This window comes from Pseudomonas sp. DSP3-2-3 (genome assembly GCF_049898225.1).
Taxonomy (GTDB): Bacteria; Pseudomonadota; Gammaproteobacteria; order Pseudomonadales; family Pseudomonadaceae; genus Aquipseudomonas.
Genome location: NZ_JAFCXH010000001.1, coordinates 398,404 through 456,074, shown reverse-complemented (window position 1 = coordinate 456,074; position 57,671 = coordinate 398,404). Strand labels below are relative to the sequence as shown.

The following is a 57,671-nucleotide window of genomic DNA, read 5'->3' as shown; positions in this document are numbered from 1 at the left end:
CGGTCAGGACGCGGTGTGCTTCGGTGCCACCGTCGCCGGTCGGCCGACGCAGATCAGCGGGATTGAGCAGCAGATCGGGTTGTTCATCAACACCTTGCCGGTCGTGAGCAAGCTGCGCCCGGAACTGATCGTCAGCCAGTGGCTGCAAGTGCTGCAAGCGCAGAACCTGAATCTGCGCGAACACGAACACAGCGCGCTTTCTGACGTGCAACGCTGGGCCGGGCATGCGGGCGAAGCCTTGTTCGATACGTTGCTGGTGTTCGAAAACTACCCGATTTCCCAGGCGCTGGAACAAGGCGCGCCGCAAGGTCTGCGCTTCGCCAATATCAGCAGCCACGAGCAGACCAACTACCCGCTGACGCTGATCATCAATGCCGCCGAAAGCCTGGCGCTGCGCTTCAACTATTCGCGTCAGCAGTTCAGCCCGCAGATCATCGCCGCCATTGCGCGGCAGACCCTGGAACTGCTCAACACGCTACTGGAAAACGCCGAGCGCCCGGTGGGCGAATTGACACTTAGCGACAGCGCATCCGCCCTTCAGCAATGGAATCCAGACCGCAGCGAGTTCCCCGTCAAGCAGTGTCTTCACCAACTGATCGAAGCTCAGGCCACACGCTCGCCCAATGCCATCGCCGTGACCTGCGACGGCCAGCAGTTGACTTACGCGCAGCTCAACCAGCGCGCCAACCGGTTTGCGCACCAGCTGATTGAACGCGGAGTCGGCCCGGAAGTGCGCGTCGGCCTGGCGGTTGAACGCAGTCTGCAGATGATCATCGGCCTGCTGGCGATTCTCAAAGCCGGTGGCGCTTATGTGCCGCTGGACCCGGCCTATCCCGAAGATCGCTTGCGCTACATGATTCAGGACAGCGGCATTGGCGTGCTGCTGACCCAGGGTTCGCTGCTCAATACATTGCCGATTGAGACGAATATTCAGCTGCTGTTGCTGGACGACGGCGCATCCGGTTACAGCGACGCCAACCCGGTCATCCGCATCGATCCGGCGAATCTCGCCTACGTGATCTACACCTCCGGCTCGACTGGCCAGCCCAAAGGCGCGCTGCTGACCCACGCCAACGCCCTGCGTTTGTTCAAGGCTGGCGAGCAGCATTTCAGCTTCAGCAAGCAGGACGTGTGGACGCTGTTTCACTCCTGTGCGTTCGACTTTTCGGTCTGGGAAATCTTTGGCGCACTGCTCTACGGCGGCAAACTGGTGATCGTGCCGCACGCCGTCAGCCGCAGCCCGCAAGCCTTCCATGAGCTGCTCATCGAACAAGGCGTCACGGTGCTGAACCAGACGCCGTCAGCCTTCAAACCCTTGATGGCGGTGGCCTGCGCGGCACAGCAAAGTCTGGCGCTGCGCTATGTGGTGTTCGGTGGCGAAGCCCTGGACGTACCGAGTCTGCGGCCGTGGTTCGAGCAGTTCGGCGATCGCTCGCCGCAGTTGATCAACATGTATGGCATCACCGAAACCACGGTCCACGTCACCTACCGGGCGATCACTCGGGATGATTTCGTCAACGATACTGCCAGCCCAATCGGCGCACCGCTCGCCGACCTTTCCTGGTACTTGCTGGACCACGCTCTGAATCCGGTGCCCAAAGGCTGCATTGGCGAGCTGTATATCGGCGGCGCAGGCCTGGCGCGGGGGTACCTGAATCGGCAGGATCTGAGCGCAACACGCTTCGTTCCCAACCTTTTTGCCGACGATGGCAGCCGTTTGTATCGCACTGGCGATCTGGCCCGTTACCGCACCGATGGCAGCATCGACTATCTGGGGCGCAGTGATCATCAGGTGAAGATTCGCGGTTTCCGTATCGAGCTGGGGGAGATCGAAGCGCAACTGCTGGCGCAGCCCCAGGTTGAACAAGCCGTTGTTCTGGCCCGTGACAGCAGCGACGGTCAGCAACTGCTGGCTTATGTGGTGGCCGACGAAACCATCGTCAGTCGCGAAGCGCTCAAGGCCGCGCTCAAAGAGCAACTGCCGGACTACATGATCCCGACGCACTTGCTGTTTGTCGCCAGTCTGCCGCTGACCACCAACGGCAAACTTGACCGCAAGGCCCTACCAGAGCCGGACGCCAGCCAATCCCAAGGCGAGTACGTCGCCCCGCAAAGCCAGCTGGAGCAGCAAATCGCCGGGATCTGGCAGGACGTGCTCAAGCTGGAGCGCGTTGGCCTGACCGACAACTTCTTCGAGTTGGGCGGGCATTCGCTGCTGGTCATCAAAGTAGTGTCGCGCCTGCAACTGGAGCTCGGCTTGCAGTTGACCCCACAGCATTTGTTCCAGGCTCCGACATTGGGCGCTTTTGCCAGCGCCCTGGAGCAGGACGGCGATGCCGTGAACACATCGAAATTGAGCAGGCTCGAAGCGCTGCTCGACGACATGGAGGAAGTTTGATGGACCGCACGACCGCTTCGAGAATTGCCCGGCGCTTTATCACCTTGCCGCTGGAAAAACGCACCGTCTATTTGCAGAAAATGCTTGAAGAAGGCGTGTCCCCGGCCAACCTGCCGATCCCCGAAGTGCAGTCGAGTTTCGCGCAGCTGCCGTTGTCCTTCGCCCAGGAACGCCAATGGTTTCTCTGGCAACTGGACCCACACAGCGCGGCGTATCACATCCCCATGGCCCTGCATTTGCTCGGCGAACTGGATGTCGCGGCGCTGGAGCGCAGCTTCAATGCGCTGATCGCCCGCCACCAAAGCTTGCGCACCACTTTCCAATTGATCGATGAACGCGCCGTGCAAGTCGTTGCCGATGCACAGGTCGTCAGGCTGGGAATGCGCGACGCCGAAACCGGTGAGCCATCTGAAGTAAAAGCCTTCATTGCCGAAACCACTGCGCAACTGTTCGATCTGGAAAATGGCCCGTTGCTGCGCGCTGAACTGCTGCGCCTGAGCGAGCATGAACACGTGCTGGTCATGGCTCAGCACCACATCGTTTCCGATGGCGCGTCCATGCAGGTGATGGTTGCCGAGTTGATCGAATGCTATGCCGCGTTCAGCGGCGGTACCGAACCCGCGCTGCCGGAACTGGCGATTCAATACGCCGACTACGCCATCTGGCAGCGGCACTGGATGGAAGCCGGCGAACGCGAGCGCCAGCTGGATTACTGGACCCGCCAATTGGGCGGCGAACAACCGGTGCTGGAGCTGCCCGCCGACCGCCCGCGTCCCGCCGAGCAAAGTTACCGGGGTGCGCAGCTGGACGTGGTGCTGGACGCGCAACTCGGGCCGGCCCTCAAGCAACTGGCGCACCAGCACAACGTCACGTTGTTCATGCTGCTGCTGGCGTCGTTCCAGACCTTGTTGCATCGCTACAGCCGCCAAAACGACATCCGCGTCGGTGTGCCGGTGGCCAACCGCAACCGGATGGAAACCGAGCGACTGATCGGCTTTTTCGTCAACACTCAGGTGCTCAAGGCCGAGTTCAGCGAACACACGCGCTTCAGCCAATTGCTGCAACAAGTCCGGCAAACCGCGTTGGATGCCCAGGCCCATCAGGAATTGCCGTTTGAACAACTGGTCGGCGCGCTGCATCCGGAACGCAGCCTCAGCCACAGCCCGCTATTCCAGGTAATGTTTAACCATCAGGGCGCGGACGCCACGGCGGCCCACAGCCAGGTGGCCGGTTTGACCATCGATAACCTGGGCTGGGACAACCCCACCGCGCAGTTCGACCTGACCTTGAACACCTCGCTCACTGAAGACAGCTTCAGCGCATCGCTGACCTACGCCACCGACCTGTTCGACGCCGCGACCATCGAGCGTCTGGCCCGGCATTGGCAGGCCTTGTTGCGCAGCATCGTCAGCGACCCGCAACAACTCGTCGCCGGTTTGCCGTTGCTGGATGACGCCGAACGCGCCTTGATCGTCGCTGGCTGGAACGCGCCGGTCAGCCAGAATCCACCCACCCACAATGTGATGCGCCTGTTTGAAGACCGGGTGCAAAACGATCCCTGGGCTGTCGCGTTGATCGTCGCCGGGCAACACCTGACTTACGCACAACTCAACCGTCGCGCCAACCAGCTGGCCCATTGTTTGATCCAGCAAGGCGTCGGCCCGGAAGTGCTGGTGGGCATTGCCGTTGAACGCAGCGTGGCAATGGTCGTCGGCTTGCTGGCAATCCTCAAGGCGGGCGGCGCCTACCTGCCGCTGGACCCGACGTATCCTCAAGAACGCCTGGCCTACATGATCGCAGACAGCGGCATACAACTGCTGTTGACCCAAGCCCACGTGCAAGCGCAATTGCCAACTACCGAAGGCCTGAAAACGTTGGTACTGGATAATCCGGCCAGCAGCCTTGGCGCCTTTTCCGAAAACAATCCCGACGTTGCGACCACTCCGGAAAATCTGGCGTACACCATCTACACCTCCGGCTCCACCGGCAAACCCAAAGGCGTGATGGTCTCCCACGGCGCGCTGCGCAACTTCACCTCAAGCATGGCCGCCGCGCCGGGCATCGCTGCCGATGACCGGCTGTTGTCGTTGACCACGTTCTGCTTCGATATTTTCGGCCTGGAACTCTACGTGCCGCTGAGCGTTGGCGCGCGAGTGATCCTGGCCGGCAACGACGTCAATCTCGATCCGCAGGCGCTGCTGGACATCGTCCGGCGTCAGGGCGTCAGCGTCCTGCAAGCGACGCCTTCGACCTGGCGCATGCTCCTCGATCATCCCCAGCGCGCAGCCCTGCAAGGCTGCAAACTGCTGTGCGGCGGCGAAGCCCTGAGCGATGAACTGGCGGCACGCATGCTGGACGTCAGTGACCAGCTGTGGAATCTGTATGGCCCCACCGAAACCACCATCTGGTCGGCGATCCATCGACTGGACCGCAACCACAGCAAACCCTGGCTCGGCCGCCCCATCGACAACACCACGCTGTACATCCTCGACGCCGACCTGCAACCGGCACCGATTGGCGTCGCCGGAGAACTGCTGATTGGCGGCAACGGCTTGGCCCGGGGTTATTTCCAGCGACCCGAACTGACCGCCGAACGCTTCGTTCCGGACCCGTTCGGCGCGCCCGGTGCGCAGCTGTATCGCACTGGCGACCTGTGTCGCTATCGCGCCGACGGCATCATCGAATACCTCGGCCGCCTTGATCATCAGGTGAAGATTCGCGGCTTCCGTATCGAACTGGGGGAAATCGAAACCCGTCTGCAAGCCCAGCCGCTGGTGCGCAGTGCCGCTGTAGTTGCCCAACCGGCAGCGGCCGGTGAACAGCTGGTGGCGTATGTGGTGCTGGCGCAAACGGTCAGCGACAGCGCCGAACAAACCGCGCTGCGCGAACGCATCCGTACCGCCCTGCGCAAGGATTTGCCGGACTACATGATCCCGGCGCAGCTGGTGTTCCTCGAACAACTGCCGCTGACGCCCAATGGCAAGCTCGACCGCAAGGCCCTGCCCGCCGCCGATGTCAGCCAGATGCAACAGCTCTATGTCGCGCCGCAAACCGATATGCAAAAACGCATTGCCGCGATCTGGCAGGACGTGCTCAAGCTGGATCAAGTGGGCATCAGCGACAACTTTTTCGATCTGGGCGGCGATTCGATCATTTCGATTCAGCTGGTCAGTCGCGCCCGGCAGAACGGCATTCACTTCACGCCCAAGGACCTGTTCCAGCACCAGACCGTTGAGCATCTGGCCAGCGTGGCGCGTGTTGACGATCAGCAGACAACCGACCAGACCGACGCTAGCGCCTTTGCCCTCGCGGGCCTTGATGCCGCGCAACTGGCTTCGCTGCCGGTGCCGCTGGCGCAACTGGAGGACATCTATCCGCTGTCGCCAATGCAGCAGGGCATGCTGTTCTACACCCTGGAAGCCAACGATGCGGCGCTGTATCTGAACCAGATGGCAGTGTCGGTGCAAGGCCTTGATGTGTCGCGCTTCATTGCCGCGTGGAATGCGGTCATCGAACGCCACGAGATCTTGCGCAGTGGTTTCTGGTCCGCCAGCTCTCTGGCCGAACCCCTGCAACTGGTTTACAAACACGCCAGCATTGCCGTGCAACAGCTGGACTGGCAAGACCGCGCAGTACAGCCGCAGCAGTTGCAACAGCAAGTTGATCTGGATGCCGCCCAGGATTTCGATCTGCTCGCCGCGCCCTTGATGCGTCTGACGCTGGTGCAGCTCAATGCGCAGACCCATTACCTGATCTGGACCAGCCACCACATTTTGATGGACGGCTGGAGCAGCTCACGCCTGCTCGGTGAAGTGCTGGAGCATTACAGCGGACAGCCACTCGCGCCGAAACACGGGCGCTATCGGGATTACATCGCCTGGCTCAAGGCCCAATCGCAGCCAACACTTGAGCACTTCTGGAAAGCCCAACTGCAAGACCTCAGCGGGCCGACCCTGCTGGCCGGCAGCATTGCGCCTGCGCCAGGCGCCGGTCTCGAAGGCCATGAAGCGCTGTACCTGAAGTGGGACAAGACCCAAACCGGCCAGTTGCGTGAACAGGCCCAGCGCCTGCGCATCACGCCCAACACCTTGATTCAGGCTACGTGGCTGCTGCTGTTGCAGCGCTATACCGGGCAAGCCACGGTGTGCTTCGGCGCCACGGTGGCCGGACGTCCCGCCAGCCTGGCCAATGCCGATGAAATGCTCGGCCTGTTCATCAATACCCTGCCGATCATCCAGACCCCCGACCCGCGCCAGACCGTGGCCGAGTGGCTCGCGCAACTGCAAACCTGCAACCTGGGGATTCGCGACCACGAGCACGCCTCCCTGGCCGATATTCAGCGCTGGTCCGGCAACAGTGGCCAGGCGCTATTCGACAGCATCATCGTCTTCGAAAACCATCCGCTGGACGAACGCCTGGATCAAGCGACTCAACATGACCTGCACTTCGGCGAGGTCAGCGCCCGAGGCGTCACCGATTTCGCCATGGATCTGGCGGTGATGCTCAAGGACACGCTGACCATCGAGTTCATGTACCTGCGCAACCGTTTCAGCGCTGCGGCCAGCGAGCAAATCCGCCGCAGCTACGAGACATTGCTGCTGGCCTTGCTGAATAATCCCCACGCCACCCTCGGCAGTCTGGACATGCTTGACGCCAGCGAGCGTCGGCAACTGCGCGGTAATAACCTGATGGCCGAGCCGCTGACAAGCGCGCCGCTGTTGGCTGAGCTGATCGCCGGACACGCAGCGCAGCGTCCGGATGCAATTGCCGTGACCTGTGCCGAACGTCAACTGACTTACGCCGAACTGGAAGGTCGCGCCAACCGTCTGGCCCACCACTTGCTCGCCCAAGGCGTAGGCCCGGAAACCTTCGTCGGCGTCGCTCTGGAACGCTCGGTGGACGTGATCGTCGCGTTCTACGCGGTGATGAAAACCGGCGCCGCGTATGTGCCGCTGGACATCGATTATCCGCAAGAGCGCATCCAGTGGATTGTCGGCGATTCAGCGATGCACCTGTTGCTCACCCACAGCAGTTTGCGGGATCGCTTTGCCGGGATCGCGCCGGGGCTGATCGCGCTGGACGCCCTTGAGCTGGATTCGTTGCCGCAAACCTGCCCGATAAGCCTCGTGTGCGAGTCCAACCTCGCCTACCTGATCTATACCTCCGGATCGACCGGCCAGCCCAAAGGCGTGGCGGTCAGTCATGGGCAGATTCGCATGCATTGCAAGGCGATTGCCGAACGCTATGACATGGACCGGCAGACCCGGGAATTGCTGTTCATGTCGTTCGCCTTCGATGGCGCCCAGGAACGCTGGTTGTCGACCTTGCTCAGCGGCGGCGAATTGGTGGTGCGCGACAATCGCCTGTGGACCCCGGAAGAAACCTGGCAAGCGCTGCACACGCACCAAATCAGCATCGCCTGCTTCCCGCCCGCTTATTTGCAGCAACTGGCCGAATACGCCGAAACCCAGGAACAGGCACCACCGCCAGTGCGCATCTATTGCTTCGGCGGCGATGCCGTGGCCGACGCCAACTTCGAACGGGTCAAGCGCGCCCTCAAGCCGCAGTTCCTCACCAATGGCTACGGGCCAACGGAAACGGTGGTCACGCCGCTGTTGTGGAAGGTCGACGTGCAGGCCACCTGCGGCGCGGTGTATGCGCCTATTGGCACGCGGGTCGGCGAGCGCAGTTTGTATGTGCTCGACGAAGCCCTGAATCCGTTACCTATCGGCGTAGCCGGTGAGTTGTATATCGGCGGCCAGGGCGTGGCGCGGGGTTATCACCGTCGTCCGGGACTGACCGCCGAACGCTTCGTCGCCGATCCGTTCGCCAGCGATGGCGGACGCTTGTACCGCACCGGCGACCGGGTTCGCCAGCGTGCCGACGGGGTGATCGATTACCTCGGGCGGCTGGACAATCAGGTGAAGATTCGCGGTTTCCGCATCGAACTCGGCGAGATCGAAGCCCGCTTGCGCGCCATGCCGGGTGTGCAGGATGCCGTGGTGGTGGCGCGGGAAAGCACAGCGGGTAAACAGCTGATTGGCTACGTGGTGGCTGTCGCCGAAAACGACCTCGGCCAGCGTCTGCGCAGCGCGCTGCAAACTGACTTGCCGGATTACATGGTGCCCGCGCAGATCCTCACGCTCAGCGAATTCCCCCTCAATGCCAACGGCAAGCTGGATCGCAAAGCCTTGCCGGACCCGCAATTCAAGGGCCGCGAGTTCATCGCTCCGCGCAATGACGTCGAGCGCGGACTGGCCGCGATCTGGCGAGAAGTGCTGGAGGTCGATCAGATTGGCGTCACCGATAACTTCTTCGAGCTGGGCGGTGATTCCCTGCGCATCCTCAAAGTGCTATCCAAGGTGCGCGCCAGCGGCTTGCCGGTGCAGCTGAAACTGCGCGACATGATCAGCAAACCGACCATCGCCGAGCTGTCCGGCTTTGATCCGAATGACACCCCGGACGCCGGGCAAAACCTCGACCCTTTGTTGCTGCTCAATAGCCGCACCAGCAACGCGCCTGCTCTGTTTTGCCTGCACGCGGGCTTTGGCACGGTATTCGATTACGAACCATTGGCCCGGCGGCTGGACGGCAAGCGCAGCGTCTACGGCCTGCAATGCCGCATGCTCTTGCAGCGCGACTGGGAAGATGAATCCCTGGCGGCCATGGCCATCGACTACGCGCAGTACATCCGCCAGAAACAAGCCGACGGCCCTTATCACTTGCTGGGTTGGTCGCTGGGCGCAACCCTCGCGGTGCTGGTCGCCCAGGAACTGGAAAGCCAGGGCCAGCGCGTCGAGTTTCTCGGTCTGGTGGACAGCTTCATGCCCAACGCCGGGCAAAACGCAGTCGAAGATGACTGGAACGCCGACTTGCGCAGTTTCCTCGCGGTGATCCTCGGCGTGTCGGCAGAACAACTGCCCGCGTTCGACCTCGGCGCGAATCGCAACGTCGATGCGCTGCAAGGCCTGATCGGCAGCATCCAGTCCGGTATGTCGGCGACTTCGGCCTACGCCAGCATTGGCAGCGACGAACTGGCGCACACCTTTTGCGTCGCCATGAAACTCAAGGTGCTGTCACGCCAGATCGACGCCCTGCCCCGCACCGCGAGCAGCGCCCATTGCTGGTGGGCGGCCAGCGCCAGCGATGCCGAGCATCCACGTGTCAGCGGCGCGGTGGCGAACATTCGCATTCTGGCCGGACATTACCAGTTGCTCAATCACCCAACGCTGCTCAATGGCCTGCTGCATGCACTGTCCGCTGCGGAACCGGTAACCCAATAGACTTAAAAAAGGAACACGCAATGCCTCTGGACCCCGACCTCGAAGGTTTTCTGGAATTGGCGCAGATGGGCCGCCTGAGCGGCAAGAGTCGCCCGATGCACGAGCTGAGTGTCGAACAGGCACGCGCCGAATTCGAACAGACCTCGCAAGTGCTCGACCCTTGCCCGCCCGCCACCATTGAGGTCAGCAGGCTGTCGATCCCGACCCGTGATGGCCAGCATATCGAGGCGAGGCTGTACCGCGTGGCGCAGCAAGAACCGACGCCACAACCGGGAATTCTGTACTTTCACGGCGGCGGTTACGTGGTGGGCAGTCTGGATTCCCACGATTCGATATGCCGTCGCCTGGCTGCCAGTGGTCGCCAATCGGTACTCGCACCCGCTTATCGTCTGGCGCCGGAAGCACCCTTCCCGACGGCGGTCAATGACGCGCTGGACGCCGCCAACTGGCTGGCCGAACACGCCGCGAACCTCGACATCGACAACCGCCACATCAGCGTCGCAGGGGACAGCGTCGGTGCAACCCTGGCCACGGTACTGGCGATCAGCGCCGTGCTTGAACCCCGGAGCATTCAGCTGCGGCCCAAGGCGCAATTACTCTTTTATCCGGTGACCGACGCCTCGCGAACGCGAACGTCCCATCAGCGTTATGACCAAGGATTTCTGCTGGAGAGTGAAACCCTGCAGTGGTTTTACCAGCATTACAGTTCCGACCCAGCGCTGCGCAGCGACTGGCGAATGTCGCCGTTGCTGACTGAAGACCTCAAGCCGCTGGCGCCTGCCTATATCAATCTGGCCGAATTCGACCCACTGTTCGATGAGGGCGTGGAGTACGCCGAACTGCTCAGCGCCACCGGCACGGCGGTGACCCTGAACATTCAGCACGGCCTGACGCATGACTTTCTGCGCATGAGCGGCATCAGCGAAGCCATCCCCGGCGTTTACGCGGTGCTTGAGGACTGGCTGCTCAAACACTGAAACCGGCTCAGCGCAGGCTTCCGCGCAGCAGCGCCACCTGTTCCCGTGCCTGCGCAGGAGCCGAACCATCGGCCGCCAGCGCTGGCCCGGCAATCACCGTGACCCGCGACCACAAGCGCCGAAACACGCCCTTGTTGGGATCGCGACTGAAAAAGCTGCCCCACAAACCCTGCAACGCCAGCGGAATCACCGGCACCTGCGTCTGTTCCAGCACCTTGATCATGCCGCCCTTGAACTCATCAATCTCCCCATCGCCGGTCAGCTTGCCTTCCGGGAAGATGCATACCAGCTCGCCGTCTTTCAGGTACTGCGCAATCCGGCTGAACGCTTGTTCGTAGATCTGCGGATCTTCGTTACGCCCGGCAATCGGAATCGTCCCGGCGGTGCGAAAGATAAAGTTGAGCACCGGCAAGTTGTAGATCTTGTAATACATCACGAAACGAATCGGCCGCCGCACTGCGCCGCCAATCAGCAACGCATCGACGAACGACACATGATTGCAAACCAGCAGCGCTGCGCCTTCATCAGGAATCAGCTCCAGGTTGCGGTGCTCGACGCGGTACATGGAATGGCTGAGCAGCCAGATCAGGAAGCGCATGGTGAACTCGGGAACGATCTTGAAGATGTAGGTGTTGACCGCGATGTTCATCAGCGAGATGACCAGAAACAGCTGCGGGATCGACAGCTTGGCGACGCTGAGCAGCAGGATCGACACCAGCGCCGAAACCACCATGAACAGCGCGTTGAGAATGTTGTTGGCGGCGATCACCCGGGAGCGTTCGCTCTCCAGGGTGCGCGACTGAATCAGTGCGTACAGCGGCACGATGTAAAAGCCGCCGAAGACGCCGATGCCCAGAATATCGATCAGCACCCACCACGCCTGACTGAAAGACAGCACCTGAAGCCAGTCATTGGCCATGACGTTCTGCGGCATCTGTCCCGAATGCCACCACAGCAATAAACCAAACACCGTCAGGCCCATGGAGCCGAACGGCACCAGACCGATCTCCACCTTGCGCCCGGACAGACGCTCACAAAGCATCGAACCTGCGGCAATGCCGATGGAAAACACAGTCAGAATCAGCGTCACCACGGTTTCGTCGCCGTACAGCCACTCTTTGGCGTAGGCCGGGATTTGCGTGAGGTAGATCGCGCCGACAAACCAGAACCACGAATTACCGACAATAGAGCGCGACACCGCTGGTGTCTGGTTCAGGCCCATGCGCAACGTGGCCCAGGACTGGCTGAAGATATTCCAGTTGATTTTCATTTCCGGCGTCGCGGCGGCCGCACGGGGAATACTGCGGCTGGCGAAATAACCCAGGCACGCCACCAACACCATGACGCTGGCGACCAGCGGCGCGTAGCTCGAAGCCGACATCATCACCCCGGCACTGATGGTGCCGGCCAGGATCGCCAGGAACGTGCCCATTTCCACCAGCCCGTTACCGCCCACCAGTTCCTCTTCACGCAGGTGCTGCGGCAGGATCGAATACTTCACCGGCCCGAACAGCGCCGAGTGCGTACCCATGGCGAACAGCGCCAGCAGCATCAGCCACAAATGCCCGAACACGAACCCCGCCGCGCCCACCAGCATGATCCCTATCTCGCCTAGCTTGATCAGCCGGATCAACGCATCCTTGGCGTACTTCTCGCCAAACTGCCCGGCCAGCGCCGAGAACAGGAAAAACGGCAGGATGAACAGCAAGGCGCACAGATTGACCCAGATCGAACGGTCACCCTCTATGGCCAGCTTGTAGAGAATCGCCAGAATCAACGACTGCTTGAGCACATTGTCATTGAACGCCCCGAGGGACTGCGTAATGAAAAACGGCAGGAAGCGGCGTTTCCCCAACAGGGTGAATTGTGACGGGTGGCTCATCGTCCGTGGTCCTGAATAGCGTTGCGATTGGAAGGGCTTGATCCAGTGCGAGCCACATTGAAGACGTTCGCTTACGTTATGTCGATAGGACGTTTCTGATTGTGCAGGGAAATCCGGTCTTATTGAGCGAGCAAAAACCCGTGGGACCGGGTTTATCCGGGAAGGCGTTGGCGCTGGTGGCCCGAAACCTCAAGAAAACACGATCCCGTTGGAGCGAGCCCGCCATCATCCGGCCAGCGGTTGCACCGAACAAACCATCTCCCTATGATTCGCCCCGTCGCTGCACATCAGCGACCGGATTTGGCGATCCGGCCCATACCTATGCAACAGTTTTTAATGCTCAGTTGTCTTCACCTTGTGTGGGCGACATTCATGACGGCTGTGCGTGGGAGACCTTCGGGTCTGCCGGGTGGGTATGACCGGTTCGCCAACCTGCGTACAGCTGTCACCCAGTTTTGTTTGGCGACGAAACGGGCGACAGGTCTAAAAACTACCCTGTGGACCTTTTTCATGACCCATTACACCCCGCTGAATCAAAACCAAAAAACCGTCCTCTTCATCAACCCAGACGCGCCCTTCCCCGACCTGCACCACTGCGCCGTCGAACGCCTGACCGCCGTGAAAAACCTGATGGCTTGCCTGAGCACCGCCGACCTCAAAGACCCCGACGAAAAACACCTCGCCCATGTCGCGCAGGCGGCTTGTTTGTTGTTGCAGGACAGTTGTGATGTGTTGGAGGTGATGGAAGTGCGGATGGATAAGTTAGGAGATTGATTCCAGGCACAGGCCGCTCCTACAGCTAACCAGCAAAATCCGCTGTAATTGGATGGACTCGCCCAAGCCGAGGCGTCTGTAGCGCCACGGTGGCATTCTTAAGAAGCCAACGACAGCGAGGGCGAGTCCATCCAATTACAGTTGGAGCGCGACGTTAACCGTAGGACCGGATTCATCCGGAAAGGTGTCGGTGCAGTCGCTGCAGAATTTCGTTGTCAGCAGCAGCCTTCGGGAACAAGTTCCCTCCTACCGGGTTGCGTATCGCCAGGTAGGACCGGACTTGTCCGGGAAGGCGTTGGTGCAGGCGGCCCGAAACCTCAAGGAACCACGATTCCGTTGGCGAGGCTTGCCCGCGAATCGTTGGTAAGGCGCAACAGCGCTCAGACCTTGGTCGACACTGACGAACCGGAGCCAGCATGCGAGACTAGCGAGCTTGTCCTTGAGGCTCTGAATTTCTATGTCGCTGTCCAGCGGGCTGATTGCTGCCGTTGCCCTGGTTTATATGGCCATTATGTTCGCCATCGCCTTTTACGGTGATCGGCGCACTACCTCGTTGCCGCCGCGAGTACGGGCGTGGGTGTATAGCTTGTCGCTGGCGGTGTATTGCACCAGCTGGACGTTCTTCGGTGCGGTGGGTCAGGCGGCCGAGCAGTTGTGGTCGTTCTTGCCGATTTATCTGGGGCCTATCGTGCTGATGTTGCTGGCGCCGTGGGTCTTGCAGAAGATGGTGCTGATCAGCAAGCAGGAAAACATCACGTCCATAGCTGACTTCATCGCCGCGCGCTACGGCAAGTCGCAATCGCTGGCGGTGGTGGTGGCGCTGATCTGTCTGATGGGTGTGCTGCCTTATATAGCCTTGCAGCTCAAGGGCATCGTGCTCGGGGTGAATATCCTGATCGGTGCGGTGGCGGACGCGACCGGCACCCGGGCGCAGGACACCGCGTTGATCGTGTCGCTGGTGCTGGCGCTGTTCACCATTCTGTTTGGTACCCGCACGCTGGACGTCACCGAACACCATCGCGGCATGGTGCTCGCGATCGCCTTTGAATCGCTGGTCAAGCTCTTCGCTTTTATGGCGGTCGGGGCGTTTGTTACTTACGGCCTGTATGACGGCTTCGACGATCTGTTCAACCAGGCCATGCTCGCGCCGCGCCTGGAGCAATACTGGAAGGAAACCATCAACTGGCCGTCCATGGTGGTGCAGACCGGCGTCGCGATGATGGCGATTGTCTGTCTGCCGCGCCAGTTTCACGTGACGGTGGTGGAAAATATCGACCCGCAGGATCTGCGCCTGGCCAAATGGGTATTCCCGGCCTACCTGGCCCTGGCGGCCTTGTTTGTGGTGCCAATCGCACTGGCCGGGCAAATGTTGCTGCCGGGTTCAGTGCTGCCGGACTCGTTCGTGATCAGCCTGCCGCTGGCCCATGCGCATCCGTCGCTGGCCTTGCTGGCGTTCATCGGTGGCGCTTCGGCGGCGACCGGCATGGTGATTGTCGCCAGCGTCGCGCTGTCGACCATGGTGTCCAACGACATGCTGTTGCCCTGGCTGTTGAGCCGCAAAACCACCGAACGACCGTTCGAGGCGTTTCGCCACTGGATGTTGTCGGTGCGCCGGGTCAGCATCGTGGTGATTCTGTTGCTGGCTTATGTCTGCTATCGGCTGTTGGGCTCAACGGCGAGCCTGGCAACTATCGGCCAGATCGCCTTTGCCGCCATCACTCAGCTGTCCCCAGCGATGTTCGGCGCGCTGTGGTGGAAGCAGGCCAATCGGCGCGGTGTGTTTGCCGGGCTGGCCGCAGGTATTTTCCTGTGGTTCTACACCTTGGTGCTGCCGATTGCCGCCCACGGCATGGGCTGGTCGTTGAGCACTTTTCCGCTACTGGCCTGGCTGCATGGCAATCCGCTGAACCTGCCGATCACCCCGCTGACCCAAGGCGTGGTGTTGTCCCTGGCCGGCAACTTCATTCTGTTTGGCTGGGTGTCGGTGATCTCCCGCACGCGGGTGTCCGAGCATTGGCAGGCCGGACGCTTCATTGGTCAGGAAATCCATGTACGCCCCAGCAGCCGCCCGTTGCTCGCCGTGCAGATCGAAGACCTGCTCAGCCTTTCGGCGCGTTTTGTGGGTGAGGAACGGGCACGCCAAAGCTTTATTCGCTTTGCCTACCGTCAGGGAAAAGGCTTCAACCCGAACCAGAATGCCAATGCCGACTGGATCGCCCACACCGAGCGTTTGCTGGCCGGCGTTTTGGGCGCGTCATCGACGCGCGCGGTGGTCAAGGCGGCCATCGAAGGCCGGGAAATGCAGCTCGAAGACGTGGTGCGCATCGCCGACGAAGCGTCCGAGGTCCTGCAGTTCAACCGGGCTCTGCTGCAAGGTGCTATTGAGAACATCACTCAGGGCATCAGCGTTGTCGATCAGTCCCTGAAGCTGGTGGCGTGGAATCATCGTTATCTGGAGTTGTTCAAGTATCCGGAAGGCTTGATTAGCGTCGGCCGCCCCATCGCCGACATCATTCGCTACAACGCCGAGCGCGGTTTGTGCGGCCCCGGCGAGGCTGAAGTTCACGTCGCCCGCCGTCTGCACTGGATGCGCCAGGGCCGTGCGCACACCTCGGAACGAATGTTCCCCAACGGTCGCGTCATCGAGTTGATCGGCAACCCCATGCCCGGCGGCGGCTTTGTCATGAGTTTCACCGACATTACCGCGTTCCGCGATGCCGAGCATGCGCTCATCGGCGCCAATGAAAGCCTTGAGCAGCGCGTGGCGGAACGTACCCGTGAGCTGTCGCAGCTGAACGTCGCGCTGACGGATGCCAAGGGCACCGCCGAAGCGGCCAACCAGTCGAAAACCCGCTTTCTAGCGGCGGTCAGTCATGACCTGATGCAGCCGTTGAATGCAGCTCGCCTGTTTTCTGCAGCACTGTCCCATCAGGACGGGGAAATGTCCGCCGAGTCCCAGCAGTTGGTGCAGCATCTGGACAGTTCGCTGCGCTCGGCCGAGGATTTGATCAGCGACTTGCTGGATATTTCTCGCCTGGAGAACGGCAAGATCAACCCGGATCGCCAGCCATTTGCCCTGAACACCTTGTTCGATCCCCTCGGCGCCGAGTTCAAGGCACTGGCCCGGGAGCAAGGGATCAAATTTCGTATACGCGGCACGTCGCTGCGGGTGGACAGCGACTTGAAACTGCTGCGGCGCGTGCTGCAGAACTTCCTGACCAACGCTTTCCGCTACGCCAAAGGCCCGGTGCTGCTGGGTGTGCGACGCCGTGGCACGTATTTGAGTCTGGAAGTCTGGGACCGTGGGCCGGGCATTCCCGAGGACAAGCAGCGGGTCATTTTCGAGGAGTTCAAGCGCCTGGACAGTCATCAGACCCGCGCCGAAAAAGGCCTGGGACTCGGGCTGGCGATTGCCGATGGGCTGTGCCGCGTGCTGGGCCATCCGTTGCAGGTGCGCTCCTGGCCGGGCAAAGGGAGTGTGTTCAGCGTCAGCGTACCGCTGGCCCGGATACAGACGCCAGTCGCCGAAAAAGTCAGCGAGCCGGATCGGCCAATGCTCAGTGGCACTCAGGTGCTGTGCATCGACAATGAAGACAGCATTTTGATTGGCATGAACAGCCTGCTCACGCGCTGGGGTTGCCAGGTCTGGACCGCGCGCAACCGCCAGCAGTGCGAAGCGTTGCTGGAACAAGGCGTGCGGCCGCAACTGGCGCTGGTGGATTTCCATCTGGACGAGGGCGAAACCGGCACCGAATTGATGGCCTGGCTACGCACCCGACTGGGAGAACCGGTGCCCGGCGTGGTCATCAGTGCCGACGGCCGCCCGGAACTCATCGCGCAAGTCCACGCCGCCGGGCTGGATTTCCTGGCCAAACCCGTCAAACCTGCGGCGCTCCGTGCGTTGTTGAGTCGGCATGTGAGTTTGAATTGAACCGTGGGACCGGATTTATCCGGGAAGGCGTCAGCTCAGTCAGCGAAACAGTCGGAGTCGGTCCCGACCTCTTCCCGAATAAATTCGGTCCCACAATTTCGAAATCGGCGCGATCCCGTGGGACCGGATTTATCCGGGAAGGCGGCATTCCAGGCGCTAGAGATGCGTCGGATGTTCCGGCCTCTTCGGGAATGGATTCCCTCCTACCGACTTCACTACGGCCTTTCTTTGCGCTTATACGGAAACACATCAATCACCTTCCCAGCCAGAATCGCGTCCTGCAGGCCTTTCCAGTAATCGGCGTCGTACAGGTCGCCATGCAGGCTGTCGAATAGCCGCCGCTGCTTGATATCGGCAAACAGAAACGGCGGGAATTCCTCAGGGAAAACGTCAAGCGGACCGATGGAATACCAGGGCTCGGAGGCCATTTCATCTTCCGGTGTGCGCGGCGCGGGAATGTGGCGAAAGTTGGCTTCGGTCAGGTAGCAGATTTCGTCGTAGTCATAAAACACCACGCGCCCATGCCGGGTGACGCCGAAATTCTTCAGCAGCATGTCGCCGGGGAAGATATTCGCCGCAGCCAATTGCTTGATCGCCAGCCCGTAGTCTTCCAGCGCTTCGCGAATCTGCGCGTCGTTGGCGTGCTCCAGGTACAGATTCAGCGGGGTCATGCGTCGTTCGGTCCAGCAGTGCCGGATCAGCACCGTATCGTCCTCCAACGCCACTGTCGCCGCCGCCACTTGCAGCAGCTCGGTCAGGCAGTCGGGGTCGAATTTGCTCAACGGGAAACGAAAATCGGCGAACTCCTGGGTATCGGCCATACGCCCGACCCGATCGACGTTTTTCACCAGCCGGTATTTTTCGATGACGGTCGCGCGGTTGACGTTCTTGGACGGTGAAAACCGATCCTTGATGATCTTGAACACGGTATTGAAGCCCGGCAGGGTGAACACGCTCATGACCATGCCACGCACGCCGGGCGCCATGATGAAGCGATCATCGGTGCTGGCCAGATGATTGATCAGCGCGCGATAGAACTCCGACTTGCCGTGCTTGTAGAAGCCAATCGAGGTGTACAGCTCGGCAATGTGTTTGCCCGGCAGGATGCGCTTGAGGAAGCTGACGAATTCCGCCGGCACCGGCACATCCACCATGAAGTACGAGCGGGTGAAGGAAAAAATGATCGACACTTCGGCTTCGTCCATGATCAGCGCATCGATCCGGATGCCTTGACCTTCCGGGTGCAGCAGCGCAATTACCAGCGGCCATTGCTCGTCGAGGGTAAACACCCGGCCCACCAGGTACGCGCCCTTATTGCGGAACAGGATCGATGAAAACAGTTCGACGCTCAGATTCGGGTCCTTGCACACCCAGTCGGGCAGGCTCTCGCGCAGCTGTGCTTCCAGCCGTTGCAGGTCGCCGGGCAGATCGGCGTAGGAAACGCTGAACCGGTAGGCGCTGAAAATCTGCTCCAGCATGCCGGACAAATCACCTTGCGGGTGAAAGGTCCGCGTCTGGGCGGCGCGCTCGTGATGGCGCAAGCTCGGTCGCGTGGTGTGGATGAACATGCAGCCGTCGCTGATCAGGTCATGACTGAACAACCCGCAGAAAATCGAGTTGAACCAGGTTTCCGAGAGTTCGTCGTCCAGGCGCACGTCAATCAGCTGAATGTAAGCGCTTTTGACCAGCGGCCAGCACGTCACGTTGAGCAATTGCTCGGTGGCGAAGGCTGATCCAAGGGTCTGGATGGTCTGGTTGACCTTCTCCTCGTAGAGGCTGATCCGCGCCGCCGAAGCGCGCTGGGCTTCCTGCCACAGCGCCTGCTCAAAACGAGCCTGGGCGCCGTCGGCGATCTGCCGGAAATCCTCCCGATAATCGTCGAAACCCTCCAGGATCATGCGAGCGATATCAGCGGCGGGCCAGGGCGTGGACATAGGCGTATCTCTGCTGAATGGGTATGCCGCAGCTTAGCAGCGCCTGAGGCATCTGGACGGGCGAGGAAAATCGTCAGCAAAGATTGCAACCGCCCTCGCCTCCCGGTAAAACTCCCGGCCTTCTGCCAAGGAAGACTTTCCATGAAACCCGCCGACATTATTCGCCTGATTGCGCTGGCCGCGATCTGGGGCGCGAGCTTTTTGTTCATGCGCATCATCGCGCCGGTGCTGGGCACCGTGCCCACGGCCTTTTTTCGCGTATCGATTGCGGCGGTCGGACTGCTGATCATTCTCTGGCTGATGCGCATCGACTGGGATTTTCGCGGCAAGCTCAAGACCTGCATGATGCTGGGCGTGATCAACTCGGGGCTGCCGGCGACCATGTATTCGCTGGCGGCGCAGGTCATGCCCGCCGGTTATTCGTCGATCTTCAACGCCACCACGCCGCTGATGGGCGTTCTGATCGGCGGCTTGTTCTTCAACGAAAAACTCTCGACGGTGAAAATCCTCGGCGTGTTCCTCGGCCTGGTTGGTGTGGGAATCCTGACGCGCGCAGGGCCGGTGGCTTTCAATCTGGAGTTGCTGACCGGCGCACTGTCTTGCCTGCTGGCGACTACCTGCTACGCGTTCGCTGGGTTCCTGACCCGGCGCTGGCTGGATCAGCAAGGCGGTCTGGACAGCCGGCTTTCGGCACTGGGCAGCATGCTTGGCGCCACCCTGCTGCTTTTGCCATTGTTCGGCTATCGGGTGATCACCGATCCTCCCGCGAATTGGGGTGGTATTAGCGTCTGGGCGTCGCTGCTGGGGTTGGGCCTGATCTGCACGGCGTTTGCCTACATTCTGTATTTCCGCCTGATGAGCAGTATCGGCCCGCTCAGCTCGATGACCGTGACCTTCATGATTCCGCCATTCGGCGTGCTGTGGGGCGCGTTGCTGCTGGATGAGCCGCTGTCCATGGCGCACCTGTATGGCGGCGCGCTGATCGCAGTGGCGTTGTGGCTGGTATTGAGGCCTGCGGCGGTGGGGTCGGCGAAGGCAAAACTGTAGGAGCGAACTTGTTCGCGAGGCGATGTGTCAGGCCAATTCGCGAGCAAGCTCGCTCCCACACAAGTTGGCTCCTACAAAGGTTTGTATTCCAGTAAGGTTTAACTCGGCTTACGAAACACAAACATCAGCCCTACCACAATCAGCAGCATGCCGAACAGGCTCAGCATCGCCAGCCGGTTGCCGAAAACCAGGTAGTCCATGATCGCCGTCACCGCCGGGACCAGATAGAACAGGCTGGTGACGTTGACCAGATTGCCCTGGGCGATCAATCGATACAGCAGGAACGTCGCCAGCACCGACACCACCAGCCCCATCCACAGCACCGGCACGATGAAGCCGGTGCTGATTTCAAAGTGGAACGGCTGAAACGGCACGAACACGCCACACAACAGCGCGCCTGCCAGGTATTGCACCGGCAGGGTTCCCAGCGGGTTATCGGTGATGCGCTTTTGCATGATCGAGCCGCAGGTCATGCTGAGCATCGCCAGCAAGCCAAACAGCATGCCCGCCATGGACATCCCGCCCAGGCCGATACTCTGATAGACCACCAGAATCAGTCCCGCCAGCCCCAGCGCCAGGCCAAACAGGCGCGTCCAGGCCCGATTGCGCTCCATGACCACCGCAGTCAGGATCGGCTGCACGCCCATGATGGTCGCCATCACACCGGGCGTGACTTTCAGGTCCAGCGCCAGCAGATAGAAAATCTGATAAGCCCCCAGCAACACAGCGCCGGTCACTGCGGCATACAGCAAAGGTTTGCCGGTAGCAGGCAGCTTGTAGCCGAGCATCGGAATCAATACTGCAAGGGCGACCAGTGCCAGCAGGAAGCGGATCAACAGGAAAGCGAACGGCGACGCGTGGGCCAGCCCCCACTTGGAGAAAATCGCCCCGCTGCTCCACAGCAGGACGAATAACGTTGTAGTGGCCAACGAAGCCAGTTTTGTATTGATGAACATGGATACCACCTGTGATCGGACACGCATTTGCAGGCCCGGCAAGTTCGGGCCAACGAGGTGTTTTGCGAGTTTTTTGCGGTTGTATCGACAGGCGCGGCTTGGTTAGAAGCGGCCAGTCAAACCGGCAGGACAACGCCTGGCGGTGCTGCAACCGACGTGTTCACAGGGGAAGGTGGCGGGTAACGCATGAAGGAGAGCTGTTTGCATCCACACGGCTCGGCAGCAGCGAAGGCTGCGGCGTCGAACTTCAATTGAACGTGGGAAGCAGGCATGGTGCTCGTCTTCTTGAGGGATGAGGAGGCATTGCAAAAAAGGTTTCAGCAATGCCAACGCCGACTATAACCAGCGGCGCACAAGTTAAGCAATAGCGGGCTGGGGAGGATTTGTGGGAGCGAGCTTGCTCGCGAATTGGGAACTCCAGACAACACATCTAGCACCCGCCCTGACGCCTTCGCGAGCAAGCTCGCTCCCACAGATCAGGATTCAACCAAACAGCCAATAACCCAGCAACACCAGAACCACAACCGCCAGCACCGGGCGCAGTACCCGATAAGCCTTGGGATGCTTGCGCTTGAGTTGTTTGACCTTGCCGCTGAAGACGTCACTGAAGCTCTTGCTCCAGGCGTAGGCGCGATTGATGCCGCCGACGCGCTCGTCATCCAGGTTTTGCGGCGCGGTGGCGCGACCCAGCCAGGCGCTGACCCAGCGATTGATGCGGGTCATGACGCGGCTGCGCAGCGGGCGTTCGATGTCGCAGAACAGGATGACGCGAGTCTTGTCGGTTTCGTTCTTGACCCAGTGCACATAGGTTTCGTCGAACATCACGTCTTCGCCGTCGCGCCATGCGTACACCTGACCGTCGACAAAAATTCGGCAGTCATCGGAGTTGGGGGTGGACAAGCCCAAGTGATAACGCAAGGAACCGGCGAACGGGTCGCGATGCGGGTTCAAATGGCTGTCACCCGGCAACAGCGCGAACATGGCGCCTTTGACGTTGGGAATGCTGTTGACCAGTGCCACGGTCTTTGGGCAGAGCGCTTCGGCCGAAGGCAAGGCTTTGTCGTACCACTTGAGGTAAAAGCGTTTCCAGCCCTTCTTGAAGAACGAACCGAAACCGGCGTCGTTGTTCTTTTCGGCGGCGCGAATATAACCTTCGTCGAACAAATGCATGGCTTCGTCGCGAATGACTTCCCAGTTGTTCTTCAGCACGTCCAGCTCGGGAAAGTCCCGACGATTCAGATACGGCCTGGACGGCACTTTGGAAAACAGGTACATCAAGGCGTTATAAGGTGCGAACAGCGCCGAGTGGTTAACGAACTGACGTAGCAACGGCAAACGCGCTTTACCGCGCAGATGCACGTACAGCGTGCTGGCCAGAAATAGCATCAGAATCGATGCCTTGGCAGCAAATGAAAACGTCATCTAACTCTCCTCGAAACAGGCAATGGCCAAGCGCTGAACGTAGTGCTGGAAAATCGTGGATCTTATGCGGCTGGCGAACCGCCCGGAATGATCTGGAACAACCCCTTTGCGGTTCGCGAGCCGGCCATCATAAACGCAAGCCAACCTTACCAAAAGCTGGCAAGACTAAAGATATTGTTACTGTTGCAGCTCCTGATCGGTAAACAGATCGCTGAACAACATGCTCGACAAGTAACGCTCGCCGGAATCCGGCAGGATCACCACGATAGTCTTGCCCTGCATTTCCGGCGTTTCGGCCATGCGCACCGCTGCCGCCATGGCTGCGCCACAGGAAATCCCGCACAAGATGCCTTCTTCCTGCATCAGGCGCAGTGCCATGGCTTTGGCTTCCTCGTCACTGACCAGTTCCACCCGGTCGACCAGTGACAGGTCCAGGTTTCTCGGGATGAAACCGGCGCCAATGCCCTGAATCTTGTGCGGGCTGGGTTTGATTTCTTCACCGGCACGCGCCTGGGTGATGATCGGTGAACCGAGGGGTTCGACCGCAACCGACAGAATCGGCTTGCCCGCCGTGTTCTTGATGTAGCGCGACACTCCGGTAATCGTGCCGCCGGTGCCGACGCCGGCAACCAGGACATCAATCGCGCCGTCGGTGTCGTTCCAGATTTCCGGGCCAGTGGTTTTTTCATGGATTGCCGGGTTGGCCGGGTTGTCGAACTGAGCGGGCATGAAGAATTTTTCAGGATCGCTGGCCAGCAGTTCTTCAGCTTTTTCGATGGCGCCTTTCATGCCTTTGGCGGGCTCGGTCAACACCAGCTCGGCACCCAGTGCCTTGAGCACTTTGCGGCGTTCGATACTCATGGAAGCCGGCATAGTGAGCATCAATTTATAGCCACGGGCGGCGGCAACGAAGGCCAGGCCAATGCCGGTATTACCCGAAGTCGGTTCGACAATGGTCATGCCGGGCTTGAGTTTGCCCTTGCTTTCAGCGTCCCAGATCATGTTCGCGCCGATCCGGCATTTCACCGAGTAGCCTGGATTGCGCCCTTCGATCTTGGCCAGGATGGTGACCCCGCGCGGAGCAATGCGGTTGATCTGCACCAGCGGCGTGTTACCGATTGAATGGGCGTTGTCAGCGTAGATACGGCTCATGGTGGTGTCCTTGTGCACGTTCGTTAAGGGGCTTTGTAAAACCAAAGCCTATGCCCCCAGCCCTGCGGCCGTCCAGTCACAGCGAACGGATGCGCGCGTATGCAGTCAACAACTGAACAAAACCCGAGACCGCTACCATGAAACGTCGCTACAGCTGGCCACTCTGGACCCTCGCGGGAATCGCCGTGCTGCTGATTGCTGTGCACATCGCCCTCCCCTACGTAGTGCGCAACTATTTGAACGACAAGCTCGCCGACATGGGCGATTACCGCGGGCAGGTCACGGATGTCGACCTGGCGTTGTGGCGCGGCGCGTACAGGATCAATGGGCTGAATATCGTCAAGGTCGATGGCAAGGTGCCCGTGCCGTTCGTCAAAGTACCGGTCATCGACCTGGCGGTCAGCTGGCATTCGTTGTGGTACGACCATGCGGTGGTGGCCGAAGTGGTGTTTCAGCGGCCGGAGCTGAACTTCGTCGATGGCGGCGCCAACAAGCAAGCGTCGCAGACCGGTCAGGGCACTGACTGGCGCGCGCAAATGAACAAGCTGTTGCCCGTCACGCTCAACGAAGTCCGCATTCAGGACGGGGTTATCACCTTCAACAATTTCACCACCACGCCGAAGGTGAAAATCGAAGCCGACAAGGTCAACGCCAGCCTTTATAACCTGACGAATGTCGAGGACGTCGAAGGCAAACGCGATGCGCGCTTCGAGGGCAGAGCACTGCTGCTGGGTCATGCGAATATGGAGTCGTCGGCGACGTTCGATCCGTTCAGCAACTTCGAAGACTTCGACTTCCGCCTTCGCGCTACCGGCATCGAGCTAAAGCGTCTAAACGATTTTGCATCGGCCTACGGCAAGTTCGACTTCAACGCCGGCAGCGGCGACCTGGTCATTGAGGCGCAGGCCAACAAAGGGCAACTGACCGGGTATATCAAGCCGCTGCTGCGCGATGTTGATGTCTTCAACTGGCAACAGGATGTCGAGAATCAGAACAAAGGCTTCTTTCGTTCGATCTGGGAAGCGGTGGTCGGCACCAGCGAAACCGTGCTGAAAAACCAGAGCAAAAACCAGTTCGCCACCCGTGTCAACCTCAGCGGCAGCGTGCACAAACAGGATATCAGCGCGTTTCAGGCGTTTTTGCAGATTTTGCGCAATGCCTTTGTTCAGGCATTCAATGCGCGGTATGACGGGAGCAAGGGCTAGGTCAGTTTGTGGGACCGGCTTTAGCCAGGAATGCATCTTGTGCTACACCGCAGAACCGGGCATGGCTGGGCTTCTTCCCGGCTAAAGCCGGTCCCACTTAAATGCGCTGCCCGCGACCGCCCATTCACCAATTGAATGCCCGGTCTGCGTTCACAGTGGCCGAAGCTGCGCGTTATAGTCCGTGCATTGATAAGGCATGTTCGAGGATTTACCGATGAAGTTCGAAGGCACCCGCGCATACGTCGCCACTGACGACCTCAAGCTGGCGGTCAACGCGGCAATTACCCTGGAGCGCCCGTTGCTGGTCAAAGGTGAACCCGGCACCGGCAAAACCATGCTCGCCGAACAACTGGCCGAGTCCTTCGGCGCCAAATTGATCACCTGGCACATCAAGTCCACCACCAAGGCGCATCAGGGCCTCTACGAATACGATGCCGTCAGTCGTCTGCGGGATTCGCAGCTGGGTGTGGATAAAGTCCACGATGTGCGCAATTACCTGAAGAAGGGCAAGCTCTGGGAAGCCTTCGAAGCTGAAGAGCGCGTTATTCTGCTGATCGACGAAATCGACAAGGCCGACATCGAATTCCCCAACGACCTGCTGCAAGAACTCGACAAGATGGAGTTCTACGTTTACGAAATCGACGAGACCATCAAAGCCAAAATCCGTCCGATCATCATCATTACCTCCAACAACGAAAAAGAGTTGCCGGACGCCTTTCTGCGCCGCTGCTTCTTCCACTACATCGCCTTCCCTGACCGCCCAACCCTGCAGAAAATTGTCGATGTGCATTATCCGGACATCAAGAAGGAGCTGGTCAGCGAAGCGCTGGACGTGTTTTTCGATGTGCGTAAAGTGCCCGGCCTGAAGAAAAAACCCTCCACCTCGGAACTGGTCGACTGGCTGAAACTGCTGATGGCCGACAACATTGGCGAAGCGGTGCTGCGCGAGCGCGATCCGACCAAGGCCATTCCGCCGCTGGCCGGGGCGCTGGTCAAAAATGAGCAGGACGTTCAGCTGCTTGAGCGACTGGCGTTCATGAGCCGTCGCGGCAATCGCTGATTCTCGGGAAGGACGACGGCCATGCTGCTCAACCTGTTCAACGAAATGCGCGCAGCCAAGGTGCCGGTCTCGGTGCGTGAACTGCTGGACCTGATCAACGCCCTGAAACAGCGAGTCACCTTCGCTGACATGGACGAGTTCTACTATCTGGCGCGCACGATCCTGGTCAAGGACGAACGTCACTTCGACAAGTTCGACCGGGCGTTCGGTGCCTATTTCAACGGTCTGGAAAAGCTCGATGATCATCTCAAGGCGCTGATCCCCGAAGACTGGCTGCGCAAGGAGTTCGAACGCTCCCTGAGCGAAGAAGAGCGGGCGCAGATTCAATCGCTGGGCGGCCTGGACAAACTCATCGAGGAATTCAAGAAACGCCTCGAAGAACAGAAAGAACGCCACGCGGGCGGCAACAAATGGATCGGCACCGGCGGCACCAGCCCGTTTGGCTCCGGCGGTTATAACCCGGAAGGCATTCGCGTGGGCGACGCTGGCGAACGCAAGGGCAAGGCGGTCAAGGTCTGGGATCAGCGCGAATACAAGAACCTCGACGATCAAGTCGAACTGGGCACCCGCAACATCAAGATCGCTCTGCGCCGCCTGCGTAAGTTCGCACGCCAGGGTGCGGCTGAAGAACTGGACATCGATGGCACCATTGACCACACCGCTCGCGACGCCGGACTGCTGAATATCCAGATGCGTCCGGAACGGCGCAATACCATCAAGTTATTGCTGCTGTTCGACATTGGCGGCTCGATGGACGCCCACGTAAAAATCTGCGAAGAATTGTTCTCGGCCTGCAAGACCGAGTTCAAGCATCTGGAATACTTTTACTTCCATAACTTCATTTATGAATCCGTCTGGAAGAACAACTCCCGACGCGGCTCGGAACGCACGGCCACGCAAGATCTGCTGCATAAATACGGTGCAGACTACAAAGTCATCTTCATCGGCGACGCCTCAATGGCGCCTTATGAGATTACTCAGGCCGGCGGCAGTGTAGAGCACTGGAACGAAGAGCCCGGTTACTTGTGGATGCAACGCTTTACCGCCAAGTTCAAGAAACTCATCTGGATCAATCCCTACCCGAAAGACGCCTGGGCCTACACCACTTCGACCAACATCGTGCGGGACTTGATCGAGGATCAGATGTATCCGCTGACCTTGCGTGGACTAGAAGAAGGGATGCGTTTTCTGTCCAAATAATTACAACTCGTTGGAGCGAGGCTTGCCCGCGAATCGGTTTACCGGCGGCATCTCGATTGACTGATGTGACGCTTTCGCGAGCAAGCTCGGCTCCTACAGGAGTACCTCGCTCCAGCAGGTGTCAGCGGCTGTTTGTTAGCGCACGTAAATACTCAACATGCCGCCGATGCGCGACGCTTTGGACCTTCGCCCCAAGGCTTAAACTTTGCCAGAGTTGTTTTCCCTCGCCCTGTCCGCCTCCTGCTCCCGCGTCATTTCTCGCACATTTCTCTGCAACTGCTCCATCCACGAGTTCTCGTTCCCCGGTCGTATCGCACAGGATTGCAGGAGCACGCCGTAATCAATAAATTTACTGATATTTTCCAGCGTCACCATTGACTCCTCGGCTCTCAGCCGAGGATCATGTTTCAAGATATAGGTCACCAGTTTGGCATGATCAAAGGTCAATTCTTTCAATCGGTCTCGGTCATTAATCCAGGCATCCAGCTGCATTTTCTCTCGGTCAGTTAAGGCGCCGTCGGGTGATGTAATTTCCAGACTACCATGTTCATTTATGGTGAATCCAAAGTTCTTGCCCACCAGATCTGGAAGCGATATCCGCATCTGCTCCTTGAACTCATCAAATTCCAGCTGCATATCTTCCAGTCTGTATTGAGCCTCATAATGCAATGCCCTCAGGATGGTAAAATCATAGGTGCTTAATTCACCATAGATATTACTTTCCCATACCTCAAGCCCGTAGTCCCTGGCTATAGCACGGCCCTTCGCCAGCTTTTCTTCTCCCGACACAATGTCGAATTGATTTTTGTCATCAAGCGTGTAAACGATGCCTTCCGTTGCCATTCTGGAATCGTAAATAACTTGCAACCGTTCAGTCATATCTCCTGCCGCGACCAGTTCTTCATAACGAGCGGTCATCGATTGCCAGTAAGTCATACCGACATGTAGCTTATGACCAAGCCCTATCACACGAGTACCATGTGTCATACCTGCTTGTGGATCAAACATAACACTCTCCCATATCAACCGTTGTCCTAGGGTTAACGGCAATAACGAAAAATATCTGACCTGACTTTAAAGCAAGGCGCTTCCCAGCGACTTGTACGAAATCGGCTACAACAAAAAGCCGGCTAATAAGCCGCGCCGGGGAAAGCGGCGTTAGTGCACCCGCCCGCTGGGTAGCCGCCAGTTCTCTCCTACAAAAGATGCATCCTGCATCTGTCGATTACACGATTCGTTTATTTTTGAACGACGGATTGACAACCCTTCCTACCAGTGATTACGTCCGGTTTGTCAGTTGATAAACAGCTGACCACCGGGTGCCCCTTCGCGCATCTGCGTTTAATTTAATCAACGATATTTTACGGCTTCCACGGTTGGGTACTTCTATGCCTCGACAGTGGAGCCGATAACAAAAAAGGATTTGACAATGAAACAATCGACTATAAATAGTTACCTCCTACCGCTCGTGGCGGCTATGACTCTGACGGGAATATTTTCCCCACCGGCGTTCGCGACAACTGGCTTAATCACAGACACCGAGTTTCAGAGCGCGCCATCCCTGACACAACCAACCATATTGGGAGACAAGCTTAACGAAGTTAAAGAAACACTGGATAGTGCCACTGCGGAGAAGCACTACACCTTTACCGCATTGCGCGGACAAAACCTCATGTTCAGAGGAATGAAACGGTCGAGTAACCTGATCATTGAGTGCAAGATAAATGACAAATGGGTGGCCATGCCCGATAAAGGTATCTACATCATTGATGACACTCAACCCGACCAGGAGATTCAGATTCGGGTGTCCAAACGTGATGGAGGAATAGCTGGTGGCGAATACAGATTCAGATTTGGATCAGCCCCCTACCGGGCAAGTACCGATCTGATTACCACGGATGCCAAAGGAATACCGCTGTATGCCGGGATTTTCCAGGCCTTCCATACAGTGGACTGGTCGGTACATATTCAGGATTCCACCGGGCATCCGGTCGAGGGTGCAATGGCGAGCCTAGATATCACTATTGTGCCAACAATTGGCATAACAACGATTTTTACTAAGGCAGATGGCAGGGGGAACGAGACGATCTCACTGCCAGGTTGCCAAGGCCACAGAACGTCCCCTCCTTTCTGGCAGATGATGGGACCGTTCAACTATTTCTGGCACCTTGAATTCAATCGGCATCGAATAATCGCCGACCTGGAAGATGCCGCCACTGGCCACAACTGGAATCCTGGCACGATAGACAGTGAATTTGGCCATATCTGCAAAAAACACCTGCGCCATTAATTGCTCTTGGGCCCAAGTGCTTGACGCAGGCACTTGGGCCCAAGGCTTAAGCTCAGCTATGGTTGTCGTTACTCTGCCTGTCCGCCTCTTGCTCCCGCGTCATTTCTCGCACATTTTTCTGCAATTGCTCTATCCACGAATTGCCGTTACCGGGTCGAGTCGCATAGGTTTGCAGGAGCACGCCATAATCAATAAATTTACTGATATTTTCCAGCGTCACCAATGACTCCTCCCGTCTCAGCCGAGGATCATGCTTCAAGATATAGGTGACCAGCTTGGCATGATCGAAGGTCAATTCTTTCAATCGGTCTCGGTCATTGATCCAGGCATCCAGCTGCATTTTCTCCCGATCAGTTAGGGCGCCGTCGGGTGATGTAATTTCCAGACTGCAATGTTCATTAATCGTGAATCCAAAATTCTTGTCCGCCAGTTCTGGGAGCGAGATGCGTATCTGCTCTTTGAACTCATCAAACTCCACCTGCATATCTTCGAGCCTGTATTGAGCCTCATAATGCAATGCCCTCAGGATGGAAAAATCATAGGTACTCAGCTCGCCATAGATATTACTTTCCCATACCTCCAGACCGTACTCTCTGGCTATCGCACGGCCCTTCGCCAGCTTTTCTTCCCCTGACACAATGTGGAATTGGTTCTTGTCATCAAGCGTGTAAACGATGCCCTCCGTTGCCATTCTGGAATCGTAACTTACTTGCAACCGTTCAGTCATTTCGCCTGCCGCGACCAGCTCTTCATAGCGAGCGGTAACCGACTGCCAGTAGGTCATACCGAAATAGAGCTTATCACCAAGCCCTATCACAGCCGTACCGTGTTTCACACCTGCTTGTGGATCAAACATAACACTCTCCCATATCAACCGTTGTCCAATGGTTAACGGCAATAACGAAAAGTATTTGACCTGACTTTAAAGCAAGGCGCCTCCCAGCAACCTGTACGAAATCGGCTACAACAAAAAGCCGGCTAATAAGCCGGCTTCTTATTTAACCCGTTAACTTATGTAAATACTCAACATGCCGCTGATGCGCAACGTTTTGCACAATGGGCCTTAGCCGCAAGGTACTTCCCGGCAATCGCTGCGCGAGTCTCGCCAGGGAAAGTGGCGTCAGCGCGCCCAGCCGTGGGTAGCCGCCGATGGTTTGTCGGTCGTTGAGCAGGACAATGGGTTGGCCGTCGGGTGGCACCTGGATTGCGCCTAGGGGGATGCCTTCGGAGATCATCGGTGCGCCCTGATAAATCAATTCCGGCCCTAGCAGGCGGATGCCCATGCGGTCGGCGCGGCTGTCGAGGGTCCAGTCGTTGTTGAATACGTCGAATAGGCTCAGGCCGCTGAATTCACCGATTTGCGCACCGAGGACCACGTCCAGCGGCGCGGTATCATGGAAGTTCGGGATCTGTTGTTCGGTCAGCGTACGCAGCACGAAAGCCGAACCTGAATAAACCAGCTGATCACCTTTGGCCAACGCTTTGCCCAAGCCATCGAGACCGCCCAGTTCTTCGCGGCCAACACTCGCGCAGCTGCCCAGCACTTTCGGCGCATCGAAGCCGCCGGGTGCGGCCAGATAGGCCCGGGCGCCAAGTTGTGGCTGGCTGAAGCGCAAGCGCTGGCCCTTGCCTACAAAGAAACTGCGCCATGGCTGAACCGACCGGTCGTCGAGCAGCGCGCCCAGGTCGGCGCCCGCCAGGGCCAGGCAGCAATCCTCCTCGGCCAGCAACGTCAAACCACCCAGGGTGATTTCGATGACGGCAGCATCCAGCGCGTTGTTCAGCAGGCGATTGGCCCAGGACATGGACACCCAATCCAGCGCCCCGCCTTGAGTCACGCCCAGATGCCGCACGCCAAAACGCCCGGCGTCCTGCAACAGACACAGCGGCGTGCTGTTTTCGATCAGCAGCGCGCTCATGGTTGCACCTCCAGCGGCGTGTCATCGCCGCCCAGGCGCACGAACTCCGCGTGATCGACTGCGGCGAAGTTCACGCTGTCGCCGGGCTGCATCAGGCTGTAGCCGTCCCGTTGACGATCAAACAGCTTGCTCGGGGTACGCCCGATCAGGTTCCAGCCGCCGGGGGAAACCACCGGATAAGCGGCGGTCTGCCGCTCGGCGATGCCGACGCTGCCCGCCGCGACGCGTTTACGTGGTGTGTTAAGACGTGGCGCGGCGAGAATTTCTTCCACCAGCCCCATGAACGCGAAACCCGGCGCGAAACCCAGGGCGAATACCTGATACTCACGCTCGCAATGACGACGAATCACTTCGCTGATTTCCAGCCCGCTGCGCCGCGCCAATAACGTCAATTCCGGGCCGACGCTGAGGTCGTACCAGACCGGCAACACATGATGCTGACCACGTGCCGCTGGATCGGGGGCCAGCTCGCGCAGCGCCTGATGGATCAGCTCCCGGGCCTGATCAGGATTCAGGGCGAGCACATCGTAATGCACCATCAAGGTGGTGTAAGACGGCACCAGATCCACCAGATGCGCGCCAAAACTCTCCCGCAGGCGAGCCGTAGCAGCCAGCATCCAGGGCATGTTGGTTTCGTCGATGGCATCGAACAGACGCACCATCAGGCAATCGATCGCCACCACTTCAATACGCAGCTTCATAAGGCGAACTGCTCGTCCAATGCCTGGCGGATGCGTTGCACGGCGGCAATCGAACTGGCGTTGTCGCCATGCACACAGAGCGTATGCGGCGTGAGGTGCAGCGGTTTGCCATCACTGGCAATCAGCGGTTCGCCACGTGCCAGCGTCATGGCCTGGGCAATGATGATTTCCGGATCATGGTGAACAGCGTTGGGCAGTTGGCGCGGCATCAGACGCCCTTCTGCGTCGTAGCCTCGATCTGCGAACGCCTCGAACCAGAGCTGCACGCCAAATTCATCGGCAATCGCCTGAGCGGCGCTGTTGTCACGCATCGCCAGCAGCATCAGCGGCAGTTGCACGTCGTAACGGGCGATGCCTTCGATCACCGCACGCAGCTGAACGGGATTGGCCATCATGTCGTTGTACATCGCGCCGTGAGGCTTGACGTATTGCACTCGCCCGCCCTGAGCGCGGCAAATGCCGTCCAGCGCGCCGATCTGATAATGCAGCAGATCGTGAATTTCCTGCGGGCTGCACGCCATGGATCGCCGACCGAAGCCGACCAGATCCGGATACGCCGGATGAGCGCCAATCGTTACATCATTGGCAAGCGCCAGGCTGACAGTCTTGCGCATCACGCTCGGATCCCCGGCATGAAAACCGCAGGCCACGTTGGCGCAATCAATGAACGGCATGACTTCGGCGTCCATGCCCATGGTCCAGGCGCCGTAACTTTCGCCAATATCGCAATTCAGTAACAGGCGGCCCATGGGCGTATCTCCTGTGTGCGTAAGAAATTTCGGACAACAAAGCCAGAGTCTACCGCGCCATTTGTCTGCAGTGGCACCGTTGCGACAAGCCTGTCAGGTACAGCGCATTTTTGGAGGGTAGCGGACGTGGCGTCCAACTAATAAAAGCGAGAGGGAGGGATAAGAAAAAGTGATGGGGGAACTGTCCCCTGTTGGAGCGAGACTTGCCCGCGAAGAACAGTTACGCGGTGGATGCTGTCCACCGCGGTGTCTGATTCGCGGGCAAGCCTCGCAACGGGCTTCGAGCTCTATTAATAATCCCGCTCAAGCCTGGGCTTGCGGCGTCCACCCGTGGCGACCCAGCCGAGCATCAGGAAGAACGTCTCGATCAGCAGCGCCAACACCAGCGCGCAGACGATACCCCAGGCGATCACTTCCGGAGCCAGCAACACCTGCCAGGTGTAGCCATTCCAGGTTTCGCGACGGATATCGGCGTCGGCGGCGATGGCCACGTGCAGCGCCCGGGCATACCACGGGCCTTGCATGGACAGCCATTCACGTTCGAGGATCTGCGTGCGAGTCAGCAGCGCATTGATGCTGTCCGCATCGCTGCGGAACACCGGATCTTCGCTCTCGCGGTAATGCTGGATCAGCGCCTGCACATCGCCCTTGAAAAACTGTGCGGCGGTGGCGTTGTAGCCCTTGATGCTTTGCTGGGCCTCGATCAGGTGCGCTTCGACGCGCTTGCCGTAATCACTGACAAAACCAGGAATCTGTACCCCGAACAACAGGCCCACGGTGAACAAGACCAGTCGCAGATAACTTCGCAGCATTTAGATCCCTCTCAGTTGGGTCGATGTTATCAAGCATTGCCCTGGGCAACGCATTCGCCACGCCGCCACAACGCCCATTGGCCCGGCTCGTAGCGATTCCAGATCTCGTCTTCGGTCAAGGGTTCGGTGGCAATCACGGTCACCACGTCATTGGGGGTGGTTTCCGCCTGGAAATCGACGATGACATCCACGTCTTTCAAGCGGGCCGGACCAAAGGGCGCACGCCGGGTGATCTGCACCAGCTTGGTCGAGCAGAAACAGAACAGCCAGTCGCCATCGCTGAGCAGCGCATTGAACACGCCCTTGCTGCGATATTCGCTGCAGGCTTCGACCAGCGAAGGCAGCAGCTGTTCGATTTCCACCGGCTCTGGAAACGCTTCGCGCACCTGATTGAGCAGATCGCAGAACGCAGCTTCGCTGTCGGTGTCGCCCACGGGTCGGTAGAAAGTGGCCTTTGGAGCAAAATCCGCCAGTTGCCCATTGTGCGCGAAACACCAGTTACGCCCCCACAACTCACGCACGAAAGGGTGAGTGTTGGACAGACATACGCGACCGACATTGGCCTGACGGATGTGTCCGATCACCACTTCACTTTTGATGGGATAACGCTGGACCAGCTGTGCGACTTCCGACTCGCTGCTCGCGGCGGGGTCCTGGAACAGACGCAAGCCGCGACCTTCGTAAAAGGCAATGCCCCAGCCGTCGCGATGGGGGCCGGTACGACCGCCCCGCTGCATCAGCCCGGTAAAGCTGAAAACGATATCGGTCGGGACATTGGCGCTCATGCCCAGCAATTCACACATGTTCAGGTTCTCGTTTGAGGGCGTTCAGCAGCGCATTTGAAGACCAGCGCCTACAGACGTGGCTCGACCCGAGAACGGTTGCCGACGCCCGGCGCGGCAGGTTTGCGATCAAAGCGGTCGTCATCTGAGAACGGCTCGTCCTGCGGTTCCTGCGCTGCCGTGGCCGGCTCGGCGGCGACTTGCGGACGGCGCGCCCGCAAGCTTTTCTCGATAGGCCAGCGAATCAGCACAAACAGCAGGTACAGGCCGAAGGCGATCATGCCGTACATGGCCAGATCAGACACCGCGCGCCAGACATTGCTGCCGACCTTGAACAACAAGTCCAGGGCCGTGATGGCAACCGCCGGGGCGAATTTTTCCTTCACCGGATCAATGATGGTCGGGGTCAACAGCAGGACGGCAGCGATCACCAGCAGCGGCTCACGCAGGTAACGCCACATCCAGCGTGTCATCAGGAACCACACCAGCAGACAACCCAACGCAGCAAATGCGTAGAGGCCCCAGGCGATCGTATAGTCGTTCTCGGTCATGACGTCCGTGGTAAGGCAGGTAATTAGGCGCTTATGATAACGGCTTTTCGCCAACCCGGCTTCCCCGGCGTCAGTTATCAGTGCCACATGCCATCAATTGGCAGTCCACATTCGATAGCGCACAGCCACCAATGAGCGCCCAGTATGTCTTCATCACATCCGATTCCCAGCGCCCCCATCGCCCAAAAAGCCGATGGCGCCGATCCTTATGCCTGGCTGCAAAACCGCGACAGCGACGAAGTGCTTGATTATCTGAAGGCAGAAAATGCGTATCAGCACGCGCAACTGGCCGATCAGGAAGCGTTGCGCGAGACGCTGTTTCAGGAGATCAAGGAGCGCATCCTGGAGACCGATCTCTCGCTGCCTTCGCCGTGGGGGCCGTACCTGTATTACACCCGCACCACCGAGGGCGATGAATACTCCCGGCATTATCGCTGCCCGCGCCCGGCGGACGACTCGCAGACGGTGGACGAGAGTCAGGAAGAAATGCTGCTGGACCCCAACCAGCTGGCGGGCGGCGGCTTCTTTTCCCTGGGCACGTTCAGCATCAGCCCGGACCACCAGCGGCTGGCCTACAGCCTGGACACCAGTGGCGAAGAGGTTTACCAGCTTTACGTCAAAGAGCTGAGCAGCGGCCAGGTCAACGCCCTGCCCTTCGAAGACTGCGACGGCAGCATGACCTGGGCCAACGACAGCCAGACGCTGTTCTTCGGCGAACTGGACGACACGCATCGCCCGCACAAGCTGTATCGCCACCGCTTGGGCAGTGACTCGGCGGATCTGGTATTCAACGAGCCGGACGGGCGGTTTTTCCTGCATTGCTATCGCAGCAGTTCCGAGCGGCAGTTGATTCTCGGCCTGGACAGCAAAACCACCAGCGAAGCCTGGGTACTGGATACCGAAAAGCCTGAACACGCTTTCGTGTGCATGGCGCCCCGGGCTGAAGGTCATGAGTACTCGGTGGATCACGGTCAGGTAGATGGCAACTGGAGTTGGCTGATCCGCAGCAATCAGGACGGCATCAACTTTGCGCTGTTTCAGGCCGCAGAAAAGCCCAGCAGCGTACCCAGCCGCAACGACTGGCAGGTGCTGGTCCCGCACAGCGCAACCGTGATGCTCGATGGTTTCAGCCTCAATGCCAAAGGCTTGACCCTGAGCCTGCGTGAAGGCGGCCTGCCGATCATCGAAATTCGCCCGCAAGGTCTGCCGGTGTATCGCGTGCAATTGCCGGACGCCGCTTACAGCTTGTACGTGCAGGATTCCCTGGAATTCCACAGCGACAGGATTCGCCTGCGCTACCAGTCACTCAATCGCCCGGCGCAAGTCCGTCAATTGACCCTGGCGACCGGCGATCAGGTGGTGCTCAAGGAAACCCCGGTACTCGGCCCGTTCGATGCCGACGCATATGTCATCCAGCGTATCTGGGCAACCGGCAAGGACGGCACGCAGATCCCCATCAGCCTGGTGGTCAAGCGTGAACTGCTCGGCCAGTCGACACCGCTGTATCTGTACGGCTACGGTGCCTATGGCGAAAGCCTCGACCCGTGGTTTTCCCATGCGCGTTTGAGCCTGCTGGATCGCGGCGTTGCGTTTGCCATCGCTCACGTGCGCGGCGGCGGCGAATTGGGCGAAGCCTGGTATCGCAACGGCAAGCAGGAAAACAAGCAGAATACCTTTGACGATTTCATTGCCTGTGCCGAACACTTGATCGCTGACAACCACACCCGCGCCGAGCAACTGGTGATCAGCGGCGGCAGCGCAGGCGGGCTGTTGATCGGCGCGGTGCTCAATCAGCGTCCGGACTTGTTCAAGGCGGCGATTGCCGAAGTGCCGTTCGTGGATGTGCTCAACACCATGCTCGACCCGGATCTGCCGCTGACCGTCACCGAATACGACGAATGGGGCAACCCGCAGCAGCCCGAGGTCTACGCGCGCATCAAGGCTTATGCACCTTATGAAAACGTCCGCGCCCAGGCTTATCCGGCGATGCTGGTGATTGCCGGCTACAACGACAGTCGCGTGCAGTATTGGGAAGCGGCCAAATGGGTGGCAAAATTGCGCGCCCACAAAACCGACGACAATCTCCTGCTGCTCAAGACCGAATTGGGCGCAGGCCATGGCGGCATGAGCGGGCGTTATCAGGGGCTGCGCGACGTGGCGCTGGAGTACGGGTTTATCTTCAAGGTATTGCAGTTGGCCGTTTGAACTCGGCCTGAAATGTTTGTCTTACTAACATCTGACCGGACGCTTGCTAGCGTCCGGCCAGCACTTATTCATAACAAGACCGAGCCATGCCAGAACAACCTTCGTACCTGAACAATGAAATCCGCGACATGCTCATGGACTGCGGTCTGTTCGATGCCCTGCTGCCCGCCGAATTTCAGGCTGCGGCCGGCTATTTCAACATGACGTCGATCAACCAGGGTGACGCGATTTTCAGCGAAGGCGATGCGGGCACGTTCATGTGCATCATCCATTTGGGTTCGGTGTCGGTGCAGAAACTCAATGCCGAAGGCCAACAGGTGGAAATCGCCACGTTGCGTCGCGGCCGGGCCTTCGGAGAGATGGCGGTGCTGGACGGCGAACGGCGTTCGGCCAGTTGTGTCGCCGCGTCGAGCTGTCAGCTGTTGAATCTGGGGCGGGATTCCCTGGACAAGATGCTCGACGAAACGCCAAAGGTCGCCGCAAAGATCATCCGCGCTCTGGCCACCTCGCTGTCCAAGCGCTTGCGCATGGTCGATGGCCAATTGCTGAGCTGACCGGCGCAGCCAGGTTATTTGTTATTTGGGGATGTTGTCCTTGTCCGCCGGGCCGCTTTCGACCGTCGGCAATGGCTGATCCTTGGGCGGCCGGGGCATTTCAATCTTGGGCAATAAAGGCGAGTTGCCTTGCGTTCCACCCGCCTTGGGGATGCTCGGCGGCACGACCTGCGGGTACGGCGTAGGTGTCGCAGTGCCCGGCGAGCCCGGTTCCGGTGCCGGGGAAATCGGCTGTAGATTGTCCGCCTGCACGACACTTAACGAGAGCGTCGTCAGGACAATCGCCGTTAGAATAGAACCTTTCATCAATGGCCTCACATGCCAGCCCGTCATATTGTGCGGCTCAGGCTACTCCTTGCCTTGAGACCGTGTTCAACTTTTTGCCACCGCCTTCTTCCGATGAGTGCTCAATGAAACGTTTCGTCCTGCTCGACACCACCGCCATTCCCGATAACGGCGGTGCCTTGTGCCTGTTCGAATACGGCGAAGATTTCGTGATCAAGATCCAGGGTGGCGATGGCGGCCAGCTGATGAACACCCGCATGCACGGCTCCGAAGACGCACTGGCGGAAATCCCTTGCAAGAAGGTCGCGCCGCGCCTGCAACCGCGAGTACTGATCGGCGGTCTGGGCATGGGCTTCACTCTCGCCTCGGCCTTGAAACATCTGGGCAAGAACGCCGAAGTAGTAGTCGCCGAACTGGTGCCGGGCGTCGTGGAGTGGAATCGCGGCCCGCTGGGCGAGAAGTCGGGCAATCCGCTGCTCGATCCACGCGCAAAGGTGGTGATCGGCGACGTCGCCCACGTGTTGAAGAGCGAGCCACACGGCTTCGACGCGATCATGCTCGACGTCGACAATGGTCCCGAAGGCCTGACCCAGAAGTCCAACAGCTGGCTGTATTCGTCCGGCGGACTGGCGGCCTGCGCCCAGGCCTTGCGTCCCAAAGGCATTCTGGCGGTATGGTCAGCCAGCGCGGATCAGAAGTTTTCCGACAAGCTGCGCAAGGCCGGCTTCAAGGCCGACGAGGTGCAAGTCTTCGCCCACGGCAACAAGGGCACGCGCCATACCATCTGGATTGCGGAAAAACTCAAAGGCTGAACGCTTCGCGAAGCGCTAGACTTGGCCCATTACCGTTTTCAACGAATGAACATGACACAGGTGACCCCATGAGCACGGCCAACCCTCCTTCCCACACCGCCAAGCTGGATCGCATCCTGGCCGACGCCCAGCGCGACCGCGAAATGGGTTATCGCGACAAGGCGCTGCGCATGTACCCGCATGTCTGCGGCCGCTGCGCCCGTGAATTCGCCGGCAAACGCCTGAGCGAGCTGACCGTCCACCACCGCGACCACAATCACGACAACAACCCGCAGGACGGCTCCAACTGGGAGTTGCTGTGCTTGTACTGTCACGATAACGAGCACTCGCGCTACACCGACCAGCAATATTTTTCGGAAAGCTCCACCAGCAGCCCGAAAATCGCCAAGGCGACCCACAACCCGTTTGCGGCGTTGGCGGGGTTGATGAAGAAGGAATAGGGGCAGCTGCAAGCTGCAAGTCTAGAGCTGCAAGGAAAAGCAAAGACAACTCGGTCGTCTTGCAGACTGGAGCATATCGCTTGCAGCTTACCGCTTATAACTGGCGGCTCGCCGCCGTATAATCGCCCGCTTTTCCCAGCGAGCATTTCCCCCGTGGCCAACAAACGTTACGCCTGCATCGGCTTGTACAACCCCAAGTCTCCGGAAAACGTCGGCTCCGTGATGCGTGCGGCGGGTTGTTATGGCGTGGCGTCGGTGTTCTACACCGGCAAACGCTACGAGCGCGCCCGGGATTTCGTGACCGACACCAAAAAAATCCATCAGGACATTCCCCTGATCGGCATCGATGATTTGAAAAACATCCTGCCGCTGGGCTGCATTCCGGTGGCCGTGGAGCTGGTCGAAGGCGCACGCTCGTTGCCCGAATACACCCATCCTGATCGCGCGCTGTATATCTTCGGCCCGGAAGATGGCTCGCTGGACCAGGAAATCCGCGATTGGTGTGAAGACGTCGTCTACATCCCCACCACCGGCTGCATGAACCTCGCCGCGACGGTCAATGTCGTGCTTTACGATCGGATGGCCAAAGGCATCAACACCCGCTCCGGGCCGCAGTTCGGTAGAGAAAAAGCTGACTAGTGGCACGATTGCTGACAAATGCATTGAACAGTTCCGAACGGCGGCAGTCAGTTTTACTGAACCGAATTCATCTCATCATGGAGAACGATCATGAGCGACACCCCGATCATTGAACGCATTGACAATGCCGCGCAAGAAATCCACACCCCACAAAACGTTCATGGCTGGGAGCGGGTCGGCTCTCTGGCGGGCGGCGTGTTGATGATGGGCAAAGGCCTGCGTCGTGGCGGCTTCTTCGGTTTGATCCAGCTGGCCATTGGTGGCGCTGTATTGGCACGTGGCATTACCGGCCATTGCTCGGCCAAAAGCCTGATCGAGAAAAGCCGCAGCGACCTGGACACCGCCAAAGCCCGCATCAAGCGCGCTGGCGATGAGCTGAGCCTGCTGAAAAACAAGGCTGAAGTGACTGCCGAGAACGTCGTTGCCGATGGCATTGATGCACTGACCAAGCCTAAAACTGAGGTTTGATACAGCATACAAACCATGTGGGAGCGAGCTTGCTCGCGAAGATGCCGGTACATCCGATCGTTTTCCACAAATGGAAAACAGTCTTCGCAAGCAAGCTTGCTCCCACAGGTGAAATGCGGTCATCCTGTGGGACCGGATTTATCCGGGAAGGCGTCGGTGCAGACACCACATCTGTGGCGTCTGTGGGTTGCCCTCAAACATAGAATCTCCCACAGATTTACTAATAACGCTCAACCCGCGCGAAAGATCAGATAGTCTTCCCAATCATCCTCGGCCACGCTCTTTTCACTGAGCATGCGTCCGGACTGAGAGATGCGTTCCTGATGCACCGCATCGCGATCACCGCATACCAGGTGATGCCACAGCGGTAAGTCCTTGCCTTCGCTGACCAGCCGATAACCACAGGTCGGCGGCAACCATTTGAACTCGTCCGCCTGACCCGGCGTGAGCTGAATGCAATCGGGCACTGATGCCCGGCGATTGCTGTAATCGGTGCACTGGCAGGTCTTCAGGTCCAGCAATTTGCAGGCGATACGCGTGTAATAAACGCTGTTGTCGTCTTCGTCCTCAAGCTTTTGCAGGCAGCACAGGCCGCAGCCGTCGCACAGCGATTCCCACTCGGTTGCATCGAGCTGATCGAGGGTCTTGCGTATCCAGAAGGGTTCGACTTTAGCGGCCATGGTTCGGGCAATCAGCATCAACAGTGAAAAGATCGCCAGTCTAGTGGCACAACGGGCGTGGGCCAAGCGCTTACGACTGTCGGTAGCCAGGACTTGTCAGATCCCCGACAGCGCAGTAGCTTTAGGCCGCTACTTCCCGGACTTCCGCGATGCCTGCCGTCCACGGCCCATCTGCTTGAGCGTCTGCAATTCTCTTTTTTCAGGATTCTCATGAGCACAAATCCACGCATCGCCGATTACCCTATTGACCCACAGTTCACTGAACGTTGGTCACCCCGCGCCTTCACCGGCGAAAGCATTCCCCAGGAAACCCTGTTGAGCTTCTTCGAGGCGGCTCGCTGGGCGCCGTCGGCGTATAACTCGCAACCGTGGCGTTTTCTGTACGCCCGTCGCGACACGCCGAACTGGGCTCGCTTCCTGAGCCTGCTGGTGGAGTTCAACCAGTCCTGGGCACAACACGCTTCGGCGCTGGTCATCGTAATTTCCAAAACCACGTTCACCGCGCCTGGCGCCACGGAAGAATCTCCGGCGCTCTGGCATACCTTCGACACCGGTTCCGCCTGGGGCCATCTGGCCTTGCAAGCGAGCCTGAGCGGTTGGTACACCCACGGCATGGCCGGCTTCGACAAGGAGCGAACCCGTCAGGAGCTGAATATTCCAGAAGGTTACGAGATACACGCGGCTGTGGCGATCGGCAAGCTGGGCGATAAATCGACCCTGCCTGAATTCCTGCAAGGCCGGGAAATCCCAAGCCCGCGCCTACCAGTGGCCCAGCTGGCGGCTGAGGGTGATTTCACGCTCTAAACCTTGTGCACATGTTCGGTGTTTGCTTGGCGACAGCGCCGTGCCACAACACGGCGAAATCTCCTGCATCAATACCCCCGCGAGAAATCCACTTCCCCACGCAGCGCTTCGCCCGCTTCAAAAGCCTTCAGATTGGCGAGGAACAACTCGACCATGGCCGTCGGCGAGGTCGGCGCGGCGCTGTGTCCGGTCAGCAGCAAACCCCAAGCCGTCCAGAACGGATGGCGCTGCGGCAATGGCTCCTGACGGCAGACGTCGATAACTGCGCCAGCCAGATGCCCTTCTTTCAATGCCTCGACCAGATCAGCATCAACCACAGCGACGCCGCGCCCGACATTGATGAACAAGCCGGTTGGCTTGAATTTGGCGAACAGCTTGGCATCGAACAGATCGTGGGTCTCCGGCGTGTTCGGCAGCAAGTTGATCGCATAATCCACCTCGCCCACCAGACGATCCAGATCCGCCATCGCTGCCACTTCAACGAATGGCGCCTGGGTGCGGGCCTGGGACGCAATGCCATAGACCTGTACGCCAAAGGGTGCGAGGAATTGCGCAACGCTCAGGCCGATGTCGCCAGCGCCAACGATCAAAACCTTGCGACCTGCCAGGCTCTGACTGGCGCGGTTGTCCCACTTGCGCTCGACCTGACTCATCAGGCGCGCCAGCACTTCGCGTTCATGGCCGAGCATGTAGGTCAGGACGAATTCGGCCATCACCTGTCCGAAAATGCCCACGGCACGAGTCAAACGGTAATCGCGGCTCAGGCTGTCGACCAGCAACGGCGTGACGCCCGCCCAGGTCGATTGCAGCCATTGCGGGGTATGGCCTTGGCGTAGCAGGTTGGCCAACAAATCCGGCTGGCCCAGCCAGACCGGACAATCGGCGGCCAATCGCGACAACTCAGCCGAGTCGCCGGTACTCATGACTTCAAGTTCCGGGGCGGCCTGGCGCAGCAATTGGGTGTAAACAGGGTAATCGTGTTCAGCAATCAGAACGCGCATGGCTCAAAACCTTTAAAAACAAAACAGGCGACTGGAGACAGGTCTGGCCTGATCAAATCCGGGTCGCGTATACAAAAAGCAGTTTTAACACCCCGGCCCGCAGGCACAGGGGAATTGATTGCTCACATCGGATCGTTGCGACGCAGCAGCTCTTCCGGCAGGTGCTCGATGTATTCGTCTTCAGCCGGCGGCATCTGCAGGTGATAGCCCTGCTTATCGAGGTTTTCCAGAACCTTGTGGATGTCTTCCCGCGAAAGCTGACGTTCCGGGCTCAGCACCAGATCGAACGCATGATGCGGCGTACCGAAGGCAACCATCAGTTCGACCGGAACCCGCTTGAGCACGTCGCTTTTCAGCACGTACAGGTACATTTCGTTTTTCTTGGTGCTGCGATAGATCGAACAGATACGCTTCAAGAGTTTTCTCCGGTACCAGCCAGGTGGTCGAGCAGCGCCTGGCCCATCAGGTCGCGACGCCATCCGCGCAACGACTCTGGCAATTGATAAGGCCCGTCGGGATAACCGCTCTTGAGCAGTGCTTCGAGGGTTTTCTTGCGCAGCATCAGTTCTGGAGCCATGTCCAGTTGCTCGGCATAGCGTTGACCGAGCGCGCGGAGGCTTTTGAGCAGGGTCGCAGCGTCGATCGGCAGCGGCTCAGGCAGCGCCTGGGGCCATTGTTCAGGCGGTACGCTGCCGGACTGCTTGATCAGGTCGAGCAGGAACTCGCCGTCCTGACGTACGGTTTTCGGGTGCATGTCGTCGATTTTTGCCAGCGCGCCAAGGTTGTCCGGCTGGGTCTTGGCCAGCGGCCATAGCGAGTGTTCTCGCACGATTCGATTGCGCGGCAGGTTACGGGCGCGAGCCTCGCGTTCACGCCATGCACACAGCTCACGCAACACGGCCAATTGAGCGCGGGACAGCTTCCAGGCCAGCTTGGCCTCGCGGTACACCTCGTAGGGGTCGACTTCACGGCGCAGGTTGGCGACCAGCTCGGCGCCATCGTCCAGCACCCAGGCGTACTTGTCGTCGGACAGCCGTGGACGCAGGATGTTGTAGACCTCGGCCAGATGCACCGCGTCTTCGGCGGCATAGCTGATCTGGGTTTCCGACAGCGGACGTTGCAACCAGTCGGAGCGGGTTTCGCCCTTGGGCAGGTCGATGTTCAACACCTCCTGCACCAGTCGCGAATAGCCCATGGAGAAACCCAGGTTCAGATAAGCCGCCGCCAGTTGGGTGTCGAACAACGGCGCAGGCAGACTGCCGGTCAGGCGCAGCAGGACTTCAAGATCCTCGCTGCACGCGTGAACCACTTTGATGACATCCGGGTTTTCCAGCAGCGCAGACAGCGGACGCCAATCATTGATGAGCAGCGGATCAATCAGCCAGGCGCAGGAACCGTCACCGATCTGCAGCAGCGCAGCGATGGGATAAAAGGTGTCGACCCGCATGAACTCGGTGTCGAGGGCAACGTAGGGCAATGTCTGCCACTGCGCGCAATGTCGGGCGAGGCTGGCGTCGTCGCGAATCCAGTGAATATCGATGGCCACACGGCTCTCCCATGAAGAATGGCGCGCAGTATATATCGCGATGGACGCTTACCGCGCATCTGTCCTACAAGTGTTGAACATCTTCATCTAGAGTTTTTGGCCAAAATCCGCACGAAACCGACCGGTGACCGGATTATTGGTTGATCTTGCGCAACACGTAGACCCGCCACATGGCATACCCCGGAAGGAAGTCGTAATGACGCAGAATCCTGAAGCCGGACGCTTCGAATTCACCCTTGATCGCAGTCCTGCCGACGACGAATCGGCTGCGCCTCGGCGCTGGCATTCCGCAACTGTCACGAGAGATCTGCATGCGTTTGCGGCGCCACGACCTGATATTGCCATCAACCCACAGCGCAACAATCACCGTGTCACGGCTGACGCGGTGGAACTCGCGCAGGATTTCCGAGCGTTCGTCGCTGTCGGCGATATGGTGGAACAGCCGCATGCAGAAAATACAGTCCACCGCGTTGTCGTTGAGGTCGATGGAAAACGCTGAGGTCTGAAATGTCTTGATGCGCTTGAGCACGGCCGTCGGGCAGTGGTTTTCGGCGAGGGCCAGCTTGTCTGCGGATTGGTCCCCCGCAAGGATCACGCGGTTGGAGTGTTCGGCCAATACCGACCAGAACTTGCCCGTACCGCTCGGCAGATCGAGAACCAGGCCCGGCTCCCCCGCCGCCTTCAATGCATGGCGCGCCAGTTGCTCGTCACGCCACAAGCTGAATCGCCGGACGAACCCCGGTCGGAGCTTTTCGTCCACGTTATTCATTGGCCAGGACACCATTGCTGGCCAAGCCACGACAGCCGGCAAACATATCCAGGCTCGGGTTGTAGACCTTGGTATCGACCTCCAGCAAACCGAGCATGGAGTGAAACAGATTGTCCTGACTCAGCGGTGCATTACGCTCTTTTTGCAGGCATCCGGTGTCGACCGAAAAAGATGCTTTATAGGCATCGGAAAACCAGGCAAACATTGGAACGTGCTTCTGCTGATCCGGTGCCAGCATATAAGGCGTGCCATGCAGAAACAGATTGTACTCACCGAGCGATTCACCATGGTCCGACAGATACAGCATCGCTGTATCTACCTTGGCCTGATTGCTGCGCAAGATATCGATAAGGTTCGACAGCACATGATCGGTATACAACAAAGTGTTGTCGTAGCCATTGACGATACTTTCGCGACTGCAATTGTTCAGCGCATTACTTTCACACACCGGCGTAAACTTCTCGAACTCCTTGGGGTAGCGGTTGAAGTATTCGGGGCCATGGCTGCCCATCTGGTGAAGTACCAGAACAGTGTCCTGATCCAGGTTATCAATGAAGCTCTGCAAGCCCTGAAGCAGAATCTCGTCCCGGCATTCGTTATTGGCGCACAACACCGGGTCCTTCAGGTTACTGACATCCTGCAAGGTCACCCGATCACAGGTGCCCTTGCAACCGGACTGGTTGTCACGCCAGACCACGTTGAGGCCCGCATGCTTGATGACGTCCAGCAGCCCCTCCTCGTTTTTCGCCTTGGTCGCGCTGTAATCCTTGCGGCCCATATTGGAAAACATGCATGGCACGGACACCGCCGTCTCGGTGCCGCAGGAATGAACATCGCTAAAAGCGATCAGACCTTGTTCCTTGCTCAGGTTCGGCGTGGTGTCACGGCCGTAGCCGAGGAGACCGAAGTTCTCGGCACGCGCACTTTCACCCACCACCAACACGGTCAGTGATTTACGCTTGCGCGTTGCCCACTGTGGCGAACGCTTTGCGTCTTCACCAATGGCCACAAACGGGCGCTGGGCAGAAATCACCTGCTCACGTAAATAACCGAACGATGCGCCAATATAATTACTCGGCACCACCATTAAACGCAGCTCGTGGTGGTTACGAAACAGCGAAGAAAGACCTTGATAATTAGCCAATGCAACACCACCAATTGCCGCAACACAAACAATGCTCACCAGAGCTTTACTGATGAGTTCACGGTGCCAGCGGCGATAATTTACCGGGATCCGCAACAACACTAACGAAGGCAGCAACCCCAGAAACAAAATATAAAACCCCAACTTCAGGGACAGCAAACCCTGTACTTCAGTCGCGTTGGTTTCTGCAAAATTACGAAACATCCCGGCATCAATCATGACGCCGTACTCACTCATAAAATAAGCGACACCGGCACTGATAAAAAACAACAGCACCAGGACAGGCTTCAATATTCGCTTGAACGCAACCAGGGTCAGAAAAATATTAAATACACAAAACACCATCACGCCGAACGCGGCGCGCATGGCAACGCCCTTCCAGTCGGACGCGGTGATTGAAAACAAGTGTGTCCATAGCGTCATGTTAAACGCGAACAATAAAAAACTGCTGGCGAGCACGGTCACAAGCTCGGGGCGCATGGCTTTAACTTTCAGCATGACGGTCTGCTTTTATGAGTTGAAATACGTCAGAGCGGCGCAAGTCACGCAACTCCTTCGACGTAGCAAACTTTAGTCAGGACGCCATCAATTTTTTGTGAAAAGGATGCGAACAAAAGGTCTTGTTCAGCATCTTTTCAGGTAGGAAAATTCCACTAGAACTCAAAACCTTAGCGCAACAAGCCGGCTTAGAACGCCAGCTGTTGTTGATCCGCCATCTGGATCGCCACACGCTCCAGGCGCAGGAGGAACTCCTTGCGCGGCTTGCCACCGCCATAACCTGTGAGCGAACCATCCGCGCCAATCACCCGGTGACAAGGCAAGACAATAGACATGCGATTACTCCCATTCGCCAGGCCTACAGCGCGACTGGCGCCCGGCTTGCCCAATAGAACGGCGATCTGACCGTAAGTGCAGGTCGTGCCATACGGCACTTGGCGCAACGCACTCCAGACCTGATTCTGGAAAACACTGCCAGGCGTATGCAGCGCGACGTCGAAACGGGTCAAGGTGCCGGCGAAATAACGCGCCAACTCGTCCTCGATCTGCTCCAGATGCGGGTTTTCCCCCGGCGTCATGGCATAGCCAAAGCGAGTACGCAGCTCATCGAGTTCACGCATCAGGATCGGCCGATCAAGAAACTCAAGCATCACCAACCCGCGCTGCTCTGCCATGGCAAGCATGGGCCCCAGTGGCGTGGACAGACGCATGAAATGCAACGGCTCGCGGGGCTTGGCCTGCGCGAAAATCTTGCGGCCAATGGCTGGCGCCGAACTGAAAAGCTCGTCGTCGTAGCGACTGTCGCCATCCAGCATGGCTTGCAGCTTATCGGCGTGGGACAACGGCGCAGGTTCGATGGGTAGATTCATGGACCGAGTTTATGCCGCTTGAAGGCGGCGCTCTAGTGCAGAATCGACCGCCACTCATTGCGAGGTCTAGTCCTGGAACAGGTTTACACCTATTTCATTCCCAACGCCGTATCGAGGACAAGTCCTCGATGGGATTGGCAGGCAATGAAGTGCTGTCAGGCAGTTTGAGGTCGGTGGGACTTACTTATCGAAGAAAAGCCCTCAGCCACAAAGGACGGGACACCAACATAAAAAAGCCGCCGCAAGTTTCCTTGCGGCGGCATTGAGTCAAACGTCGAGCTTTAAACAGCGCTGCGACGATACGACCGGTAGTTTGGCATCCAGAAGTTACGCTGAATCGCCTCGACCAACATTTCTTCGGTAGTCTCCAGCGCCACGCCATCAGCCTGAGCCTGCTTGGCAACCGCCAGGGCGATCTTGCGGCTGACTTCCTGAATCTCTTTCAACGGCGGCAACACCGCATCGCCTTTGCCGGTAACCATCGGCGAGCATTCAGCCAGCGCGTTGGACGCCGCCATCAGCATCTTGTCAGTGATACGCGTGGCTTTGCACGCAATCACACCGAGGCCAATGCCAGGGAAGATGTAGGAGTTGTTGCATTGCGCGATGTGGAACGTGCGATCGCCTACGGTCACCGGAGCAAACGGACTACCGGTCGCGACCAGTGCATCGCCGTTGGTCCAGGTCAGGACTTCCTGCGGAGTCACTTCCACTTTCGAAGTCGGGTTAGACAGCGGCATAACCAAAGGCTTGGCGCAGTGTTTGTGCATTTCGCGAATGATTTGCTCGGTGAACAGGCCACGCTGGCCGGATACACCGATCAACACCGTCGGTTTGCCATTGCTGACCACGTCCAGCAGCTCCGCATAGCCATCGCCGCTTGACCATCCCGCGACGTCGCCAGCCTTTTGGGCCAGGTTCTTCTGGAAGTCCAGCAGGTTATCCATGCTGTCGGTCAACAAGCCGAAACGGTCGACCATCATCACGCGTTTGCGCGCCTCGGCTTCGCTCAAGCCTTCGATCACCATCGCGGCAATAATGTGCTCGGCAATCCCGCAACCGGCAGAACCTGCGCCGAGGAACACCACGCGTTGCTGGCCCAGGGTTTCATTCTTGGCCTTGCAGGCGGCGAGCAGCGTACCCACGGCAACCGATGCGGTGCCCTGGATGTCGTCGTTGAAGCAGCACAGCTCGTCGCGGTACTTTTCCAGCAGCGGCATGGCGTTGGTCTGGGCAAAGTCTTCGAACTGCAGCAAGACGTCCGGCCAGCGACGCTGAACAGCTTCGATGAACAGCGCTACGAAGTCTTCGTATTCCTTGCCCGTCACACGCTTGTGGCGCCAGCCCATGTACATCGGGTCGTCGAGCAGTTCCTGATTATTGGTGCCGACATCCAGCACGATCGGCAAGGTGTACGCCGGGCTGATCCCGCCGCATGCGGTGTAAAGCGACAATTTACCGATTGGAATGCCCATGCCGCCGATACCCTGGTCGCCAAGACCCAGAATGCGCTCGCTGTCGGTGACCACGATGATCTTGATGCGATCCTTGGTGGCGCTGCGCAGGATGTCGTCGATACGGTCGCGTTCCGGGTAGGAAATGAATAGACCCCGGTGCGTGCGATAAATCTTCGAGAATTCCTGACACGCCTGGCCAACCGTCGGCGTGTAGATGATCGGCAGCATTTCATCCAGGTGCGAATCCAGCAGGCGGAAGAACAACGTCTCGTTGTTGTCCTGGATCGAACGCAGGTAGATGTGTTTGTCCAGGTCGCTCGCGCACTGGTTGTACTGGCTGAAGACCCGCGCGACTTGCTCTTCGATGGTCTCGACGTTCTGCGGCAGCAGCCCGATCAAATTGAACTCGACCCGCTCTTGCGGGGTAAAAGCACTGCCCTTGTTCAGCAGGGGCATTTCCAGCAGCGAAGGGCCAGCATAGGAAATATATAAAGGTCGCGAAGTCTTGGTCATTTTCAGTTATCGCCTTTTCTCGTCTACTCGTGTTCGGTCGGTACCACTGTGACTGGCCGCTGGAATCTCCTCAAGAGCACATCAGGGCCAGCCGCGAAAAATCGGGGCAGTGAAATCAAGGTGCATATCTTACTCGCGCCAAATCATGTTGCGACATTTCGCCGCTACTACATGGCTAAAGGATGGCAAGAAAGTGATATTGACGTATCGATCGAGGCAAGACGCGCACCTATTTGCGGTTAATCGATGAATTGGGCAGCACCTGATATGTTGGAGCGAGGCTTGCCCGCGAAGACTTTGTTTAAGCGAAACGAAATGGGCGACTGTATCGGCCTTTTCGCGGGCAGGCCTCGCTCCAACGAGTTCTGGGGTCTGATAACAATCTCAATTTCGAGGTAAGCAATGTTTAACGCACGACGCTTTTCAGCTTTCCTGTTCGACATGGACGGCACCCTCCTCAATTCAATCATCGCAGCCGAGCGGGTCTGGACGATTTGGGCGCAGCGGCACGATCTGGACGTCGTGGCGTTCTTGCCGACCATTCATGGCGTGCGCAGTGTCGACACCATTCGCCGCCTGAACCTGCCGGGACTCGACCCGATCATTGAGGCTGAAGGCATCTCTCAAGCTGAAATCGAGGACGTCGAAGGTGTCGTGTCCGTTGCTGGTGCTGCTCGCTTCCTCGCTTCGCTGCCTGCGGAACGTTGGGCCATCGTCACGTCTGCGCCACGCGCCCTGGCCGAAGCACGCCTGAAAGCCGCAGGCCTGGAAGTACCCGTCAACCTGATCACCGCCGAAGACGTCAGCCAAGGCAAGCCTGCGCCGGATTGCTTCCTGCTCGCCGCCAAACGGCTCGGCGTAGATATCACGGATTGTCTGGTCTTCGAAGACGCGCCAGCAGGAATTACGGCAGCAGAAGCGGCAGGCGCTAGTGTGATGGTGATTACCGCGACGCATGAGCATGCGATGACGACAGCACATGCGACGCTGGCGAGTTATGAGGGGGTGAAGGTGGTGGTTGACGCGCAAGGTTTGGGATTGTTGCGAGGTGGAAACTGAACGCCCCTCCTCGCCCGGGTATCAGGATAAGAGTTTGATCATCAGCATGGTCAGGGTGGCTACTGCACCAATCATGCCGCTGGCGATTGCCACGGGATACCAGAACGTTTCGCGCGTCATCTTGCCTGCCTCGGCGTTCAGTTTGCCAGACTCGGCAACCAGCTTGCGGGTTTCGGCCGCCAGTTTGGTGATCTCGATTTGAATTTTTTCGAGCTCGGCGTTTGTCATCGTGAATTCCTGCCTTGATTCCTGAATGGGCGGCGGCCGTTATGCCACTGCCCAGAATGCGAGCCCCGCACTCCTCAGCGGGGGTCGAATTATTTTCAGCCAATTCCATTTGCCTGCTGCGGTAAATATTCACCTCACGCCTCGCTGTTTGTCAATCCGTCCCACCTGACAGATTCCTCCCCACCGTCAAACCAAATTTTGCAGCACGACCACTTAAATATAAATAACTAGTGCATATGCCCCGACAATTACCTAGATAAATTCTAGCCACTCCCCTACCGACAAACACCCGTTAGTAGTTTGACGCCATTAAAAAGCGTTAAATACCGGAATATTAACTTCCCACCCTATATCGCAACTAACAATCCGCTGATACTATCCGCGCGCAAAATCAAACTAAGCAATGGAGTGCGTAATGCGCCTGGTTATACTTTTAAAAATCTGCCTACTGTCGATCGCCGCTTTGGCAGCCACCGGCTGCGCCAGCATCGTCAGTGAGTCGCGTTACCCAGTGTCCGTCACATCAGCTCCAAGCGGTGCCGCGTATGAAATCAGTAATGAGGCAGGCTCGGTTGTCAGCTCCGGCGTCACCCCGAATCAGGTAACGCTCAAAGCCGGTGCCGGCTACTTTGATGGCGAAAAATATACCGTCAATTATCGCAAAGAAGGTTACTTGTCCAAGACCGAAGTACTCGATACAAACATGAACGGCTGGTACTGGGGGAATATCGTATTCGGCGGACTGATTGGCATGCTGATAGTTGATCCGCTTACAGGTGCAATGTATCGACTTCCTGAAGGCATCAACTCCAATTTGAGTCCAATAGCCGTGGCGAGCAAATCCCCTAAAGGCGAACTTACGGGAACTCCTTTGACCGAATAATTAACTGCCACACCTTAAATTTATAAAAAAGCCCGCGCAGTGCGGGCTTTTTTTATTTCTGTCATTCGGTCCAACAGGATCAACTACTGGAATCCTTAAGCAGGACCGCTGAACATGATGACCCACGATCTTGCGCGAGTACGCGTCTGTTATCAGGCTGACGTAAACAACGCTTTCCCGCGTGGGCAGATAGGTAATATCTGCAACCCAAACCTGCTCGGGCCTGCCAGCGACAACTTGTTCCGGGCCTGCTTTAAGCAGGTTGGGATGGCGGCGGAACCGATGATGGCTATGCGTAGTTTTATGATAAGCACGCTTTCGAGGAACCAGCTCTCGCGCTTCGCGCAAGATGGAAAAAAGACGGTCTCGACCAACAAATACCTGCGCTCCAGCCTCAGTGCTCATCAGATAATGCAGCTTGCGTGTTCCTAGCCTCGGCTGGCGGCGACGCTTCTCCAAAACAAAGTCCACTACCTGCTGGTCTTGGCGCAATCTCTCGTCGAAGGCACGGTTGCGCTTGTAATACGCTTGGCGCGAAATCCCCATGAATAGGCAAGCCCTGGTAATGCTCAGGTCTTGGATTTGCCCTTGCGAGAGGACTTGCCGGGTCGCTTTTTTACGATGGACACACCGTAATCATTTTTCAAGACATTCACGACAGCTTCAAAGAACTGGGCTTTCTGATTGCTCAGCGCCAACTGTTCTTCAAGCTCTTTAATCCGCTGTTCGGGTGTCAGCGGGAGGTTGGGGTCGGTCATTGGCCTGCTCCGCGGCGCTCGGATTGAGGCGCCTTGGCTCCAGTCCTGTCGGCCATGCTTGCGTAACCAAACCAGTACCGTGGACCGGCCCTGAATGCCAAAGCGCCGTTGAGCCTCTTTATAACTCAACTCGCCTTTTTCGACTTGGTCTACGACCGACAATTTAAAAGCTAGCGTGTAATCGCGTTGGCTGCGCCTTTTTCCCGTATCCATTGAATCCTCCTGAAGAAAGGTCAGAAGGTGTAAACCTTATTCAGGACGGGACACCGGAAACAAAAAAGCCCCAGAAGCATAACTTCTGGGGCTTTTATTTGTATGGCGGAGAGATAGGGATTTGAACCCTAGGTACTGTCGCCAGTACAACGGATTTCGAATCCGTCCCATTCGGCCACTCTGGCATCTCTCCAACGGCGCGCATCATAACAGCTCAAACGCAGAAGGCGAACCTTTTTGCTGTTTTTTTTGTGCTATCAAGCGCTTGCACGTTTTTTCGGGTTAAAGCGGAACGCCCAGACGGTTGGCGACTTCTTCGTAGGCTTCGATAACGTCACCGAGGCCCTGGCGGAAGCGGTCCTTGTCCATCTTTTTGCGGGTTTCCTTGTCCCACAGGCGGCAGCCGTCAGGGCTGAACTCGTCGCCCAGGACGATTTCGCCGTGGAATACGCCGAATTCGAGCTTGAAGTCCACCAACAGGAGGCCAGCGTCGTCGAACAGCTTGTTCAGCACTTCGTTGACCTTGAGCGACAGTTCTTTCATACGAACCAGTTGCTCGGCGGTGCCCCAGCCAAACGCCACGACGTGGGATTCGTTGATGAACGGATCGCCCATGGCGTCGTTCTTCAGGAACAGTTCGAAGGTGTACGGATTGAGCTTAGTGCCCTCTTCGATACCCAGACGCTTGACCAGGCTGCCGGCGGCGTAGTTACGCACGACGCATTCGACCGGGATCATGTCGAGTTTCTTGACCAGGCATTCGTTGTCGCCCAACAGCTTGTCGAACTGGGTCGGAACGCCCGCTTCTTCGAGTTTCTGCATGATGAAGGCGTTGAACTTGTTGTTCACCATGCCTTTGCGGTCCAGCTGTTCGATACGCTTGCCATCGAACGCCGAAGTGTCGTTGCGAAACAGCAGGATCAAGCGGTCAGCGTCGTCGGTGGTGTACACCGATTTGGCTTTGCCGCGGTAGAGTTCTTCACGTTTTTCCATGATGGGCTCCGCTTGCTAAGTAGATGGGCTAGGCGATATGTCGCCAGTCGAGCCCTGAATCTTGATCGGCCAATTGTAGCCAGTCCGGATCGCACCCGAGGGTGTCGACGAAACATTGCCGGGCCAGATGCGGCAGATTGTTCTTGCTGCTCAGATGGGCCAGGACCAGATGCTGCAGGTCCTGCCATCCCAGTTCACTCACCAGGTTTGCCGCCTGATGGTTGTTCAAATGTCCTTCGTCGCCACCGACCCGCTGCTTCAGGAAGTACGGATAGTGACCACGGGCAAGCATGTCCCGGCAGTGATTGGCCTCGATCATCAGTGCGTCCAGGCCTTGGTAGCTTTGCAGCACCGAAGGGCAGTACGAGCCAAGATCGGTCAGCAGGCCGAAACGACGCTGGCCGTCGGTGAAGACAAACTGCGTCGGTTCCAGCGCATCGTGAGCCACGGACACCACATCGATGTTCAGGCTCCCCAACTGCAAGGCCTGACCACCGACGAGAAACCCCGCAGCCTCGATCGGTTTGCGCATCCCGCGCGACGTGCCACTGCTCAGGTAGACCGGCAGATTGTAGCGCCGAGACAGCAAACCCACGCCATGCACATGATCGGCATGTTCGTGGGTCACCAGTATCGCGCTCAACTGATGGGCACTGATCCCGAGTCGAGCCAGGCGTCGCTCGGTTTCGCGCAACGAGAAACCGCAATCGACCAGCACATAGGTGTCATTGCTTGCTACCAGCGTGCCGTTCCCTCGGCTGCCGCTGCCTAATACTGCGAAACGCACTTAACCCAGGTTGTCTTGAATGACACCCAGTACACGACGGGCAATGTCTGCAGGCGCAACGGTGTTGATGTTCTTCTCGACGGTCACCTGCACGTTGTCACCCACTTTGCTCAGGCGAACCTGATAACGCTCGGCGCGGGCATCGATATCTTCCTTGCTTTCCTTGCTACCGAAAACACGACCGAAGAAGCCGGGCTCGTTTTCAGGTGTCTTGGCTTTTTCGGCAAGGTTGATGTAGTACAGGCCCAGGCTGCGGTTGATGTCTTCAACGCGCCATTCACCCTGATTCAGTGCGCGACCCACGCTGGACCACGCGCGATCCAGATCCGAACCTACGTTCAGAACCGGGTTGCCGCTGCCGTCTTCGGTCAGTGCTACACGACTTGGGGTGTCGTAATCGCGTGCAGCGACCAGCGATACTGAACCGCCTTGTTCTGCACTGCGGCTCAGGGACGCAAGCATGTCATCGGTCAGCGCCGAATCGAGACCCTGATTGGTGGTGCGCGCCGGGAAATCGACTTCTGCGGTGCTACCGGCTGGACGCTGGATGCTCACGACGTAGATTTCACTGGTGTTGCGCTGCACACCCGGCTCGATACGAACCCGCACGCGGGTTTCTGCATCAGCTGAAGTGCCGGTGGCGCTCAGACGTTTGGCAACGGAGGCAGAAAGCTCGTCCAGACGCTGCCAGGTGGTGCTGAATTCGCCGGTCTGCGGACGGTCTTCGGCGATACGGAAGCCGTTATCTTCGAAATACTGATGCGCCACTGGCCAGACTTCGGCAGGCGCACGCTGGGCAAGCACCCAGCGAGCGTCACCGCTTTTTTGCAGACTGAAGTCGCTGGCATCGGCTGTTACCGAGAGCGGCTGCGGACGAGGAACCACGAATTCGCCGCCTTTCTGCGCGTCATCAGTGACGTTGCGCGGAATCGGCAACAGCGGGTCCAGACGTTTGGTTTCCGAAACGCCGGCAGGCAGCTGCATCGGTGCTGTCTGGGTCGCTTCCAGGTAATCACTGCCGCGATCGCGGAAGTAACCATCTTCACCCCATAGCCAACCGCAGCCACTGGTACTGGAGATAATCAAGGCTAGTGCGGACAGTCCGGCCAATCGCTTCATTGCGTAGTGCTTCCTCATTAAACCAGGACGCCGGACTGGCGCAGGGCCTGACGCAGCGGTTCGTGACAGGCTTGGCTGAGCCAGGTGAGCGGCAGACGGATACCGTCCGGCATCAAACCCATTTCATGCAAGGCCCATTTTACGGGGATAGGATTGGATTCGATAAACAGGGTCTTGTTGAGCGGCATGAGTTTTTCATGAATCGCCCGAGCCGTGACTGCATCGCCACGCATCGCAGCGGCACACAGATCGCTCATGGCCCGAGGCGCCACGTTGGCCGTCACGGAAATATTACCCTTGCCGCCCAGCAGCATCAGTTCGACCGCCGTCGCGTCATCGCCGGAATACACCAGGAAGTCGCTGCTCACGCCAGCCAGGATGTCCTTGGCGCGTTGCAGGTCGCCCGTGGCTTCCTTGATGGCGATGATGTTAGGCACGGTGGACAGACGAATAACCGTCTCGGCCAGCATGTCGCAAGCCGTTCGGCCAGGCACGTTGTACAGGATCTGCGGAATATCGACGGCTTCGGCGATAGTCCGGAAATGCTGGTACAGGCCTTCCTGAGTCGGCTTGTTGTAGTAAGGGGTCACCAGAAGGCAGGCGTCAGCGCCCGCGTTCTTGGCATTGGTCGTCAGTTCGATCGCTTCGCGCGTCGAATTGGCGCCCGTGCCAGCAATGACAGGAATACGCCCTGCAACCTGGGCAACCACGCGACGGATCACTTCGATGTGTTCATTCACATCGAGCGTGGCCGATTCACCTGTGGTGCCAACGGCAACAATGGCGTTGGTGCCCTCTTGCAAGTGGAAGTCCACCAGTTTGCTCAGGCTGTCCCAGTCCAGACGTCCCTGTGCATCCATGGGTGTGACCAGTGCCACCATACTGCCCGCAATCATGCAACCGCTCCTGCCGGAAAAAGAGAGCGGTAATGGTACTGGCGCTATCAGCCTTGCACAAGCGAAGTACCGTACTGTGAGCATTCCCCTGAGCGATGGTTTTCGCTACCCTTCGTTCTTTGATCGGTACTGGTCACCTGCTCGCCTCGTTCTTTTGATCGATTTTTCCGTCAGAACCCCTGCTCCAGCGCTGTTGCGGCCTGCTACGTCTTCATTATGCAGACGTACCCCGCCGGGGTTATGGTTGATGTCTGGCGCTATTGATCAATGAAAGAGTCCAGCAAGCCAAAAATGTACCGACCGCTCATCGTCTAGGAATGCTGCATGTCGTCCACCCCCACAGTTCGCGAACAATTCCTTGTCATCAGTGCCCTTGGCGCAAACCCCATGGAGCTGACCAACGTTCTGTGCCGCGCCAGTCATGAAAACCGTTGCTCGGTGGTCAGCTCACGTCTGACCCGGCACGGCGAATACAGTGCGCTGGTGCTGCAGATTTCCGGTAGCTGGGATGCCTTGGCTCGTATGGAGACCGGCCTGCCCGGCCTGTCGAAGAAGCACGCCTTCACGACCAGTGTCGTGCGCAGTGCCACGCTCGAAAGCCGTCCTGAGGCGCTGCCTTACGTGGCTTACGTCAGTTCTGCCTATCGTCCGGACATCATCAATGAGCTGTGCCAGTTCTTCATGGACCACAACGTCGAGCTGGAAAATCTGATCTGCGACACCTACCTGGCGCCGCAAACTGGCGGCACCATGCTCAATGCGACGTTCACCGTGACCCTGCCCGCCGGCATTCAGATCAGCTGGCTGCGCGATCAATTCCTTGATTTCGCCGATGCGTTGAACCTCGATGCGCTGATCGAACCGTGGCGCCCACAAGCCCCAATGTAAGGAAGTTTCATGGCCGTAGCAGTAGATCAACCCGTCGCCGACTTTCAGGCCCAGGCCACCAGCGGGCAAGTCAGCTTGTCCGCGCTCAAGGGCCGGCAGGTCGTTGTTTATTTCTATCCGAAGGACAACACGCCGGGT

The 57,671-nt window shown here is 58.4% G+C and carries 47 protein-coding genes, 1 tRNA gene and 2 pseudogenes (2 of these 50 only partly in view); 21 read left to right on the top strand and 29 right to left on the bottom strand.

Annotated features, from left to right (window positions below; translation table 11 throughout):
* The 3 genes in view from ACP7E4_RS02125 to ACP7E4_RS02115 are tightly spaced (at most 20 nt apart) and all read left to right on the top strand, a layout consistent with a single transcriptional unit that may run on beyond the window.
* On the top strand, window positions 1-2,398 hold the final stretch of the coding sequence (locus tag ACP7E4_RS02125) for an amino acid adenylation domain-containing protein (RefSeq protein WP_426111209.1). The gene continues 5,393 nt to the left of window position 1, outside the view; the window shows 2,398 of its 7,791 coding nt (coding positions 5,394-7,791); its start codon lies off the left edge, out of view; its stop codon occupies window positions 2,396-2,398.
* A complete protein-coding gene (locus ACP7E4_RS02120) occupies window positions 2,398-9,681 on the top strand; it encodes an amino acid adenylation domain-containing protein (protein WP_426111207.1) in 7,284 nt (2,427 codons plus the stop codon). The genes ACP7E4_RS02125 and ACP7E4_RS02120 overlap by 1 nt, the downstream gene beginning before the upstream one ends.
* Before the next feature lie 20 nt (window positions 9,682-9,701).
* Complete coding sequence (locus ACP7E4_RS02115; RefSeq protein ID WP_426111205.1) at window positions 9,702-10,658, top strand: alpha/beta hydrolase; 957 nt, start codon at window positions 9,702-9,704, stop codon at window positions 10,656-10,658.
* 7 nt (window positions 10,659-10,665) lie between these two features.
* Here ACP7E4_RS02115 and ACP7E4_RS02110 read toward each other — a convergent pair whose 3' ends face one another.
* Window positions 10,666-12,540: an MFS transporter gene (locus ACP7E4_RS02110; protein WP_426111203.1), complete on the bottom strand. Its 1,875-nt coding sequence runs from the start codon at window positions 12,538-12,540 to the stop codon at window positions 10,666-10,668.
* Window positions 12,541-13,050: 510 nt separating this feature from the next.
* Here ACP7E4_RS02110 and ACP7E4_RS02105 point away from each other — a divergent pair.
* Both ACP7E4_RS02105 and ACP7E4_RS02100 read left to right on the top strand, forming a co-directional pair.
* Entirely contained in the window at window positions 13,051-13,314 is a 264-nt protein-coding gene (locus ACP7E4_RS02105; protein WP_426111201.1) for a hypothetical protein, read from the top strand.
* Window positions 13,315-13,771: 457 nt separating this feature from the next.
* Window positions 13,772-17,245, top strand: a complete 3,474-nt coding sequence (locus ACP7E4_RS02100) for a hybrid sensor histidine kinase/response regulator (protein ID WP_426111199.1) — start codon at window positions 13,772-13,774, stop codon at window positions 17,243-17,245.
* A 215-nt stretch (window positions 17,246-17,460) separates the two neighbouring features.
* Here the strand turns inward: ACP7E4_RS02100 and aceK are convergent, their stop codons facing one another.
* On the bottom strand, window positions 17,461-19,179 hold the full coding sequence (gene aceK, locus ACP7E4_RS02095) for a bifunctional isocitrate dehydrogenase kinase/phosphatase (protein ID WP_426111197.1): 1,719 nt from the start codon (window positions 19,177-19,179) through the stop codon (window positions 17,461-17,463).
* A gap of 141 nt (window positions 19,180-19,320) precedes the next feature.
* Here aceK and ACP7E4_RS02090 point away from each other — a divergent pair, with 141 nt between their 5' ends.
* Window positions 19,321-20,226: a DMT family transporter gene (locus tag ACP7E4_RS02090; RefSeq protein ID WP_426111195.1), complete on the top strand. Its 906-nt coding sequence runs from the start codon at window positions 19,321-19,323 to the stop codon at window positions 20,224-20,226.
* A gap of 98 nt (window positions 20,227-20,324) precedes the next feature.
* Here ACP7E4_RS02090 and ACP7E4_RS02085 read toward each other — a convergent pair whose 3' ends face one another.
* The 3 genes from ACP7E4_RS02085 to cysK form a co-directional block, all read right to left on the bottom strand.
* Entirely contained in the window at window positions 20,325-21,182 is an 858-nt protein-coding gene (locus tag ACP7E4_RS02085; RefSeq protein ID WP_426111193.1) for a DMT family transporter, read from the bottom strand.
* Window positions 21,183-21,665: 483 nt separating this feature from the next.
* A complete protein-coding gene (locus tag ACP7E4_RS02080) occupies window positions 21,666-22,604 on the bottom strand; it encodes an aspartyl/asparaginyl beta-hydroxylase domain-containing protein (RefSeq protein ID WP_426111192.1) in 939 nt (312 codons plus the stop codon).
* A gap of 177 nt (window positions 22,605-22,781) precedes the next feature.
* A complete protein-coding gene (cysK, locus tag ACP7E4_RS02075) occupies window positions 22,782-23,756 on the bottom strand; it encodes a cysteine synthase A (RefSeq protein ID WP_426111190.1) in 975 nt (324 codons plus the stop codon).
* Window positions 23,757-23,893: 137 nt separating this feature from the next.
* Between cysK and ACP7E4_RS02070 the strand changes: the two genes are divergently transcribed.
* From ACP7E4_RS02070 to ACP7E4_RS02060, 3 genes are all read left to right on the top strand, one after another.
* Entirely contained in the window at window positions 23,894-24,961 is a 1,068-nt protein-coding gene (locus tag ACP7E4_RS02070) for a DUF748 domain-containing protein (RefSeq protein WP_426111188.1), read from the top strand.
* Between the two features lie 214 nt (window positions 24,962-25,175).
* Window positions 25,176-26,021, top strand: a complete 846-nt coding sequence (locus ACP7E4_RS02065) for an AAA family ATPase (protein ID WP_065834895.1) — start codon at window positions 25,176-25,178, stop codon at window positions 26,019-26,021.
* 21 nt (window positions 26,022-26,042) lie between these two features.
* Complete coding sequence (locus ACP7E4_RS02060) at window positions 26,043-27,221, top strand: vWA domain-containing protein (protein WP_426111185.1); 1,179 nt, start codon at window positions 26,043-26,045, stop codon at window positions 27,219-27,221.
* A 198-nt stretch (window positions 27,222-27,419) separates the two neighbouring features.
* Here ACP7E4_RS02060 and ACP7E4_RS02055 read toward each other — a convergent pair whose 3' ends face one another.
* On the bottom strand, window positions 27,420-28,229 hold the full coding sequence (locus tag ACP7E4_RS02055; RefSeq protein WP_426111183.1) for a hypothetical protein: 810 nt from the start codon (window positions 28,227-28,229) through the stop codon (window positions 27,420-27,422).
* Window positions 28,230-28,650: 421 nt separating this feature from the next.
* Between ACP7E4_RS02055 and ACP7E4_RS02050 the strand changes: the two genes are divergently transcribed.
* The gene (locus ACP7E4_RS02050; RefSeq protein WP_426111182.1) at window positions 28,651-29,511 is read left to right on the top strand and encodes a hypothetical protein; all 861 of its coding nucleotides are present in this window, start codon (window positions 28,651-28,653) and stop codon (window positions 29,509-29,511) included.
* A gap of 52 nt (window positions 29,512-29,563) precedes the next feature.
* On the opposite strand, the gene ACP7E4_RS02045 is transcribed toward ACP7E4_RS02050, so the two are convergent.
* From ACP7E4_RS02045 to ACP7E4_RS02015, 7 genes are all read right to left on the bottom strand, one after another.
* Window positions 29,564-30,367: a hypothetical protein gene (locus ACP7E4_RS02045; RefSeq protein ID WP_426111180.1), complete on the bottom strand. Its 804-nt coding sequence runs from the start codon at window positions 30,365-30,367 to the stop codon at window positions 29,564-29,566.
* A gap of 142 nt (window positions 30,368-30,509) precedes the next feature.
* Window positions 30,510-31,430 carry a biotin-dependent carboxyltransferase family protein gene (locus tag ACP7E4_RS02040; protein ID WP_426111178.1) on the bottom strand — a complete coding sequence of 307 codons (921 nt, stop codon included), beginning with the start codon at window positions 31,428-31,430 and terminating at the stop codon, window positions 30,510-30,512.
* Window positions 31,427-32,131, bottom strand: coding sequence for a 5-oxoprolinase subunit B family protein (locus ACP7E4_RS02035; protein ID WP_426111176.1), 705 nt, complete (start codon window positions 32,129-32,131; stop codon window positions 31,427-31,429). The genes ACP7E4_RS02040 and ACP7E4_RS02035 overlap by 4 nt, the downstream gene beginning before the upstream one ends.
* A complete protein-coding gene (locus ACP7E4_RS02030) occupies window positions 32,128-32,880 on the bottom strand; it encodes a 5-oxoprolinase subunit PxpA (protein ID WP_426111174.1) in 753 nt (250 codons plus the stop codon). Before ACP7E4_RS02030 ends, ACP7E4_RS02035 begins: the two co-directional genes overlap by 4 nt.
* 290 nt (window positions 32,881-33,170) lie before the next feature.
* The gene (locus tag ACP7E4_RS02025; RefSeq protein WP_426111172.1) at window positions 33,171-33,692 is read right to left on the bottom strand and encodes a DUF2937 family protein; all 522 of its coding nucleotides are present in this window, start codon (window positions 33,690-33,692) and stop codon (window positions 33,171-33,173) included.
* Between the two features lie 29 nt (window positions 33,693-33,721).
* A complete protein-coding gene (locus tag ACP7E4_RS02020; RefSeq protein ID WP_047579286.1) occupies window positions 33,722-34,495 on the bottom strand; it encodes a class II glutamine amidotransferase in 774 nt (257 codons plus the stop codon).
* Window positions 34,496-34,545: 50 nt separating this feature from the next.
* Complete coding sequence (locus ACP7E4_RS02015) at window positions 34,546-35,025, bottom strand: MFS transporter (protein ID WP_426111170.1); 480 nt, start codon at window positions 35,023-35,025, stop codon at window positions 34,546-34,548.
* A 144-nt stretch (window positions 35,026-35,169) separates the two neighbouring features.
* Between ACP7E4_RS02015 and ACP7E4_RS02010 the strand changes: the two genes are divergently transcribed.
* Window positions 35,170-37,230, top strand: a complete 2,061-nt coding sequence (locus tag ACP7E4_RS02010) for a S9 family peptidase (RefSeq protein WP_426111168.1) — start codon at window positions 35,170-35,172, stop codon at window positions 37,228-37,230.
* A gap of 86 nt (window positions 37,231-37,316) precedes the next feature.
* Complete coding sequence (locus ACP7E4_RS02005; RefSeq protein WP_426111166.1) at window positions 37,317-37,784, top strand: Crp/Fnr family transcriptional regulator; 468 nt, start codon at window positions 37,317-37,319, stop codon at window positions 37,782-37,784.
* Window positions 37,785-37,805: 21 nt separating this feature from the next.
* On the opposite strand, the gene ACP7E4_RS02000 is transcribed toward ACP7E4_RS02005, so the two are convergent.
* Complete coding sequence (locus ACP7E4_RS02000) at window positions 37,806-38,090, bottom strand: hypothetical protein (protein ID WP_047579329.1); 285 nt, start codon at window positions 38,088-38,090, stop codon at window positions 37,806-37,808.
* A 104-nt stretch (window positions 38,091-38,194) separates the two neighbouring features.
* On the opposite strand from ACP7E4_RS02000, the gene ACP7E4_RS01995 reads away from it, so the two are divergent.
* The 4 genes from ACP7E4_RS01995 to ACP7E4_RS01980 all read left to right on the top strand — a co-directional run bounded on the left by ACP7E4_RS01995 (window position 38,195) and on the right by ACP7E4_RS01980 (window position 40,428).
* Window positions 38,195-38,881 (top strand): spermidine synthase, encoded by a 687-nt coding sequence (locus tag ACP7E4_RS01995; RefSeq protein WP_426111163.1) that lies wholly within the window; start codon window positions 38,195-38,197, stop codon window positions 38,879-38,881.
* Between the two features lie 68 nt (window positions 38,882-38,949).
* On the top strand, window positions 38,950-39,321 hold the full coding sequence (locus ACP7E4_RS01990) for a YajD family HNH nuclease (RefSeq protein ID WP_426111161.1): 372 nt from the start codon (window positions 38,950-38,952) through the stop codon (window positions 39,319-39,321).
* 153 nt (window positions 39,322-39,474) lie between these two features.
* Window positions 39,475-39,960 (top strand): RNA methyltransferase, encoded by a 486-nt coding sequence (locus ACP7E4_RS01985; RefSeq protein WP_065834885.1) that lies wholly within the window; start codon window positions 39,475-39,477, stop codon window positions 39,958-39,960.
* Between the two features lie 90 nt (window positions 39,961-40,050).
* Window positions 40,051-40,428 carry a YgaP family membrane protein gene (locus ACP7E4_RS01980; RefSeq protein ID WP_426111159.1) on the top strand — a complete coding sequence of 126 codons (378 nt, stop codon included), beginning with the start codon at window positions 40,051-40,053 and terminating at the stop codon, window positions 40,426-40,428.
* A 230-nt stretch (window positions 40,429-40,658) separates the two neighbouring features.
* Here ACP7E4_RS01980 and ACP7E4_RS01975 read toward each other — a convergent pair whose 3' ends face one another.
* On the bottom strand, window positions 40,659-41,108 hold the full coding sequence (locus ACP7E4_RS01975; RefSeq protein WP_426111157.1) for a YcgN family cysteine cluster protein: 450 nt from the start codon (window positions 41,106-41,108) through the stop codon (window positions 40,659-40,661).
* Between the two features lie 210 nt (window positions 41,109-41,318).
* Here ACP7E4_RS01975 and ACP7E4_RS01970 point away from each other — a divergent pair, with 210 nt between their 5' ends.
* Window positions 41,319-41,912, top strand: coding sequence for a nitroreductase family protein (locus tag ACP7E4_RS01970; RefSeq protein ID WP_426111155.1), 594 nt, complete (start codon window positions 41,319-41,321; stop codon window positions 41,910-41,912).
* 68 nt (window positions 41,913-41,980) lie between these two features.
* Here the strand turns inward: ACP7E4_RS01970 and ACP7E4_RS01965 are convergent, their stop codons facing one another.
* The 7 genes and pseudogenes from ACP7E4_RS01965 to ACP7E4_RS01935 form a co-directional block, all read right to left on the bottom strand.
* On the bottom strand, window positions 41,981-42,913 hold the full coding sequence (locus tag ACP7E4_RS01965) for a D-2-hydroxyacid dehydrogenase (protein ID WP_426111153.1): 933 nt from the start codon (window positions 42,911-42,913) through the stop codon (window positions 41,981-41,983).
* Window positions 42,914-43,035: 122 nt separating this feature from the next.
* Window positions 43,036-43,329, bottom strand: a complete 294-nt coding sequence (locus ACP7E4_RS01960; protein WP_020289385.1) for a YcgL domain-containing protein — start codon at window positions 43,327-43,329, stop codon at window positions 43,036-43,038.
* Window positions 43,326-44,459 (bottom strand): ribonuclease D, encoded by a 1,134-nt coding sequence (rnd, locus tag ACP7E4_RS01955; protein ID WP_426111151.1) that lies wholly within the window; start codon window positions 44,457-44,459, stop codon window positions 43,326-43,328. Before rnd ends, ACP7E4_RS01960 begins: the two co-directional genes overlap by 4 nt.
* A gap of 133 nt (window positions 44,460-44,592) precedes the next feature.
* Window positions 44,593-45,228: a class I SAM-dependent methyltransferase gene (locus ACP7E4_RS01950; RefSeq protein ID WP_426111149.1), complete on the bottom strand. Its 636-nt coding sequence runs from the start codon at window positions 45,226-45,228 to the stop codon at window positions 44,593-44,595.
* A complete protein-coding gene (locus ACP7E4_RS01945) occupies window positions 45,221-46,870 on the bottom strand; it encodes a phosphoethanolamine transferase (RefSeq protein WP_426111147.1) in 1,650 nt (549 codons plus the stop codon). The genes ACP7E4_RS01950 and ACP7E4_RS01945 overlap by 8 nt, the downstream gene beginning before the upstream one ends.
* Window positions 46,871-47,058: 188 nt before the next feature.
* Window positions 47,059-47,610: pseudogene (locus ACP7E4_RS01940) on the bottom strand (methylated-DNA--[protein]-cysteine S-methyltransferase); the annotation flags it as partial.
* Window positions 47,611-48,020: 410 nt separating this feature from the next.
* Window positions 48,021-49,709: an NAD-dependent malic enzyme gene (locus ACP7E4_RS01935; RefSeq protein WP_426111145.1), complete on the bottom strand. Its 1,689-nt coding sequence runs from the start codon at window positions 49,707-49,709 to the stop codon at window positions 48,021-48,023.
* A 402-nt stretch (window positions 49,710-50,111) separates the two neighbouring features.
* Here ACP7E4_RS01935 and ACP7E4_RS01930 point away from each other — a divergent pair, with 402 nt between their 5' ends.
* The gene (locus tag ACP7E4_RS01930) at window positions 50,112-50,768 is read left to right on the top strand and encodes an HAD-IA family hydrolase (protein WP_426111143.1); all 657 of its coding nucleotides are present in this window, start codon (window positions 50,112-50,114) and stop codon (window positions 50,766-50,768) included.
* 21 nt (window positions 50,769-50,789) lie between these two features.
* Here the strand turns inward: ACP7E4_RS01930 and ACP7E4_RS01925 are convergent, their stop codons facing one another.
* A complete protein-coding gene (locus tag ACP7E4_RS01925; protein ID WP_426111141.1) occupies window positions 50,790-50,996 on the bottom strand; it encodes a hypothetical protein in 207 nt (68 codons plus the stop codon).
* A gap of 415 nt (window positions 50,997-51,411) precedes the next feature.
* Between ACP7E4_RS01925 and ACP7E4_RS01920 the strand changes: the two genes are divergently transcribed.
* Window positions 51,412-51,879, top strand: coding sequence for a hypothetical protein (locus tag ACP7E4_RS01920; RefSeq protein WP_426111139.1), 468 nt, complete (start codon window positions 51,412-51,414; stop codon window positions 51,877-51,879).
* 111 nt (window positions 51,880-51,990) lie between these two features.
* Here the strand turns inward: ACP7E4_RS01920 and ACP7E4_RS01915 are convergent.
* From ACP7E4_RS01915 to dapA, 6 genes and pseudogenes are all read right to left on the bottom strand, one after another.
* A pseudogene (locus tag ACP7E4_RS01915) lies at window positions 51,991-52,850 on the bottom strand (IS3 family transposase); the annotation flags it as partial.
* Between the two features lie 103 nt (window positions 52,851-52,953).
* A tRNA-Ser gene (locus ACP7E4_RS01910) sits at window positions 52,954-53,043 on the bottom strand.
* A gap of 89 nt (window positions 53,044-53,132) precedes the next feature.
* Complete coding sequence (gene purC, locus ACP7E4_RS01905) at window positions 53,133-53,843, bottom strand: phosphoribosylaminoimidazolesuccinocarboxamide synthase (protein WP_020289398.1); 711 nt, start codon at window positions 53,841-53,843, stop codon at window positions 53,133-53,135.
* A gap of 28 nt (window positions 53,844-53,871) precedes the next feature.
* Window positions 53,872-54,630: an MBL fold metallo-hydrolase gene (locus ACP7E4_RS01900; protein ID WP_426111137.1), complete on the bottom strand. Its 759-nt coding sequence runs from the start codon at window positions 54,628-54,630 to the stop codon at window positions 53,872-53,874.
* Window positions 54,631-55,749, bottom strand: coding sequence for an outer membrane protein assembly factor BamC (gene bamC, locus ACP7E4_RS01895; RefSeq protein ID WP_426111135.1), 1,119 nt, complete (start codon window positions 55,747-55,749; stop codon window positions 54,631-54,633).
* Between the two features lie 17 nt (window positions 55,750-55,766).
* Entirely contained in the window at window positions 55,767-56,645 is an 879-nt protein-coding gene (gene dapA, locus ACP7E4_RS01890; protein ID WP_020289401.1) for a 4-hydroxy-tetrahydrodipicolinate synthase, read from the bottom strand.
* Window positions 56,646-56,969: 324 nt separating this feature from the next.
* Between dapA and ACP7E4_RS01885 the strand changes: the two genes are divergently transcribed.
* Both ACP7E4_RS01885 and ACP7E4_RS01880 read left to right on the top strand, forming a co-directional pair.
* Window positions 56,970-57,533 carry a glycine cleavage system protein R gene (locus tag ACP7E4_RS01885; protein WP_020289402.1) on the top strand — a complete coding sequence of 188 codons (564 nt, stop codon included), beginning with the start codon at window positions 56,970-56,972 and terminating at the stop codon, window positions 57,531-57,533.
* 9 nt (window positions 57,534-57,542) lie between these two features.
* On the top strand, window positions 57,543-57,671 hold the beginning of the coding sequence (locus ACP7E4_RS01880) for a peroxiredoxin (RefSeq protein ID WP_426111132.1). The gene runs 342 nt beyond the window's last position; 129 of the gene's 471 nt are visible here — the first part of the coding sequence; it begins with the start codon at window positions 57,543-57,545; its stop codon lies off the right edge, out of view.

Excerpts from the sequence above, each read along its gene's own strand:
- ACP7E4_RS02120 (WP_426111207.1), top strand. The coding sequence starts at position 2,398 with ATGGACCGCACGACCGCTTCGAGAATTGCCCGGCGCTTTATCACCTTG.
- ACP7E4_RS02115 (WP_426111205.1), top strand. The coding sequence starts at position 9,702 with ATGCCTCTGGACCCCGACCTCGAAGGTTTTCTGGAATTGGCGCAGATG.
- ACP7E4_RS02110 (WP_426111203.1), bottom strand. The coding sequence starts at position 12,540 with ATGAGCCACCCGTCACAATTCACCCTGTTGGGGAAACGCCGCTTCCTG.
- ACP7E4_RS02105 (WP_426111201.1), top strand. The coding sequence starts at position 13,051 with ATGACCCATTACACCCCGCTGAATCAAAACCAAAAAACCGTCCTCTTC.
- ACP7E4_RS02100 (WP_426111199.1), top strand. The coding sequence starts at position 13,772 with ATGTCGCTGTCCAGCGGGCTGATTGCTGCCGTTGCCCTGGTTTATATG.
- aceK (WP_426111197.1), bottom strand. The coding sequence starts at position 19,179 with ATGTCCACGCCCTGGCCCGCCGCTGATATCGCTCGCATGATCCTGGAG.
- ACP7E4_RS02090 (WP_426111195.1), top strand. The coding sequence starts at position 19,321 with ATGAAACCCGCCGACATTATTCGCCTGATTGCGCTGGCCGCGATCTGG.
- ACP7E4_RS02085 (WP_426111193.1), bottom strand. The coding sequence starts at position 21,182 with ATGTTCATCAATACAAAACTGGCTTCGTTGGCCACTACAACGTTATTC.
- ACP7E4_RS02080 (WP_426111192.1), bottom strand. The coding sequence starts at position 22,604 with ATGACGTTTTCATTTGCTGCCAAGGCATCGATTCTGATGCTATTTCTG.
- cysK (WP_426111190.1), bottom strand. The coding sequence starts at position 23,756 with ATGAGCCGTATCTACGCTGACAACGCCCATTCAATCGGTAACACGCCG.
- ACP7E4_RS02070 (WP_426111188.1), top strand. The coding sequence starts at position 23,894 with ATGAAACGTCGCTACAGCTGGCCACTCTGGACCCTCGCGGGAATCGCC.
- ACP7E4_RS02065 (WP_065834895.1), top strand. The coding sequence starts at position 25,176 with ATGAAGTTCGAAGGCACCCGCGCATACGTCGCCACTGACGACCTCAAG.
- ACP7E4_RS02060 (WP_426111185.1), top strand. The coding sequence starts at position 26,043 with ATGCTGCTCAACCTGTTCAACGAAATGCGCGCAGCCAAGGTGCCGGTC.
- ACP7E4_RS02055 (WP_426111183.1), bottom strand. The coding sequence starts at position 28,229 with ATGTTTGATCCACAAGCAGGTATGACACATGGTACTCGTGTGATAGGG.
- ACP7E4_RS02050 (WP_426111182.1), top strand. The coding sequence starts at position 28,651 with ATGAAACAATCGACTATAAATAGTTACCTCCTACCGCTCGTGGCGGCT.
- ACP7E4_RS02045 (WP_426111180.1), bottom strand. The coding sequence starts at position 30,367 with ATGTTTGATCCACAAGCAGGTGTGAAACACGGTACGGCTGTGATAGGG.
- ACP7E4_RS02040 (WP_426111178.1), bottom strand. The coding sequence starts at position 31,430 with ATGAGCGCGCTGCTGATCGAAAACAGCACGCCGCTGTGTCTGTTGCAG.
- ACP7E4_RS02035 (WP_426111176.1), bottom strand. The coding sequence starts at position 32,131 with ATGAAGCTGCGTATTGAAGTGGTGGCGATCGATTGCCTGATGGTGCGT.
- ACP7E4_RS02030 (WP_426111174.1), bottom strand. The coding sequence starts at position 32,880 with ATGGGCCGCCTGTTACTGAATTGCGATATTGGCGAAAGTTACGGCGCC.
- ACP7E4_RS02025 (WP_426111172.1), bottom strand. The coding sequence starts at position 33,692 with ATGCTGCGAAGTTATCTGCGACTGGTCTTGTTCACCGTGGGCCTGTTG.
- ACP7E4_RS02020 (WP_047579286.1), bottom strand. The coding sequence starts at position 34,495 with ATGTGTGAATTGCTGGGCATGAGCGCCAATGTCCCGACCGATATCGTT.
- ACP7E4_RS02015 (WP_426111170.1), bottom strand. The coding sequence starts at position 35,025 with ATGACCGAGAACGACTATACGATCGCCTGGGGCCTCTACGCATTTGCT.
- ACP7E4_RS02010 (WP_426111168.1), top strand. The coding sequence starts at position 35,170 with ATGTCTTCATCACATCCGATTCCCAGCGCCCCCATCGCCCAAAAAGCC.
- ACP7E4_RS02005 (WP_426111166.1), top strand. The coding sequence starts at position 37,317 with ATGCCAGAACAACCTTCGTACCTGAACAATGAAATCCGCGACATGCTC.
- ACP7E4_RS02000 (WP_047579329.1), bottom strand. The coding sequence starts at position 38,090 with ATGAAAGGTTCTATTCTAACGGCGATTGTCCTGACGACGCTCTCGTTA.
- ACP7E4_RS01995 (WP_426111163.1), top strand. The coding sequence starts at position 38,195 with ATGAAACGTTTCGTCCTGCTCGACACCACCGCCATTCCCGATAACGGC.
- ACP7E4_RS01990 (WP_426111161.1), top strand. The coding sequence starts at position 38,950 with ATGAGCACGGCCAACCCTCCTTCCCACACCGCCAAGCTGGATCGCATC.
- ACP7E4_RS01980 (WP_426111159.1), top strand. The coding sequence starts at position 40,051 with ATGAGCGACACCCCGATCATTGAACGCATTGACAATGCCGCGCAAGAA.
- ACP7E4_RS01975 (WP_426111157.1), bottom strand. The coding sequence starts at position 41,108 with ATGGCCGCTAAAGTCGAACCCTTCTGGATACGCAAGACCCTCGATCAG.
- ACP7E4_RS01970 (WP_426111155.1), top strand. The coding sequence starts at position 41,319 with ATGAGCACAAATCCACGCATCGCCGATTACCCTATTGACCCACAGTTC.
- ACP7E4_RS01965 (WP_426111153.1), bottom strand. The coding sequence starts at position 42,913 with ATGCGCGTTCTGATTGCTGAACACGATTACCCTGTTTACACCCAATTG.
- ACP7E4_RS01950 (WP_426111149.1), bottom strand. The coding sequence starts at position 45,228 with ATGAATAACGTGGACGAAAAGCTCCGACCGGGGTTCGTCCGGCGATTC.
- ACP7E4_RS01945 (WP_426111147.1), bottom strand. The coding sequence starts at position 46,870 with ATGCTGAAAGTTAAAGCCATGCGCCCCGAGCTTGTGACCGTGCTCGCC.
- ACP7E4_RS01935 (WP_426111145.1), bottom strand. The coding sequence starts at position 49,709 with ATGACCAAGACTTCGCGACCTTTATATATTTCCTATGCTGGCCCTTCG.
- ACP7E4_RS01930 (WP_426111143.1), top strand. The coding sequence starts at position 50,112 with ATGTTTAACGCACGACGCTTTTCAGCTTTCCTGTTCGACATGGACGGC.
- ACP7E4_RS01925 (WP_426111141.1), bottom strand. The coding sequence starts at position 50,996 with ATGACAAACGCCGAGCTCGAAAAAATTCAAATCGAGATCACCAAACTG.
- ACP7E4_RS01920 (WP_426111139.1), top strand. The coding sequence starts at position 51,412 with ATGCGCCTGGTTATACTTTTAAAAATCTGCCTACTGTCGATCGCCGCT.
- purC (WP_020289398.1), bottom strand. The coding sequence starts at position 53,843 with ATGGAAAAACGTGAAGAACTCTACCGCGGCAAAGCCAAATCGGTGTAC.
- bamC (WP_426111135.1), bottom strand. The coding sequence starts at position 55,749 with ATGAAGCGATTGGCCGGACTGTCCGCACTAGCCTTGATTATCTCCAGT.
- dapA (WP_020289401.1), bottom strand. The coding sequence starts at position 56,645 with ATGATTGCGGGCAGTATGGTGGCACTGGTCACACCCATGGATGCACAG.
- ACP7E4_RS01885 (WP_020289402.1), top strand. The coding sequence starts at position 56,970 with ATGTCGTCCACCCCCACAGTTCGCGAACAATTCCTTGTCATCAGTGCC.